Origin of the sequence: Arsenicicoccus piscis (genome assembly GCF_022568835.1) — a bacterium.
In the GTDB taxonomy this organism is placed as follows: Bacteria; Actinomycetota; Actinomycetes; order Actinomycetales; family Dermatophilaceae; genus Arsenicicoccus; species Arsenicicoccus piscis.
Genome location: NZ_JAKZHV010000004.1, coordinates 1 through 56256, shown reverse-complemented (window position 1 = coordinate 56256; position 56256 = coordinate 1). Strand labels below are relative to the sequence as shown.

Here is a 56256-nt window from a genome sequence, read left to right as displayed (position 1 = left end):
CACCGTCATCCCGTAGCGCTCGGCGCGGCGCTCGCACCGCCGGTGCAGGTCCTCGAGCGTCTCGTGCCCGTAGATCTGCGGCTGACGCTTGCCGAGGAGGTTGAGGTTCGGGCCGTTGAGGATCGCGATCACGCTCACCGGCCCAGGGTACCCCGGGGGCATCGCGCGCGACCGGGCCTCCTACGCTGGGAGCAGGACAGCCGAGATACGGCCCACCGCACGAAGGAGCAAGGATGAGCAGCCGGATCCACCACGCCGGACTGGCCCAGAAGGTGATGTCGGGCGCGGACGCCGCCGCGATGATCCACCACGGCGACAACGTCGGGTTCTCCGGCTTCACCGGTGCGGGCTACCCCAAGGACGTGCCCCGCGCCCTGGCCGGGCGGATCAAGGCCGCCCACGACCGCGGCGAGGAGTTCCGGATCGGCGTCTGGACGGGCGCCTCGACGGCCCCCGAGCTGGACGGCGCGCTCGCCGAGGTCGACGGCATCTCGACCCGCGTGCCCTACCAGTCCGACCCGGTCACGCGCGCCAAGATCAACAGCGGCGACATCGACTACGTCGACATCCACCTCTCCCACCTCAACCAGTACGTCGAGCACGGCTTCATGGGCCGGCTCGACTTCGCGGTCGTCGAGGTCACCGCGATCACCCCGGGCGGGCGGCTCGTGCCGTCGGCGTCGGTCGGCTGCAACCGCACCTACCTGGACAAGGCCGACAAGATCATCCTCGAGGTCAACGCCTGGCAGCCCGCCGAGATCGAGGGCGTCCACGACATCTGGCGCAACGAGACCATCCCCAACCGCCACCCGGTGCCGATCCTGCACCCCGGCGACCGGATCGGCACGCCCTACTTCGAAATCGACACGAGCAAGGTCGTCGCCGTCGTCGAGACCGACGCCCCCGACCGCAACTCGCCGTTCAAGCCGATCGACGACACGTCGCGGGCCATCGCGTCGCACTTCATCGACTTCCTCAAGCACGAGGTCAAGAAGGGCCGGCTGCCCAAGAAGCTGCTCCCGCTGCAGTCCGGCGTCGGCAACATCGCCAACGCCGTCCTCGACGGGTTGCACACCTCGCCGTGGGCCGGCAAGGGTCTCGGGGCCTACACCGAGGTGCTCCAGGACGGCATGCTCGACCTGATCGACGACGGCACCTTCTCGGTGGCCTCGTGCACCGCACTGTCGCTCAGCCCCGAGGGCGTCGAGCGCTTCAACCGCGACGTCGTCGACTACCTCGACAAGGTCGTGATGCGCCCGCAGTCGATCTCCAACCACCCCGAGGTGGTACGCCGGCTCGGGGTCATCTCGTGCAACGGGCTGATCGAGGCCGACCTCTACGGCAACGTCAACTCGACCCACGTCATCGGGTCCCGGATCCAGAACGGCATCGGCGGGTCCGCCGACTTCACCCACCACGGCTACCTCACCACCTTCGTCACGCCGTCGACCGCCAAGGGCGGGGCGCTGTCGTGCATCGTGCCGATGGTCAGCCACGTGGACCACACCGAGCACGACGTGATGGTGATGATCACCGAGCAGGGGCTGGCCGACCTACGCGGCCTGGCTCCCCGCAAGCGCGCCCAGCAGATCATCGACCACTGCGCCCACCCCGACTTCCGGCCGCTGCTGCAGGACTACTTCGACCGCGCCTGCGCGGGCGCGTGGGGCCAGCAGACCCCGCACCTGCTGGGCGAGGCCTTCTCGTTCCACCAGCGTTTCATGGAGACCGGGAGCATGAGCAGCCGCTGACACGGCACGATGGGGTCGTGAGCCTTCTGGACGAACCCGGCGAGGTGCGGGGGCGGGGCCAGGCGAGACCGGTAGCCCTCCTCGGCGCGCTCGTGCACCGGTTGTGGCCGACGCACCCCCGCCGCTGGCGCGACGTGCCCGGCCGGCTGCGGCCGAGCCTCGCGCACATCGCGCGGCTGACCACGGCCTCGGTGATCGCCTACCTGCTGACGGTGGCGTTCACCGAGGGCAACCTCGACCTCACCGGCGCCCTGACCGCGCTGCTCGTCGTGCAGGCGTCGGGCGTGTCCACGCTGAAGATGGGCATGGTGCGCGTCGGCGCGGTCCTCACCGGCGTCACCGTAGCCGTCGTGGTCTCGTCCTGGTGGGGCCTCGCCTGGTGGACCCTCGGGCTCGCGGTGGCTGCCTCGCTGCTGCTCGCGAAGATCCTGCACCTCGGCGACCAGAGCCTGGAGACCCCCATCTCGGCGATGCTGCTGCTGCAGGCCCACGGCCACGAGATCGCCGTCGAGACCCGCATCCTCACCACCTTCATCGGTGCCGGCGTCGGCATCGCCTTCACCCTGCTGCTGCCGCCGTCGGTCCCGGAGCGGCCCGCGGCCACGGCGGTGCGCCGGGTGTCCGCGACCATCTGCGAGGCGCTGCGCGACGCCGAGGAGTCGATCGCCACTCAACCCATCACGGCCGAGCGGGCCGAGGAGTGGATGGGCCAGGCCCGCGCCGCGACCGCGCAGATCGCGGCCGCCGACGCAGCCATCGACCACCTCGTCGACGCCCGTCGCCTCAACGCCCGAGCCATCGGCCGGGCCGACCTGGCGCCGCGGCTGCGCGAGGGCCTCGCCACCCTCGAGCTGGTCGCCCTCGGCGTGCGCTCCCTGTTCGGCGTAATCCGGGCGGAGGCACCCGACGCAGGGGACGGTCTACGGGATGACTCCTACGGCGAGGACGTTCGGGCGGCCTTCGCGGTGGTCCTGTCCGACGTGGCCGCATCGGTCGAGGCCTACGCCGTGGTGGTCGACGCCCAGGTCACCGGCGAGTCCCCGCAGACCGAGGAGCTGCTCGCCGAGAACGTCGAGATCCTCAAGGAGACCCAGGCGATCCTGACCGAGCTGATGTTCGTCGACGCGCGGGCCGACACGTCGCTGTGGATGCTGCGCGGCTCGATCCTTGCCGCCGTCGAGAACATCCTCGGCCAGCTCGAGCGCGGCATGCGGTTCCAGCTGCAGGGCCCGCGCTGACCACCTCGCACTCACGCACGGCTGGCAGCCGGCTCTACCGGCGCCTTGCACGCAGACCGGCCGGTGGCCCACGATGCGGGGACGTGACGCCGGCAACGCCGCCGGCGCACGGGAGCGAGAGGACCACGATGACCTCGGGAACCCTGCCGCTTTCGCTGGAGGACAAGTTCACCGTCGACGAGGGGATGATCCACCTCACCGGTGTCCAGGCGCTGGTCCGGCTACCGCTGGTCCAACGTCGACTCGATCTGGCGAACGGTCTGAGCACGGCCACGTTCATCTCCGGCTACCCCGGATCGCCGCTCGGCGGCTACGACCTGGAGCTGCAGCGCCGGCGCCGGCTGCTCGCCGAGCACCACGTCGTGCACCAGATGGGCGTCAACGAGGAGCTCGGCGCGACAGCCGTGGCCGGGAGCCAGCTGACCCAGCGACTGCCGGGACCGCGCTACGACGGGGTCCTCGGGCTCTGGTACGGCAAGGCCAACGGCTTCGACCGGGCGCTCGACGCGCTGCGTCAGGCCAACCTGATGGGCACCCACCGCACCGGCGGGGCGCTCGCCTCGTCGGGGACGACCCCACCGCCAAGTCCTCCCCGACCCCGGGTGCCAGCGAGCTTGCCGCCGCGGCCGTGATGATGCCGATCATCTACCCCGGCGACGTCCAGGAGGTCCTCGACCTCGGTGTCCCACGCCGTGGCCCTCTCCCGCAGCAGCGGCCTGTGGGTCGCCGTCAAGATGTCCACGACGGTGGCGGACGGGTCGGGCTCGGCGTTCGTGTCGCCCGACCGGGTGCGGCCGGTGATGGTCGACATCGAGCTGGACGGCAAGCCCTACGTCCACCAGCCCTCCATGCACCTCTACGGCGGCAGCGTCATGGGGATGGAGCACTCCCAGATCTACGGGCGGATCGAGGCGGCCCTCGCCTACGCCCGTGCCAACGACCTCAACCGCGTCACGGTCTCCACCGAACGGGACCGGATCGGCATCATCTCCTCCGGCAAGACGTACTACGAGCTCCGGCAGACGCTGCGCGAGCTCGGCATCGACGACGACGAGCTGCGTCGCCTCGGCGTCCGCCTGCTGCAGCTGCGGATGCCCTACCCGCTCGACGGCACCGTCGTCCGCTCGTTCGCGCGGGGCCTGTCGGAGATCCTGGTGCTCGAGGACAAGCGGCCCTTCATCGAGCTGTTCGTCAAGGACGAGCTCTACGCGCTGGCGGACCGGCCGCTCGTGCTCGGCAAGCTCGACGAGCAGGGCCGCCCGCTGGTGCCGCTGCACGCCGAGCTCGACACCGCGTCGATCGCGCGGCTGGTCGCCGAGCGGCTCGGCCGTCTCGACGACCTCCCCGACATGCAGCGGCGGCTGGAGCGGGTTACCCGGCCCACGACGCGACCGGCGCTGCCCCTCGCGCGGTCCCCGTACTTCTGCAGCGGCTGCCCGCACAACACCTCCGTCGCCGCCGTAGAACCGGGCACGGTCGTCGGGGCCGGCACCGGCTGCCACGTGCTCGCGGTCTTCATGCGCCCCGACGACGTCGGCGACATCCTCGGGCTCACCGCGATGGGCAACGAGGGCGCGCAGTGGATCGGTGCGTCACCGTTCTGCGACCTCGACCACTTCATCCAGAACATCGGCGACGGCACCTACGCCCACTCGGGCATCCTCGCCATCCGCGCCGCCGTGGCGTCCGGCGTCAACATCACCTACAAGCTGCTCTACAACGACCATGTCGCCATGACCGGCGCGCAGCCCGCGATCGGCATCCGCGGCGTCCCCGACCTGTGTCGCGAGCTGCTCGCGGAGGGCGTGGCACGCGTCATCGTCACCACCGAGGACACCGCTCGCTACGCGCGCGCTCCCCTCCCCCGAGGCGTAGACCTCTGGGACCGTTCACGATTCGCCGAGGCCACCAAGACGCTCGGTGCCGTGCCGGGTGTGACCGTGCTGATCCACGACCAGGAGTGCGCCACCGAGAAGCGGCGCCGCCGCAAGCGCGGCACCCTCGAGGAGCCGCGCACCCGTGTGCTGATCAACGAGGCGGTCTGCGAGGGTTGCGGGGACTGCGGCGCCGCGTCGAACTGCCTCTCCGTGCACCCCGTCAGCAGCGAGCTCGGTCGCAAGACCCAGATCCACCAGCCCTCGTGCAACCTCGACTACTCGTGCCTGCAGGGGAACTGCCCGTCGTTCGTGACGGTGACGACGGGTGCTTCGGGTGGTGGCTCCGCCGGGAGCCGACCGAACGTGCCGGAGCTACGGCCGGAGGACCTGCCCGAGCCCGAGCTCATCGTCCCTGCAGACGAATTCACCTTCCGCATCAGCGGGATCGGCGGCACGGGTGTCGTCACCGTCGCCCAGACGCTCGCCGTTGCGGCGCTGCTGGAGGGTCGGTTCGTCCGCGGCCTGGACCAGACCGGCCTGGCGCAGAAGGGTGGCCCCGTCATCTCCGACCTGCGCATCACCACCGCACCGGTCGACCAGGCCAACAAGCTCACCGTCGCCGACTGCGACCTCTACCTGGCGTGCGACATGCTGGCCGGGGCGCAGCAGGCCAACCTGGTCGTCGCCGACCCCGAGCGCACGGTGTCTGTCACCTCCACCGCGCAGGTGCCGACCGGGCAGATGGTCGTGGACACGCACGTCGAGTTCCCTGACCCCGCAGGGCTGCTCGAGCGGATCGCTTCGGCGTCTCGCCCCGGGTCGAGCCTCGCGGTCGACTCCCCGGGCATCGCCGAGCAGCTCTTCGGCAGCGACCAGACCGCCAACATCCTGCTCGTCGGCGCGGCCTATCAGGCGGGTGCGCTGCCCCTCGACGCAGAGTCGATCGAGGCCGCCATCACGCTCAACGGCGTCCAGGTCGACACCAACCTCCAGGCCTTCCGACGCGGCCGCCAGCTCCTGTCCGACGAGGCTGCGCTCGCCCAGCTGCTCACTGAGCTACGACCGAAGACCGTTGCGCCGCAACCGACTCCGACCGAGTCGTGGATCGCGAGCATCGTTCGTGCCGAGCACGGCTCCGAGCTGGAGCGGATCGTGCTGTCCCGGGTGCCGATGCTGATCGCCTACCAGGACGTGGCCTACGCCCGGCGCTACGCGCTGCGGGTGGAGCAGGTCCGGGTCGCCGAGGTGTCGCGCGCTGGCGGCCGCACGGATGTCGCTGAGGCCGTAGCGTTCTCGCTCTACAAGCTGATGGCCTACAAGGACGAGTACGAGGTCGCCCGGTTGCACCGCGACCCCGCCCTCAAGGCCGAGGTGATCGAGCGCTTCGGCCCGGACGCGCGCTACCGGTTCATGCTGCAGCCGCCGATGATGAAGTCGCTCGGCCTGCACAAGAAGATCGCCGTGCCCGACCGGGTCGGTGACGCCCTGTTCGCCACCCTCGCGCCGATGAAGCGGTTGCGCGGCACTCGTTTCGACCCGTTCGGCCGCGACCACGTGCGCGTCGTCGAGCGCGAGCTGCTGGCCGAGTTCGAGGCGTTGGTCGACGAGCTCGCGGCGCGCGTGGGTGAGTCGAACCACGCCGTCGCGCTCGAGCTCGCCCAGCTGCCCGACGTGGTACGCGGCTACGACGACGTCAAGCTGGACAATGTGAAGACCTACAAGGAGCAGCTGACCCGGTTGCGGGCTCGGCTCACCGACGCCAGCCGCGACCGCGTAGACCTTCCGCTCTCGAAAGGTGCTCCCTGATGGCCCTGCTCAGCAAGATGTTGCTCGACCGGTTGCACCGTCTCGGCGTCACCGGCCCGCGACCCACCGGTCGGTCGGCCCACGAGCCACGGCCGACCGACGACAACCTCGACGCCGACGCGTCGGTCGAAGGCCGACTCGACCCCAGCACCGCCGCGCTGATGGACGGAGCCCCGCCAGGGTCTACCTCCGGGCGGGCGCAGCCCGAGCGCCGCCCGCGCCCCACCGGCGACCCCGACCCCCGAAGCGGCCCCGGCGCCGGCGCCTCCGAGGCTGACGCGACGCACCTGCCCGGTTGACGGAGCGCCTGCCCGCGGTTGACGGCTGCCGGCTCGGCTGACGTCGCGCCCGCCCTGCTGAAGGAGCGGCCGCCCTGCGGAGGGAGCGCCTGGCCTCCTGACGGGACGCCTGACCGGCTGACGGGGGCTTTTGTCCTGGTGGCGGCGCCCTCGGGCCTGAGGTACCGGCCTGCTCGCCGTCCCTCTGCGCCGTCCCTCGACACCCGAGCTGTGGCCTGGTCTCCACGCGCCGCCCATCAGAACGGCGGCCGGTGGTCCCCCGGCTCCACCGGTCGTGGTGCTGGAGGTCCTTCGGCTAGAGGTCGCCGAGTCTCTGGTTGCCGGGCAGCAGGCGGTCCAGATGCAGGTCGTCCAGGTGCAGGCTGCCCCGGTGCCAGCTGCCCAGCCTCAGGTTGCCCAGGTGCGTGTTGCTCAGCTGAGGGTTGTCCCTGTGACGGTTGCCCGAGAGCAGGTTGCCCAGCTGCAGATTGGCCGGGTGCAGGTTGGCCTGCTGCAGGTTGCGGGAGTCGTCCGAAGGCTGGTCCCGTGGTGCCAGGCGCGGTCGGGTGCCAGTGCGTGTAGGGCAACCGGGGAGTGGCGCGGACGCTGTCCAGGCCGTCGAGCCCGCCGAGGAGACCTTCGTACCAGCGGTCCAGCTCGGCGTCGCGCGCCACGTGGCCAGGCGGCGGAGGGCACAGATGCTCGGGTCGGGGGTACGGGGTTGGCCTGGTAACGACCGTCCGACCCGTCGGCAGGGTCCAGCGCAGGTGCCGCTCCGGCCAGTCGGTCCGGCCATCGACAAGGGCGTCGAGCACGGAGCTCACCGAATCATGGCCGCCAGGATCTGCATGGCCTGGTGCTGCCGGGTCCGGGTCCACGGGAGTAGCCACGACAGGGGTCGGCTCGTCGGCGGTGGGCCCAGCAGTGATCGGCCCGCCGGCGGCTCGGCTGGCAGGCCCCTGGGTGTCGGCCGTGGGCCCGGCGTTAGGCCCGGCGGTGGTCGGGACGTCGACGCTAGGCCCGACATGGCTGGGGTCGTCGGCAGCCTGTCCGCCAGAGCGCGGACCGTCGACATGGACCGGGGTGACGTGCCACAGGCCTTCGGTCTTGTGGTGGTGATGGTTCGCGTCCAGCGTGTGCAGGTTGTCGCCCATGGTCGGGCCGCCCTCGCTGTGCGGCCATACGTGATCGAGCTGCAGGTCGTGATGGCGCAGGCACCCCGGGGCCCGGCAGCCGTTGTCCAGCACCGCGAGGTGGTCCCGCATGGCGCGGCCGGGCTGGTAGGAGCGCACGGGCGTGTTCAGCGCGACCCCGCTGACGGGGTCCGTCACGATCCGACGCCAGATCCCACCGCCTGCGAGCGCGACGGCCCGCACCTGGGCCGCGGTCAGGTAGCCCCGCACCGGTCCGCCGTCCAGTCGGGCCGGCAGGGACGAGGTCCCGAGGAGCGTCTCCAGGGACACGGTGATGTTCAGGATGGCCATGACCGGACGTACGCCGTCGAAGCCGTTCAGCAACTCCTCACCCACCGTGCTGGGGGCCGGCACGGCACGGTCTGGCTAGGGTGGCGTCGGGTCGCTGGGTGAGAGGTCGCTCGGTGGGAGGTCGCTCGGTGTGAAGGGGCGAGGCCCGATCAGGTCACCCGGGAGGACGAGCTCGGTTGAGCCGCAAGGTGGTCCGCCAGATCGGGATACGGCAGCAGCGGGTCGGCATCTATGGGAGCGTCGCTGTCGATGCCCGCATCCGCACCGGTCGCGGCGACACCCGTGGGGACGTGGCTGTGGCTCCTCGCATCGGCGCTCGTCGCGTCTGCACACCTGGGGACATCGCTGTCGTTGCCCCGTCGGCCGCGGCCGAGCCTGCACGCATGGGGGTGTCGCTGCTCCGAGCACCGCTGCATGGATCGGCAGCCGCGCAGATGTCGCTACCCGCGCCAGCCGCGCAGATGTCGCTACCCGCGCCAGCCGCGGAGGTGTCGCTGCCCGCGTCAGCCCCGGCCGAGCCTGCACGCACGGGGGCGTCGCTGTTGGTCTCGGCGGGGCGGCTGGGGTCGCCATGGCAGGACACCGGGTGGTCAGGGTGGTTGGGGTGATGGCCATGCAGCAGCAGCCCGAGAGCGAGGTCGGCGCCGAGCTGGCCCATCGTCCGGGGATCGCCGAGCTGGCGGGCGCGGCGGGCCATCTGGTGGATCCGGTTGTGGGCGGCGGCTACCGCGGCAGCATCACCGGTGACGTTGACCTCGCCGGTGCCGTCCGGGTGCAACCGTGAAGACACGCGTCGCTCCGCCATGGCCTGCTCCCGGTCCCCTACGTCGGGGTCCTCGTCCAGCAGCCAGGCGAGTCCCTGGTCGAACCGGTCGCGAAACACCACCCAGGACAGGGCAGGTAGCTCAGGGTCGACCCAGTCCCCCACGGTCCAGCCGGTTGCCTCGACCAAAGCCTCGCGTCGCGCTTGCGCCGCGCGAGCCCGCAGAACGGCCCGCGCACCGCAGCGTCGGAAGGGGACGCCACCAGGCGCTGCATCCGCAGGCGTCCCGGCAGCAGCAGCGGCGAGCTCTGGGGCGCAGGGGTGCGTCAGGCCGGCGACGTGGCGGGTCAGCCACGCCAGCTGCGGGTCGGTGAGGTGCTCGGAGCGCCGAGAGGTCAGCACGCGCACCATCTCGGGGGTGAGCACGCCCTCGCCGAGCAGCCGTGCCGCCACCTGGGTGCGCTCAGCAGCACCGTTGGCGAGCCGGTTCATCAGGGCCCGCCGATCCGGATCCCAGCCCAACGTGGCTACCGCCTCGTCCAGGACGGCCCGTCGAGCCCGGCCCTCGATGCGACCGAGCGCGGCTGGCGACGGGTCGTGGTCTGGACCGTAGCGGTCGCCGACCTTCTGCTCGGCTGTGGCCGCGGTCAGCACCTGCACTGCGGCCGCCTGCAGCGTGGTCAGGAAGGCGATGCTCTGCTGGGTCAGCACCAGCACGTCGGCGACGTCGCGCCCGTGGACGGGGAGCGCGGCGGCTCCCTCACGGTCCAGCGCAACCAGGGCGTCGACCAAGGTCAGGCAGTCCTCGAACCCGATGATGGCCTCGTCCGACATCGCTGCCGCCACAGCAACCAGCAGCGACCCGCCCACGGGGGCGTCGGCAACCGGTGCGGCGGCGGCGAGCGTCTGGGGCATGTCCGCGATCCACCTTCCTGATCTGCTCTGATCAGGCCGCTCGAACACGTGCGCCGCGAGGACGGACCACCTTCAAAGGACCTGGCCCACACTCAAGCACCACCCACTGACAGACCCCCTCACGCGGCCCCCCGACCCCCACGGCCCCACCCAGCCATCACTTCCACCCAGGCCGATGGCCTCACCGGGCAGCAGAAGGCCGCGGCCGCACCCCACCAGGGGCGCGGCCGCGGCCTTGCTTCTCGTGTGTCGATTCTCGCCTGTCGCTGCTCGTCTGTGCTCGATCCAAACGACTCACGCGATGACTCACAACCGGTCAGAAAACCGCCCCGACCAGCTCTTCCTCCACCGCTAAGCCCGCAAGAAGCAGCAGGCCACAGCCACAAGACGAACAGAGCTGACGGTCGGACTCGAACCGACAACCGCCTGTTTACAAGACAGGTGCGCTACCAATTGCGCCACGCCAGCGGGCTGGGCCGACCCCAGCCAAGGGGGCGGACCGCGCTTGAATCCTACCGACAACGCGCCGGTGGCCCCGACGACGCGAGGTCGACGGGGCCACCGGTGGGGGCACTACGGGGTGCGGCTTGCTCAGTGGGTGTTCGCCCAGCGAGCGAGGCCGGCGATGGTGCGGCCGTTGGGGCGCGAGGCGCCGTCGCGGGCGATGCCGGCGAGGGCCTGGGCCTTGCGGGTGGTGACCGGGCCGAAGTAGCCGGTCTGGGGGGCACCCACCAGGCGCTGGATGCGCTTGACCGTGGTGGTGCTGAGCGAACCGGTCTGGGCCAGGCCGACGTGGCGCTGGATGGCCTTCACGTCCGAGCTCTTGATGCCGGCGGAGCTGGCGATCGGGGTGCGGGTGGTGCTGCGGCTCGAGGTGAGCGCGGAGGCCGAGCTGGAGGCGCCACCGTTGGAGCGGGTCAGGCCCGCCTTGCGGGAGCACACCGGCCAGGCGCCGGGGCCCTGGGAGGCGAGGACGCGCTGCGCGACGGCGATCTGGGCGGACTTCGACGCGAGGTCGGCGCGCGGGGCGTACTGGCCGCCACCGAAGCCGAGCCAGGTCGAGCGGGTGAACTGCAGGCCACCGTAGAACCCGTTGCCGGTGTTGATGGACCAGTTGCCACCGGACTCGCAGGCGGCGACGCTGTCCCAGACCGAGCCGGCAGCGTTGGCCGGGGTGGTGGTCGCGAGGCCCATGCCGGCGACGGCGGCCGCGGAGGCGAGGGTGGTGGCGGCGCGACGGGCGATGACGGCGCGAGCAGGCGCGACGGCAGAGTGACGGGGGGTGTAACGCACGAGGATTCCTCTCCTGACGACGCCTGTGAAGTGAGCTGTCGGGTTCGGGCGGTCAGGTGCCCGGTCGCTGCTGCGACTTAACCCCAAGGACCGGCTGGGCCGGCCCGAAGTGGGTCCTCCACCGTCGTCCGCGCCCAGGCCAAGGGGTTGGGCCTGGTGACGTGCCCGCCGGACGACGCTCGGCGAAGCGGGCACACGTGTGAATGAATGCAAGGGTCTATGCAGTTGTCAGTAAACGGACACACTCGGTCACCGCACAACAGGGGTGGGTGGGGCCGAGTGCCCGCTGGACCGACCGCCGCGGACCCCGACGGAGAAGTGCGACTTGCTCGAGGGGGCAACGCCTTGGTAACGACCTAGTAACGACGGTAAGGCCAACGTTTGACCGTGACAACTCCGCGCTGACCGGCGAAGTTGCGCGAATGGGCGATTTCGACGCGTTTGACCTGCTCGCGGGCCTCTGCTACGCACGACGTTACAGGTCTTCGGTGTGACGTATCCCACACGCCCTCCGGGCACTTCGGGCGCAGTCGAAGCGCTACAGACGTGAACCCACAGCGTTCGGACAGGTTCGGACCGGGCTACCAGTTCCAGCTCAGGGCGTCGCCGAGAGGGGCATCGGTGAGCGGCAGCCAGGACGGCACGCCGTGACTGAGCAGCGACCAGACCAGCAGCCCGATGCCGAGGACGGCAAGAGCGCTGGTGACGATGTCACCGGGCGTGCCGTCGGGCGCGATGCCGCGCATGATGCTGCGCGAGCCGCGGCGCAGGGGCACCCCGCCAGGCCCCCACCAGGAGAACACGATCGCGACAGCCATCCCGGCAAGCAGCGGCAGCGCGCTCGCGACGCTGACCGGGCGGCCGAGGACGAGCGGCAGCACCCAGGACGTGACATAGGCGGCCGCGACGCCGATCAGCCCGCTGCCGATGACGCCGAGCACCGTGCTCAGGGCGGCGGCGATGACGTGCGCCGGGCTGGCCAGGACGGCGAGCGCCACGTCCGACCCGCGCTTGGCGCCGTAGGCGTGCCGCCGCAGCACCAGCGCGGTCACGCTGCGGTCCACGGTCCGCGCCAGCAGCGCCCAGCTGACGGCGACCATGAGGGCGATCATCGGCCAGGTCGCCGCCAGTCCGAGGATCGCGATCATCAGCGCCGCCAGGCTGCTCGTGCGCGTGGGCCGTCCGATGCGCGGGTCGCCCGCCCCCACACCCGTCGTCCATCCCGTAGAACCCGCCGGGGCGGCTGCCCCAGGGGTTGCGGCGGGTGCCCCAGGCGCTGGGGCGGGCGCCTCAGGGCCAGTGCGGGGGTAGGAGCTGATCGGGGCCTGCGGGGCGCTCTGCGAGGGACCGGTCGGGACGGGACGGGGAGCGGAGACGCGCTCCCCGAGCGGCGGGACCGCCGTGAGCCGGCGGGTGGCGCCGATCGGGGCGGCCACGGTGGGCGCGGCCGAACCGGCGCCAGCAGCACCCTGGATGGGCGTGGGGACGGTCGCCTCCCCGCCTCGGGAGTAGACCTCGAGCGCACCGAGGACCTCGCGCGCGGCGGGGCGGTCGGTCGCCACGGGCGACAAGGCGGCCGCGAGGAGCGGGCGCAGCCGCGGGTCGACGCCCCCGAGGTCGTGCCGTCCGTGGCGGACCCGGTCGAGGACGATGTTCATCGGGCCACGACCGAACGGCGGCTGGCCGGACGCGGCGAACGCCAAGGTGGCGGCCCAGCCCCACCAGTCGGTGGCCTCGGTGACGGCGCCACCCTCGACGACCTCGGGCGACAGGTAGCCGGGCGTGCCCATGACCAGGCCGGTTGAGGTGAGTCGGACGTCGTCGGCCACGTGCGCGATGCCGAAGTCGATGACCACCGGCTCGTCGTCGAGCATCAGCACGTTGCCGGGCTTGAGGTCCCGGTGGACGACGCCGGCGGCGTGGATCGCCTCCAGCGCCTCGACGAGCCCGCGGCCGAGCCGGACCAGGTCGGCCGGAGGCATCGGGCCGCGCGAGGTGATGACCTCCTCGAGCGAGGGTCCGGGGACGTACTGCGTCACCACGTAGGGCCGTGGCCCGTCCGGGTCGGCATCCAGCACGGCGGCGACCAGGCGGTGCTTGACCCGCTCCAGGGTCGCGACCTCGCGCGCGAGCCGGCGGCGGGACTCGGCGTCGTAGGCGACGTGCGGGCGCAGCACCTTAATGGCGACCGCCCGGCCGCTGTGGTCCAGCCCCAGGTGCACGACGCCCATGCCGCCCTCACCGAGCGTGCTGACCAGGCGGTAGGAGCCCAGGCGCGCGTTCGCGGACGCGGGGCCGCCCCCCTCTGGCACCGAAGTCATGGCACGAGGGTAGGCGCTGCGCCTGGGCTGTGGCTGGACATCGGCCGTGAGCCACGGCCGGCCGGCCCGGGACGGGCTACTGCTGGATGTAGGCCGTGAGCTGGTCCTTCTCGTCCTGCAGCTGGGCGAGCCGGTGCTTCACGACGTCACCGATCGTGACGATCGCCTGGAGCTGACCGTCGGCGACGACCGGCACGTGCCGCACCCGGCGCTGGGTCATCTCGGTGGCGAGCGACTCGATGTCGTCCTCGGCCGAGCAGGTGTGCACGTCCGAGGTCATGATCTTGCTCACCCCGCCGTCCAGCACGTCGGGGCCGTCGGCGGCCAGGTGCCGCACGATGTCGCGCTCGCTGACGATGCCGTCGACGCCCGAGCCGTCCTCGCTGATCACCACCGCGCCGATGTTGTGCTGCGCCAGCAGGGCGAGCAGGTCGCGCACGGTGGCGTCAGGACGCATGGTCACGACCTGGCTGCCCTTGTTCTTCACCACATCGGAGATACGCATGGGCGCACAGTAGGCCCAAGTGACGCAGCGCGCCAGACCTCCGCCCGCTGCCGTCCCGTCTCGGAGGGCTGCCGGGTCGACTCCTATAGTGGGACCACCGCTCTACCTAGGAGGCTTGTCTCCCATGCCGGTCGACGACCGCTTCGAGCTCGTGATCGCCGCCAACCGCCTTCCCGTAGACCGGGTGGTCGCCCCGGACGGGTCGGTCGGCTGGCACCGCAGCCCCGGTGGGCTCGTGACCGCCATGGAGTCGGTCATGGCGGGCCGCGACGGCGTCTGGGTGGGCTGGGCCGGCGAGCCCGGCGAGGCGCCCGAGCCGTTCGACGAGGCCGGGATGCGGCTGCACCCGATCGCCCTGTCCGCCGAGGAGATCGAGGGCTACTACGAGGGCTTCAGCAACGACACCCTGTGGCCGATCTACCACGACGTGATCGTGCCGGCGCAGTTCCACCGCGAGTGGTGGCACGCCTACCGCGAGGTCAACGAGCGGTTCGCCCAGGTCCTCGCCGAGGTGGCCGCCGACGGGGCCACCGTGTGGGTGCACGACTACCAGCTCCAGCTCGTGCCCGCATTCCTGCGCCAGCTGCGCCCCGACGTGCGGATCGGCTGGTTCAACCACATCCCGTTCCCGCCGGTCGAGCTGTTCGCCCAGCTGCCCTGGCGCGCCGCCATCCTCGAGGGCCTCCTCGGGGCCGACTTCCTCGGCTTCCAGCGGCGCACCGACGCGGGCAACTTCCGCCGGGCCTGCCGCCAGCTGCTCGGCATGACGGTGCGCGGCGACACCGTCACCGCGGACAGCGGGCCGGACGCCCGTCTCGTGCGGGCCGCCGGCGTGCCGATCTCCACGGACTTCAAGGCGATGGACCGCCTCGCCCGCACGCCCGAGGTCCGCGAGCGCGCCAAGGAGATCCGGGCCTCCCTCGGTGACCCCAAGCACCTGCTGCTCGGCATCGACCGGCTCGACTACACCAAGGGCATCCGGCACCGGCTCAAGGCCTACCAGGAGCTGCTGGCTGACGGGGCGCTCGACGGCAGCGAGACCACGTTCATCCAGATCGCGACCCCGAGCCGGGAGCGGATCGACGCCTACATCGAGCTCAAGGAGCAGGTCGAGGGCACCGTGGGTCGCATCAACGGCGAGTACTCCACCATCGGCTCCCCCGCCATGGAGTACCTCCACCGCTCCTACGGGCGAGAGGAGATGGCCGCGCTGTTCCTCGCCGCCGACGTCATGGTCGTCACCCCGCTGCGCGACGGCATGAACCTCGTCGCCAAGGAGTACGTCGCCTGCCGCTACGACGACCAGGGAGCCCTGGTCCTCAGCGAGTTCACCGGCGCGGCAGAGGAGCTCAGGGAGGCGTTCATGTGCAACCCGCACGACGTCGAGGGCCTCAAGCAGACCTTGCTCGACGCCATCCACGCCGGCCCCGACGAGCAGCGCCGCCGGATGCGCCGCATGCGCAGCGCCGTCCGCCGCCACGACGTCCAGACCTGGGCCGACGACTTCCTCTCCGCGCTCGAGGCGCTCCCGCCCGCCCAGCACCCCGGAAGGGGCACCACCATGACCGACCCAGCCACCACCCCAGCCATGAACCCCACTGACCCGACAGACCTCGGCCCCACAGACGTCGACCCCCAAGACCTCGACCCCGTAGACCTCGACCCCGGGCTGCGGGCGGCCATCGCCGCGGTCGCGGGGCTGGACCGGCTGCTGGTCGCCTCGGACTTCGACGGCGTGCTGGCCCCGCTCGTGGACGACCCGTCGACGAGCCGGGCGATCCCGGGCACGCTCGAGGCCCTCGACGCCCTCTCGCAGCTGCCGGGGACGACCTGCGCCGTCGTGTCGGGGCGCGACCTGGAGACCCTGCTGGCGCTCACCGGGCTCGACGGGCACGAGCGGATCGCGGCCGTGGGCAGCCACGGCGCCCAGTCGACCACCGACGACACCAGCACCCAGGCGCTCACGCCGGAGCAGGCCGACCAGCTGGCCGTCCTCGACGCCGAGCTGAGCGAGGTGCTGGCGCGCCACCCCGGCGTGCGCATCGAGCACAAGCCGGCCGGGGTGGTGCTGCACACCCGCGGGCTCGACCCGACCGTCGCCGAGGAGGCCACGGCCGAGGCGCTGGTGGTGGGTGCGGAGCAGCGCCCCGCGAAGGTCCTGCGCGGCAAGGACGTCGTCGAGATGTCCGTCGTCGACGCCAACAAGGGCACCGCGCTGCTGGAGCTGGCGGCGGCCCGCGGGTCGCAGGCCACGGTCTACCTCGGTGACGACGTGACCGACGAGCAGGCGTTCGAGCGGCTCGGGCCGCACGACCTGACCATCAAGGTGGGACCGGGCCCCACAGCCGCGCGCTTCCGCGTGACCGACGCCACCGAGGTGCTGGAGGTGCTCGAGCAGCTGCTCAGTGCGCGCGGCGGGCACTGACGCTGAACGTCGGCACCACGCTGGTCGACCGACGCACGACCAGCTCGGGGCGGAAGGTCAGCTCGTCGCGCGGCTCCGGGTGGCCCGCGACCTCGTCCAGCAGGGCGCGCACCGCCGCCTCCCCCATCGTCGTCACCGCCTGCCGCACCGTCGTGAGGGGCGGGTCGGTGAACGCGATGAGCGGGGAGTCGTCGTAGCCGATGACCGACAGGTCCTCCGGCACCCGCAGACCGCTCGCCCGGGCCGCGCGGATCGCACCGAGCGCCATCAGGTCGGACCCGCAGATGACGGCGGTGACACCGCGGGCGAGCAGCCGCGCCATCGCGGCCGCCCCGCCGTCGACGCTGAAGACCGTGGTCTCGACGAGCTCGTCGACCTCCGCGACCCCCACGCCGAGCTGGGCGCGCATCGAGGCGCGGAACCCGCCGATCTTGCGAACGACGGGGACGTACTTGGCCGGGCCGACGGCGAGGCCGATCCGGGTGTGGCCGAGCCGCACCAGGTGCTCCACCGAGAGCGCCATCGAGGCGGCGTCGTCGTTGCTGACGAAGGGCGCGTCGACGCCCTCGCGATAGCCGTTGACGAGGACGATCGGCAGGCCGCGGTCCCGCAGCCGGGTGTAGCGGGCGAGGTCCATCGTCGTGTCCGCGTGCTGCCCGCTGACGTAGACGATGCCGGAGACGCCACGGTCCACGAGCATCTGGGTGTACTCGTCCTCGTGGACGCCGCCGGGTGTCTGGGTGCAGAGCACGGTCGTGTAGTCGTGCACGCTCAGCGCCGTCTCGATGACCTGCGCGAACGCCGGGAAGATCGGGTTGTCGAGCTCGGGCACGATCAGTCCGACCAGACCGGCCGCCTTGCGCTGCAACAGAGTTGGCCGTTCGTAGCCGAGCACGTCCAGCGAGGTCAGCACGGCCCGGCGGGTGCTCTCGGAGACGAGCGGCTTGTTGTTGAGCACGCGCGAGACGGTGGCCTCGCTCACGCCTGCGTGCTCGGCGATGTCGGCCAGCCGTGGCTTGCGCACGGGTCCCATCGCGGTTCACCGCCTCTCTTGACCGGGCCGGCGGGGAGCCGAGGCTCCCCGCCGGCCCGGTGGGTGGGCGGGTGGGCTACTTGACCGAGCCCTGGGTGAGGCCGCCGACGAGCTGCTTCTGGAAGGCGAGATACAGGATCATCACCGGCAGCGAGCAGAGCAGCGACCCGGCGGCGAAGAAGCCAAACCGCTGGTTGGCGTCGATGCCGCGCGACAGACCCCACAGGCCGACGCCCAGGGTCTGCTGGTCGACGTCGGTGAGGAACACGCTCGCGAGCATGAACTCGCTGAACAGGCCGACGAATCCGAGCATGAACACCGTCACGAGGATCGGACCGACCAGGCGCAGCGTCATGGTGAAGAAGATCCGCGCGTGGCTCGCCCCGTCGACGATCGCCGCCTCGTCCATCTCCTTGGGGATGGTGTCGAAGTAGCCCTTGAGCAGCCACACGTTGGACCCCATCGCGCCGCCCATGTAGGCGAGGATCAGACCCATCGTGGTGTTGAGGCCGAAGGCCGGCAGCACGTCGCCGATGCGCGAGAAGGTGATGTACATCGCGACGAGCGCGAGCACCGCCGGGAACAGCTGCAGCAGCAGCAGGGCGAGCAGTCCGGGCCGGCGCCCGGCGAACCGGAGCCGGGAGAACGCGTACGCCGCGAGCGAGGCGATGAACATCGACAGCAGCGCCCCAGACAGGCAGATCACCAGCGAGTTCTTGTACCAGGTCCAGTAGGGCCGGCCCGGATCCTGGCTCAGGGACTGGAAGTTCGCCATCGAGAAGTCGGTGGGGAACAACGACGAGGAGTTCAGCTGGCCGGACGGGTTGAGCGCCGCGGACAGCAGGAACATGATCGGGAAGAGCGCCCAGACGAGGGCGAGGATCCCGAGCGCGTGCCGCCACCACATGCTCCCGCCGCCGGCACCGCCGGCTCGGGACTCGGTGAGCTGCTGCGGGGCGTCCGGGGTGACGGGGACGGGTGCGGGAGCGCCGGTTCCAGGGATGGACATCAGTTGATCTCCTCGAGGGCTTTGGTGGCGCGGAAGCCGGGCAGGCTCATGATCGCGACCAGGGCGAAGATGACGATGGAGACGGCCGACGCGAGGCCGTAGCTCGGGTTCGCGCCCGAGAAGGCGAGCCGGTAGGCCAGCGTGATCAGCAGGTCGGTGTCACCGATCGTGGCGTTGCCACCGGTGAACGGACCGCCCTCGGTCAGCAGGTAGATCAGCGAGAAGTTGTTGAAGTTGAAGCCGTAGGACGCGATGAGCAGCGGCCCGACGGCGACCAGCAGCAACGGCATGGTGATCTTGCGCAGCGTCTGCATGGCGTTCGCCCCGTCGATGCGCGCGGCCTCCTGGACGTCGCCCGGGATCGACTGCAGCGCACCGGTGCACACGAGGAACATGTAGGGGAAGCCGAGCCACAGGTTCGTGATGAGCACGGCGGCCTTGGCGGCCCACGGGTTGCCGAGCCAGTCGGTGCCGAGGTGCAGCGTCTGGTTGATCAGCCCGTAGTCCTGGTTGAACATGCCCTTCCACAGCAGCGCGGTCACGAACGCCGGGATCGCGTAGGGCAGGATCAGCAGCGACCGGTAGATGCCCTTGCCCTTGAGTCGAGGGTGGTTGAACAGCAGTGCGATCAGCATGCCGAGGATGAACGTCAGCAGCACGGTGCCGAGAGCGAACACGACGTTCCAGACGAAGATCTTGAAGAACCCGCTGCGGAACGTCGGGTCGGTGAAGATCGTCTTGAAGTTCGCCAGGCCGACGTTCTCCCGCCAGCCCTGGGAGAAGGTGTCGCCGCTGCCGTCGGTCGCGGTGTAGAACGCGTTCTTCGGGGCGTAGGTCTTCTTCGTCACCTCCGAGTAGAGCGTGTCCTTGGCCGCGTCGTAGGTCACCGTCGCCTTGCCGACGAAAGCCTCCGACAGGCCCACCATCTTGATGCCGCCCCCGTCGTCGGTGGGCACGGCCAGCTCGCCGAGGTCCTTGCCGCGCGCGTTGATCTCGCGCGCGTTCAGCACGTCGTAGCCCTTGGCCGCGGTGATCTTGCCGATGGTGGACTTGGTGACGTCCCCCTCGGGCAGCTCGCTCAGGCCCTCCTTCGGGTCACCGACGTAGGTCTTGCCCTCCGGCGAGGTCAGCAGCAGCTTGAGCGGGCCGGTCGCCTTGGGCTGACCGGACTTCACGGCGACCGACGCCTTGTAGCGCGGCGAGCCGGGCACCTCCTGCACGGAGTTGGCGACGATCTGGTTGCGCGCCTCCTCCTGGGTGCCGAGGTGGCCGTTGCCGTAGTTGGTGAACGCGATGGAGATGGTCAGCAGCATCGGCCAGATCTGCAGGCCGAGGAGCGCGAGGATGCCCGGGAAGAGGTACTTCATCGGGACGGCGCGCTTGGTGGAGTAGATGAGCAGGATGCACAGCCCGACGAAGGCCGTGAGCGTGACGGCGAGCCAGGCGCCCTGCATCGCGAGCTGCGCCGCGAGCCAGAAGACGAAGACCAGCGCCACCACGATGAGCACCCACTTGAGGGCAACGTAGATCGACTTGTTCATGGGAGTCCTTCGGGAGAGCCGGGGCATGGACCGGCGGTGCGACCCGCTGGGCGCGGGCCGCACCCCCGGACGGAGACGACGTGCAGGTGACGTGCCGACGATGCGGTGCGCGTCAGCCCTTCGCGATGGCGGCCTTGATCTCCTTGGCAGCCGCGTCGAGGCGGGCCTTCGGGTCGGTGGCCGCACCCGAGATGAGGTCGGCCTCGGCCTGGCCCCACGGCGTCCAGACGGCGTTCATCGCCGGGATGTTCGGCATCGGCTTGCCACCCTTGCCGGCCTCGAACCACGCCTTGATGTCGGGCGTCTGCGCGGCGACCTTGTCGTAGGCGGTCTTGAGGGCCGGCGGGCGCTGGCCACCCTCGTAGAGGGCGATCTGCACGTCGTCGGTCGGCACGAACGCGGTGAGGAACTCCTGCGCGAGCGGGGCGTTCTTCGCCTTGGACGACAGGTAGAACATCTGCACGCCGAGGAACGGCTGCATGGCGCCGCCACCGGCGACGGTGGGCAGGTTGGCAATGCCGTAGTTGATGTTGGCCTTCTTGGCCGGCTCGATGTCCCAGGGGCCACCGATGAGGAACGGCGCGGCCTTGGAGGTGAACAGCTGCGCGACGTTGGTGCCGTCGACGTTCGTCGACAGGATCTTCTCCTTGCCGAGCTTGGCCAGCAGCTCGCCACCCTTGACCGAGCCGGCGTTGTTGATGATGACCTGGTTGGGGTCGTAGTCGCCGTTGGCCTTGGTGCCGAACACGCCACCGCCGAAGGCGGAGAAGAAGGGGTAGGCCATGTACGGGTTGCCCTGCTTGCCGACGTTCATCGACAGGACCTGCTTGGCCTTGCCGGCCTTGACGGCGGCCTGGCCCATGCTGATCAGCTCGTCGAGCGTCTTCGGCGGGGTCGAGATGACGTCCTTGTTGTAGATCAGGCCGATGTTCTCGATGGCGTAGGGGACGCCGTAGTTCTGGCCGTTGAACTTGGTGGCCGCGGTGGCGCTCGGCTGGAACTTGGCGGCGGTGGCCGCGTCCAGCTGGACCGGGGCCGCCACGCCGTTCTGGACGAACTCGCCGAGCCAGTCGTGCGCGCCGACGACGATGTCCGGACCCTTGCCGACCTTCGTGGCGTCCTGGTACTGCTGGCGGGTCTTGTCGTCCGGCGTGGTCTGGACCTGGACGTTGAGGCCCTGCGCGTCGGCGAACTTCTTCGCGATGGCGGTGACGGCCGGCCCGTGGGTCGAGTCGCACCAGATCACCAGGTCGGCGTTGGCGTCGCGGGTCGGCGCCGCGGTGGCGGAGGTCGTGGCCGGGGCCGCCGCGGTGCTGGTGCTCGTCGAGGTGGGGGTGCTGCCCGAGGTCTGAGCCGGGGTGGTGGTACCGCCGCAGGCGGTCATGAGCAGGGTGGTCGCACCGATGGCCGCGACCGCTCCGAACGCACGCTTGTGCATGTCATCTCCCTTGATGTGTGACAGGTCGTCGTCAGCGGCTCGAGCGGAGCCGTAACGACTTGCACCGAAGGTACCGCCACTGCAAGATCTTGCAGTACTGCGGGGTGGTCGGAGTTATCAAACCGTGACCTTGCTGACCTTGCTGATCCTGCGCTGCCGGCGCTCACCACGCGTGATCTTTGATCGATCAGATTCACATCGCGTCAGGGGTAGGCACGGCCCGCGCGCTCAGGCATACTGCAAGGGCTACTCCGGTGCGGCGACGGTGCCCACACGTGCCTCGACGACCCGGCCGGCATCTCATATCCGCCTTTACAACGGATCGTCCGGCACGTTCCTGCCGGTGAAGGAGTTCATCACCCATGGCTACCGTCAAGTACGACAACGCCACCCGTGTCTACCCCGGCGCTGAGAAGCCCTCGGTCGACAAGCTCAACATCGACATCGCCGACGGCGAGTTCCTGGTCCTGGTCGGCCCGTCCGGCTGTGGCAAGTCGACCTCGCTGCGCATGCTGGCCGGCCTCGAGGAGGTCAACGGCGGCAAGATCTGGATCGGCGACAAGGACGTCACCAACCTGTCCCCCAAGGACCGCGACGTCGCGATGGTCTTCCAGAACTACGCGCTCTACCCGCACATGTCCGTCGCCGACAACATGGGCTTCGCCCTGAAGATCGCCGGCGTCAACAAGTCCGAGATCCAGAAGCGCGTCGAAGAGGCCGCCAAGATCCTCGACCTCACCCAGTACCTCGAGCGCAAGCCGAAGGCCCTCTCCGGTGGCCAGCGCCAGCGCGTCGCCATGGGCCGCGCCATCGTGCGCAACCCGCAGGTCTTCCTGATGGACGAGCCGCTGTCGAACCTCGACGCCAAGCTGCGTGTCCAGACCCGCACCCAGATCGCGTCGCTGCAGCGCCGCCTCGGGGTCACCACGGTCTACGTCACGCACGACCAGGTCGAGGCCATGACGATGGGTGACCGCGTCGCGGTCCTCAAGGACGGCCTGCTCCAGCAGTGCGACAGCCCGCGCCGCATGTACGACCACCCCGACAACGTCTTCGTCGCCGGCTTCATCGGCTCCCCGGCCATGAACCTGTTCGACGTGCCGGTCGTCGACGGTGGCGTCAAGCTCGGCTCGCACGTGACCCCGGTCCCGCGCGACACGCTCAACGAGGGTGGCTCGACCATCACGCTCGGTGTCCGTCCCGAGGACCTCACCGTCAACGAGCAGAACGACGGCCTGCCGGTCGTGGTCGACGTCGTCGAGGAGCTCGGCGCCGACGCCTACATCTACGGCACCACCGACGCCGCGCACGGCTCCGCCGCGATCATCGCGCGCGTCGACGGTCGCCGTCCCCCGGAGAAGGGCCAGACGGTCTACCTGGCCCCGAACCACGACCACGTCCACCTGTTCAGCAAGGAGACCGGTCGCCGCCTCGGCGACTGAGCGCCACTCGCACGCACGACGGGCGGTCACCCCACGGGGTGGCCGCCCGTCGCCTGTGCGCGAGATCTGCCACGATGGGCAGGTGCTGCAGATCACCACCATTCGGCCGGCGGCCGACATCTACGACCTGCCCTGGTCGACCCCGCTCGAGGACTGGCCCGAGGACCTGCTCGCCGTGCTTCCCCGGGGCATCTCGCGGCACACCGTGCGGTTCGTGCGGACCTCCCAGGGCGTGATCGCCGTCAAGGAGATCAAGGACGACATCGCCTACCGCGAGTACCACCTGCTGCGGGCGCTCGGCCGCCTGGACATCCCGTGCGTGCAGCCGTTCGGGATCGTGTCCGGCCGCACCGACGACCAGGGGAACCCGCTCGACGGCGCATTGCTGACCTACCACCTGCAGTACTCCCTGCCGTTCCGCGCGCTGTTCAGCCAGGCGCTGCGCCAGGACACCGCCCGCCGGCTGATCGACGCGCTCGCGGTGCTGCTCGTGCGCCTGCACCTGCAGGGCTTCTGGTGGGGCGACGTGTCGCTGTCCAACACGCTGTTCCGCCGCGACGCCGGGGAGTTCGCGGCCTACCTGGTGGACGCCGAGACCGGCGAGCTGCGGGACCAGCTGTCCGACGGCCAGCGCGAGCACGACCTGGAGATCGCCCGCATCAACATCGCCGGCGAGCTGCTCGACCTGGAGGCGGGCGGGTTGCTGCCGCCCGGGCAGGACCCGCTCGAGATCGCCGTGCACATCATGAGCCGCTACGCCGCGCTGTGGTCGGCCCTCACCGAGACCGAGACCTACGACACCGGCGAGCGCTGGCGGGTGGACGAGCGGATCCGGCGACTCAACGACCTCGGCTTCGACGTGGGCGAGCTGTCGCTCACCACCGACCTGGACGGGTCACGCATCCTGATACAGCCCAAGGTCGTCGACGCCGGCCACCACTCGCGTCGGCTGCTGCGCCTCACCGGGCTCGACGTCGGCGAGGGCCAGGCCCGGCGCCTGCTCAACGACCTGGACTCGTTCCGCGCCAGCATCAACGCCCAGGGCGAGGACGAGGCGATCGTCGCCAACCAGTGGCTCAACCAGATCTACCTGCCGGTGACGCGCACCGCGCACCCGTCGCTGATCCGCAAGCTGGAGCCCGCGGAGCTGTTCCACGAGGTGCTGGAGCACCGGTGGTATCTCAGCGAGCGGCTCGGGCACGACATCCCGATCGAGGACGCCGTGCGCGACTACACCCAGACCATCCTGCCTTCGCGGGCCGACGAGCAGACCGTCGTCGACGCGGACACCCAGGAGCTGGACCTCACCGAGATGTTCAGCGACGACGACTTCGACGAGGTCGAGCTGGACCAGGACGGCAACCCGGTCGAGGCGACCGGCGAGGAGTGGACCGCCGACGACGACGACAGCGCGTGGGTGCTCAACGACTGGAACCCCGACTGGCGGACCCGCGACTAGCTGCGCGCCTGCAGGGATCGGCAGCGACGGGCAGCCTCAGCGGCGGACGCCGGCCTCTGAGCGCTGCCGCGCGATCTCGTAGAGCGTGACCCCGGTCGCGAGCCCGGCGTTGAGCGACTCGACGGCCGACGACATCGGGATCGAGACGATCTGGTCGCACGTCTCGCGCACCAGGCGGGACAGGCCCTTGCCCTCCGAGCCGACGACGACCACGAGGGGCTCGCCGGCCAGCTCGAGCGCGGGCAGCTCGACGTCTCCGTCCATGTCGAGGCCGATGACGAAGTAGCCCTGCTTGCGGTAGTCCTCGAGGGTGCGGGTGAGGTTCGTGCACCGGGCCACCGGGATGCGCGCGGCCGCGCCGGCCGAGGTCTTCCACGCGGCAGCGGTCATGGCGACCGACCGCCGCTCGGGCACGACGACGCCGTGGCCGCCGAACGCCGCGACCGAGCGGATGATCGCGCCGAGGTTGCGCGGGTCGGTGATGCCGTCGAGCGCCACGACCAGCGGGATGCCGGGGGTCTGCGGGTCGACCAGGTCACGCGGGTCGACGTAGTCGTAGGGCGGCACCTGCAGCGCCAGCCCCTGGTGCACGGCGCCGTCGGTGAGCCGGTCCAGCTCGGCGCGCGGGGTCTCGAGCTGGGCGATGCCGCGGTCGCCCGCGATCTTGAGCGCCTCGCGGACCCGGTCGTCGGAGTCGATCCGGCTCGCGACGTAGAGCGTGGCCGCCGGGATCTCGGCCCGCAGGGCCTCGAGCACCGAGTTGCGGCCGGCGACGATCTCGCTGGTCGGGCGCTTGCGGCCGCCGCCGTGGCCGCCGTGGCCACCACGACCGCCTTGACCACCCTGGCCGGTGCGACCGCCGCTGCGGCCGGCCTGACCACCCTGGCCCGCGTCGCGCGCAGCCCGCTGGGCGGCCTTGTAGGCCTTGTGGTTGGGCCGCTCCTCGGCCTTGGGCGTGGGGCCCTTGCCCTCGAGGGAGCGGCGCCGGTTGCCGCCGCTGCCGACGGTGGGGCCCTTGCGGGACTTGCGGATCGCGCCGCGGCGCTGGGAGTTGCCTGGCATGGTTGCCTCTCGGATCAGTCGGAGCGACGGGCGAGCGACCAGCGCGCCCCGCTCGGGGAGTCCTCGACGCTCACGCCGGCTCGGGTGAGCAGGTCGCGGATGGCGTCGGCGGTGGTGAAGTCACGGCTGGCACGCGCGGCGGCGCGCTGCTCGAGCTGAGCCTCGACGAGCGCCTCCAGCGCGGCCTGGGTGGGGTCGGCACCCCCGCCGGACGGAGCGGCGCTCCAGTGCGGGTCGAGCGGGTTGACGCCGAGCACGTCGGTCATGGCGACGACCTGCAGCGCGAGCGTGCGGGCGAGCGCCTTGTCACCGTCGTCGAGGGCGGTGTTGCCCGCCCGGACGGTGTCGTGCACGGCGGCCAGCGCCCCGGACACGCCCAGGTCATCGTCCATCGCGGTCACGAAGGCCTCGGGGAGGTCTACGGTGGCGGCCTCGGCGAGCACGTCCGCGACCTGGTCGGAGTCGACGACCCGGCGCAGGAAGCCCTCGATCCGCTCGACCGCGGCCTCGGCCTCGGCGAGCGAGCCGGGGTGGAACTCGATGGTGGAGCGGTAGTGCGCGGCGCCGAGGTAGTAGCGCAGCGCCAGCGGGCGGGTCGTCCTGGCGATCTCGGTGACGACCAGGGAGTTGCCGAGCGACTTGCTCATCTTCTCGCCCTGCACGGTCACCCAGGCGTTGTGCATCCAATAGCGCGCGAAGCCGAGCCCCGCAGCGTGCGACTGGGCCTGCTCGTTCTCGTGGTGCGGGAAGCGCAGGTCGACGCCGCCACCGTGGATGTCGAAGGTGTCACCGAGATACTTGCGCGCCATCGCCGAGCACTCGAGGTGCCAGCCCGGCCGGCCGGTGCCGTAGGGCGTCGGCCAGGACGCCGTCAGCGGCTCCCCCGTCTTCCACCCCTTCCAGAGGGCGAAGTCTCGCGGGTCGCGCTTGCCCCGCGGGTCCGCGTCCTCGGCCGCCTCCATGTCGTCGATCGACTGGTGGGTGAGCGAGCCGTACTCGGGGAAGGACCGCACGTCGAAGTAGACGTCGCCGCTGTCGTCGGCGGCCCGGTAGGCGTGCCCCTTCTCGACGAGGGTGTCCATGAGGGTGACCATCTCGGTGATGTGCCCGGTCGCGCGCGGCTCGTAGGTCGCCGGCAGCACGCCGAGCAGGTCGAGCGCCTCGCTGGTGGCCCGCTCGTGCTCGTAGCTCCACGCCCACCACTCGCGGTCGGCCTCCGCGGACTTGCGCAGGATCTTGTCGTCGATGTCGGTGACGTTGCGCACCAGCGTGACGTCGTAGCCGTGGCCGCGGACCAGCCAGCGGCGCAGGATGTCGAACGCCACGGCGAAGCGCACGTGACCGATGTGGGGCGCCCCCTGGGTGGTGAGCCCACAGATGTAGATCCCGACCTTGCCCTCGTGGAGCGGGTGGAACTCGCGCAGCTCGCGGGAGGCAGAGTCGAAGAGATGGAGGCTCACCTGCCCAGTTTACGGGACCGATCATCGCGTCGAGTTGTTCTTGACCGCTCGTTCTTGAACAAGTATTCTCAAACGCATGGGCAGACCGAGAGGGTTCGACGAGCAGGACGCGGTGGCCGCTGCGACGACGGTCTTCCGCGAGCGCGGCTACGCCGCGACGTCGGTGGACGACCTCGTGGCGGCGACCGGCGTGCACCGGGGCAGCCTCTACGGCGTGTTCGGCAGCAAGCACGGCCTGTTCCTGCGGGTGCTCGACGCGGCGGCGCAGCCCGAGACGGTCGCCACCGAGCGGCTCGACGTGCTGCTCGTGGCCCTGCTCGAGCTCGCCCCCACCGACGCACCCGTCCGGGACCTGCTCGGGCGCGTCGTCACCGACCACCACGTCACCGCAGCACAGCTCGGCGACCGCCTGCTGGCGCGGGCCGGTCTACCGAGCAGTGGGCAGCCATCAACCACCAAGCCACCAACCACCAAGGAGCAGTCATGAGCAACAACCGCGTCAGCATCACCGGCGACACCCTGGTGATCGAGCCCGTCGGCCTGGACAAGCTGTGGTCGTTCACCCGACGGCTGAAGCTGCCGCTCGCCCACGTGCGGGGCGCGACCTTCGACCCCGGGATGCGCGACGAGCCCAAGGGCTGGCGCGGTCCAGGCCTTGGGCTGCCGGGCAAGCTCGCCGGCACCTTCCACGCCGACGGGGGTCGGCAGTTCTGGAACATCTCGGGCTACGAGCGCGCGATCGTCATCACGCTCGACCCCTCGCAGCGCTACGACAAGGTCGTGATCACCGTCGACGACCCGCAGCAGGTCGCGGCCACCATCAACGCGGTCGTCGGCGCCCGCCGGTCGTGACTCGGCTGCGTTGAGTCAGCGGGCCAGCACGAGCGCGGTCGCGATGGCGGCCGCGCCCTCGCCCCGGCCGGTGAGGCCGAGGCCGTCGGTCGTGGTGCCACTGACCGCGACGGGGGCACCGCAGGCCTGCGAGAGCGCCTGCTCGGCCTCGGCGCGCCGGGTGCCGACCTTCGGTCGGTTGCCGATGACCTGCACCGACACGTTCCCAATGTCGTAGCCCGCCTCGCGCACCAGCCGCGCCGCCTCCGCGAGCAGGGTGGTGCCCGGGGCGCCGGCCAGCTCGGGGCGACCGGTGCCGAAGTGCGCACCGAGGTCGCCGATGCCGGCCGCCGAGAAGAGCGCGTCGCACGCGGCGTGGGCGGCGACGTCGGCGTCGGAGTGCCCCGCCAGGCCCACCTCGCCCGGCCAGAGCAGGCCGGCGACCCACAGCTCGCGGGCGGACTCGGGCGCCGCGAAGGCGTGCACGTCGACGCCGATGCCGACGCGCGGCAGCGGGTGGACGGCCGGGATGGTGCTGTCGGGGGTCATCGCGCGCTCCTGCTGGTCGTGCTGGTGGTGGTCGTGCTGGTGGTGGTCGTGCTGGTGGTGAGGACGGCGTGCGCCCGGTCGAGGTCGTCGGGGGTGGTCACCTTGAACGCGAGGTCCGAGCCCGGCACGACCCGCACCGGCAGACCGAGGGCCTCGATCAGCGCGGCGTCGTCGGTCGCGCTCGTGCCGCTCGCGTGCGCCCGGTCCAGCGTGACGCGGTCGAAGCCCTGCGGCGTCTGCACCGCCCGCAGCGACGCGCGCGCCGGGGTGCGCCGCACGAGACCGTCGGCGTCGACCTCCTTGACCGTGTCGATCACCGGCAGACCGGGCACGACGGCGACGTCCCCGGAGCGCACGGCCGCGACCACAGCCTCGAACACGTCCGGCGGGGTGAAGCACCGTGCCGCGTCGTGCACGAGGACGACGTCGACGTGCTCGACCAGCACCGAGAGGCCGGCCGCGACCGAGGCGGTGCGGTCCGCGCCACCGCTCACCACGGTGAGCAACGGGGTGTCGAGCAGCGCCCAGGTGTCCTCGACGAACGCGTCCGGCACCACCACGACGACCTGGTCGACGCCCGGGACCTGGACCACCCGGTCTACGGCGTGGGCGAGCAGGGAGCGGCCACCGACCTCGACGAAGGCCTTGGGCACGGGGTGACCGAGCCGGGTGCCGAGCCCGGCGGCCACGATGACGACGGCGACGCTCACGGTGGACACGCTACTGCCCCCGGCACCGGAAGGTGACGGGGGCAGCAGCGGGTGTCGATAGCGCCTGGACGGCGGGCCGAGTCAGGAAGCCAGGACCTCGTCGAGGATGGTCTCGGCGTTGGACTCGTCGGTCTTCTCGGCGAGCGCGAGCTCGGACACGAGGATCTGGCGGGCCTTGGCGAGCATCCGCTTCTCACCCGCGGACAGGCCGCGATCCTTGTCGCGGCGCCACAGGTCACGCACGACCTCGGCGACCTTGATGACGTCGCCCGAGGCGAGCTTCTCGAGGTTGGCCTTGTAGCGGCGCGACCAGTTGGTGGGCTCCTCGGTGTACTCGGCCCGCAGGACCTCGAACACCCGGTCCAGGCCTTCCTGACCGACGACGTCGCGGACTCCGACGAGGTCGCAGTTCTCGGCGGGCACCTCGATCGTCAGGTCCCCCTGAGCGACCTTGAGCTTGAGGTAGAGCTTGTCAACGCCCTTGATCGTGCGGGTGTTGATCTCCTCGATGAGTGCTGCGCCGTGGTGAGGGTAGACGACCGTCTCTCCGACTTTGAAAACCATGAAGATGTGACCCCTTTCGCGACTACCAGGATACCACGCCGTTCGTGCAGCGCACACCCCGGTCATTCGCATTTGCGCAGGTCAGAGCCTTGCCATCCCGCGGTGGCGGACAAACTTGGGACGACGTCGGGGATTGACAAACGCCGGTCGGTGTGCCGCAGCCAGGCCCGGTCGGGGGCCGTCCGGCGCGTTCGGGCGCGCCCCTGCGAGGCTGCGGCTGAGCGGAAACGCTATGCTCGCGCCGTGACCGACTCTCGCCGCCCCTCCCTCGCCCTGTCGCTGGTTGCTGTCGCCGCCGCCGCGAGCCTGACCGGCTGCTCCTACTTCTCTCCCACCCAGACGGAAAGCCCCTACGCCCCGTCCGACGGGGTCGAGGTGGCGCTGAGCAACGACGTGCAGGTCCAGAACCTGCTGCTGGTGGGCTCGGCCAAGGGCGAGTCCGGCACCCTGTCCGGCTACGCCGTCAACTCCACGGCCGCCCCCGTCGACATCAGCTTCGCCGGTGCCGACGGCGCGACGCCGATCAAGGCGACCATCCCCCCGGGCCAGGGCATCAACCTGACCGACAAGAAGCTCACCGTCCCGGCGCTGTCCACGCCCCCCGGCGGCATGATGCAGCTCGCCATCTCCACCCCCGCGTCGGGTGCCAAGACCGTGCAGGTGCCGGTCCTGGCCGCCACCCAGGAATACGCGACGCTGCTGCCGTCGGGCCAGACGCCACCGCCCACCGCCGAGGCCACGCCGGCCGGCGAGGCGACCAGCACCGAGGGCGGTCACTGACCCGCTGCCCGGGTCAGTGACCCCGCTGCGCGATCAGGGCGCCTCGAACTTGTAGCCCAGCCCGCGCACGGTCACGATGTGCACCGGGTTGGCCGGGTCCTGCTCGATCTTGGCGCGCAGCCGCTTGACGTGCACGTCCAGCGTCTTGGTGTCGCCGACGTAGTCGCTGCCCCAGACCCGGTCGATCAGCTGCCCGCGGGTCAGCACCCGCCCGCTGTTGCGCAGCAGCATCTCGAGCAGCTCGAACTCCTTGAGCGGGAAGGCGATCGCCTCTCCGCGCACGGCGACGGTGTGCCGGTCTACATCCATCCGCACCGGACCGGCCGCGACCGTGCTCGGGAGCACCTCCGCCGTCTCGCCGCCCCGGCGCAGCACCGCACGCACCCGGGCGAGCAGCTCCCGACCGGAGTAGGGCTTGGTGACGTAGTCGTCGGCGCCGAGCTCGAGGCCCACCACCTTGTCGATCTCGCTGTCCTTGGCGGTGAGCATGATGATCGGCACGCTGGACCGGGCCCGCAGCGCCCGGCACACGTCCTCGCCCGAGAGGCCGGGCAGCATCAGGTCGAGCAGCACCAGGTCTGCGCCGCGCCGGTCGAACTCGGCGATCGCGTCCGGGCCGGTCTCGGCGACGGCGACCTCGTAGCCCTCCTTGCCGAGCAGGTAGGACAACGGGTCGCTGAACGCCACCTCGTCCTCGACGAGGAGGATGCGGGTCATCGGGGGGCCTTTCGGTCGAGCTGGGTGAGGACGGGGTCGTCGTCGGCGAGCACCGGCAACGAGATCGTGAAGGTCGAGCCCTGGCCTGGTTCGCTCCACAGGCGCACGTCTCCGCCGTGGTTGGCGCAGACGTGCTTGACGATGGAGAGCCCGAGGCCGGTGCCCCCGGTCGCTCGGGAGCGGGCCGGGTCCAGCCGGAAGAAGCGTTCGAACACCCGCGACTGAGCGGTCGGCGAGATGCCGAGACCGTTGTCGCTCACCACGACCTCGGCCACGGCACCGATCCGGCGCACCGTCACCACCACCCGAGCCTGCGGGTCGGAGTAGTTCACGGCGTTGTCGACGAGGTTGCGGATCGCGGTGGTGAGCAGCGCCAGGTCCCCGTAGACCACGGCGCGCTCCGTGCGCAGATCGATCGTCGTGCTCTTGCTGTCGGCGAGCAGCCGGCACCGGTCGACGGCCTCGCGCGCGGCGTCCGCGAGGTCTACCGGCTTGGGGTCGGTCAGCGTGTCGGCGACCTGGAGGCGGGACAGGTCCACGATCTCCTGGACCAGCCGGGCCAGCCGGTCGGCCTCGACCCGCATGCGTCCGGCGAACCGGATGACGGCGTCCGAGTCGCCGCTCGCGTCCATCACGGCCTCGGCGAGCAGGGACAGGCCGCCGACGGGGGTCTTCAGCTCGTGGCTGACGTTGGCGACGAAGTCGCGGCGCACCTCGTCGACCCGGCTCACCCGGGTGCGGTCGTCGGCGAGCAGCAGCACGTGGCCGGTGCGCAGCAGGCTCGCCCGGGCCGAGACGAGCATCCGCCCGCGCAGCAGCGGCCCGCGCGGCAAATCGAGGGTGAGGTCGCGCAGGTCGCCCCCGCGCCGGGCCTCGCGTACGAGGTCGCGCAGCTCCTGGTGGACCAGCTCGCCGTCGCGCACCAGCCCGTGCCGGACGGCGGCGTCGCTCGCGACGACTACCGCGTCGGAGCTGTCCAGGACCACCCCCATCTGACGCAGCGCCGCGAGGACGTCCACCACGCCGGGGTCCAGCGTGGGGTCCTCGGGCTTCGCCACGATCACGGCGGGCCCTCCTTCTGCGGTGGTGGTTCAGAGCTTCCCCGACGATACGATGCCGCACCGTAGGATCGACATCGGACGCCCACAGCGATCGTAGGCTCGTTGCTCGCCAACTGTTCACCTTGGATCACGACCGCGTTCATCCCCGGCTGCCAGTGTGCCGAGGAGACGTCATCACCCCTCGAGAGGAACCCATGCGCGACGCCTTCCACGAGGCCTTGGACCAGATCTCCGACCAGCTGGTCGAGATGACCCGCCTCGCCGGGTCGGCCATGAGCCGCGCCACCACCGCCCTGCTCGACGCCGACCTGCAGCTCGCCGAGAGCGTCATCGCCGCGGACGAGAACATCGACGACCTGCGTCGCCAGCTCGACAACATGGCGATCGACCTGCTCGCCCGCCAGCAGCCCGTCGCCACCGACCTGCGCATGGTCGTCACGGCCATGCGGATGAGCGCCGACCTGGAGCGGATGGGTGACCTGGCTCGGCACATCGCCAAGGTCGCCCGGCTGCGCTACCCCGACTCGGCAATCCCGCCGGTGCTGCGCCCGACCATCGTCGACATGGGCCACGAGGCCGAGCGCATCGTGATCCAGACCGGTGCGGTCATCCACAGCAAGGACGTGCACGAGGCGCAGGCGCTGGAGCAGGCCGACGACGCGATGGACGCCCTGCACCGCAAGATCTTCAACACCCTGCTCAGCGGCAGCTGGGACCAGGGCGTCCAGGCCGCCGTCGACGTCACCCTGGTCGGCCGCTACTACGAGCGGTTCGCCGACCACGCCGTCTCGGTGGCTCGCCGGGTGGTCTACCTGGTCACCGGCGAGTGGGCCGACGAGGATGCCGAGATCCCCGGCATCGACGTCGGTGACGACGACAACGACGAGAGCTGACGCCCCCGGCACGCTGGCCGACGAAGGCACGACGAGGGGGCCGGACCCACTGGGTCCGGCCCCCTCGTGGTGCTCGGTGGTCTTGCTGCGCTGCCTGCGCCCTACTTGCCCTGGTTGGCGACGGCCTCGGCCGCAGCCCTGGCGGCCTCCGGGTCGAGGTACTCGCCACCCTTGACGGTGGGCTTGAAGTCCTCGTCGAGCCGGTAGACCAGGGGCATGCCGGTCGGGATGTTGAGCCCGGCGATGTCGTCGTCGGAGATGCCGTCGAGGTGCTTGACCAGCGCGCGCAGCGAGTTGCCGTGCGCGGCGACCAGCACGGTCTTGCCGTCCTTGAGGTCCGGGATGATGTCGGACTCCCAGTAGGGCAGCATCCGGGCGACGACGTCCTTGAGGCACTCGGTCTTCGGCATCTCGTCGCCGAGGTCGGCATAGCGGGGGTCGCCGGCCTGGGAGAACTCGTTGTCGTCGGCGATCTCGGGCGGGGGCGTGTCGTAGGAACGACGCCACAGCATGAACTGCTCGTCGCCGTACTGCTCCTTGGTCTGCTTCTTGTCCTTGCCCTGCAGGTCGCCGTAGTGCCGCTCGTTGAGGCGCCAGCTGCGCTTGACCGGGATCCAGTGCCGGTCGGCGGCGTTGAGGGCGGCGTTGGCGGTGTTGATGGCCCGGCGCAGCAGCGAGGTGTGCACGACGTCGGGCAGCAGAGCGGCGTCCTTGAGCTGCTCGCCGCCGGCGACGGCCTCGGCGCGACCCTTGTCGGAGAGCTCGACGTCGACCCAGCCGGTGAACAGGTTCTTGGCGTTCCACTCGCTCTCGCCGTGGCGGAGCAGGATCAGCGTGTAGGTCATGGCGCCAACCCTACTGTGCGGCTCCCGGCCCAGGCCCGGTGGGGGCGTACCGCGGATCGTTCTCGACGCCGCTGAGCAGGTCGCGGAACGCCTCGAGGTTGCGAGTGGACTCGCCGCGCGCGATCCGCCAGGCCCACTCGCGCTTCATCGACTCGAGGAAGCCCAGCGCGAGCAGCTCGTTGAACGGCGCGTCGGCCGCGTCGAGCAGGGTCCCGAGCAGCTGGTCGACGCCCTGCTCGGTGATGGCCGCGAGCGGCTGCTGGCCCACGACGTAGACATCGCCGGCACCGTCGATCGCGTAGCCCAGCCCCGGCAGCCGCAGGTTGCGCCGCAGCAGGAACCGGTAGACAGCGGCGTGGTTCTCGTCGGGGTTGCGGACGACGAACGCCGACACCGACAGGCCCCGCTCGCTGACGACCAACGACGCCACCGTCTTGAGCTTCTTGTCCCCCGGCAGGGTCACCACGACCTCGCCCTCGCGGCCGCCCGGCTCCCACTCCGCGCCGGCCTGGTCGAGCAGGGTCGTGAGGTGGTCCAGGGCAGCGGTCGGATCAGGGGTGGGGCCGGCGCTGGGGTTGGCGGTGGGGTTGGCGGTGGGTTCAGCGACGCCGGTGTCGGGGGCTTCGGGCATGGCGCCGAGCCTACGCCGCGGGGCCGTCGAGCTCCTCGCGCTGGTGCTCGGCTGCCGCCTCGTAGGCCGCGACGAGACGGTCTACCGTCGCCTCCCAGGAGTAGCCCTGCGCGTGGGCCACGGCCCGCTCCCCCGCCGCCGCGCGCTCGGGCGGCGTGCGGTCGACGAGCGACTCGATCGCGCGCGACCAGTCGGCAGGGTCGTGGCCGGCGACCAGGGTGCCGGCGTCGCCGACCGCGGTGGGCAGACCGCCCACCCGGGTGGCGACGACCTGCGTGCCGCAGGCGAGCGCCTCGAGGGCTACCAGCCCGAAGGACTCGTTGTGCGAGGGCACGGCGAGGACGTCGCTGGCGCGGTACCACTGCGCCAGCTCGGGGCGGGTGGCGCTGACGACCCAGCGCATGGCGTCGGCGAGCCCGTGCTCGTCGGCCAGGCGACGCAGGAAATCCGGGTCGCCGTAGCCACCGCCGGAGTCGCCGCCGAGGATCGCCACGACCAGCCGATCCCGCAGCTCGGGCCGGTGCGCGACCAGGTCGGCGGCGGCGCGGACCAGCACGTCCGGAGCCTTCAGCGGCTGGATCCTGCCGACGAAGAGCAGCACGACGGCGTCGGGGGCGAGGCCCAGGGCCTCGCGGTCGAGCTCGCGCTGCCGCTCGATCGTGCGGCTGGGCTCGGCGTCCCGCTCGACCGGCCGGAAGACGTCCAGATCGACCCCCGGCGGCACGACGGCGACCCGGCCGGGGTCCGCGCCGTAGAGCTCGATCAGCTCGCGCGCCTCCTGGTCCGTGTTGGCGACCAGCTCGTCGGCCGCCTCGACCACCTGCTCCTCGCCGATCTCGCGGCCGGGCGGTTCCGGACTGTCCCCGGACGCCAGCGAGAGGTTCTTGACCTTGGCCATCGTGTGCATGGTGTGCACGAGCGGCACCTGCCAGCGGTCCGCCGCCAGCCAGCCGACCTGCCCGGACAGCCAGTAGTGCGAGTGCACGAGGTCGTAGTGCCCCGCCGGCCGGTGCGCCTCGGTCCGCATCACCCCGGCCGCGAACGCGCATAGCTGACCCGGTAGATCCATCTTGCCGAGTCCCTCGAACGGTCCCGCCACCACGTGCCGCACGGTCACACCCGGCGCGAGCTCCTGCTCCACCGGCTGCCGCGCACTGGTGGCCCGGGTGAACACGTCCACCTCGATCCCCCGCGCGGCCAGCCGCCGCGCCGTCTCGGCGACGTAGACGTTCATCCCACCCGCGTCCCCGCTGCCCGGCGTCGCGAGCGGCGAGGTGTGCACGCTGATCATGGCGACCCGGCGCAACGCCATGGGGGTCTCCTGTCGTCGTCGGGGCGGCCGCGGTGGCACGCCTGGCGTTCTACGGCAACCACGGCGGCCAGCCGGTCATTCCTGCCGACGACAGGTCAGGAGAGGACGGGTCAGGAGAGGAACGCGCTGATCACCTGGCGCACCCGGGAGCGGTGCGCCAGCAGCAGCCCGCCCGGGCCGAGCACGACGAGCTCTCCGTGGGGGAAGGCCGAGGCGAGCCGTTCGGCGATGGCTACCGTGTGCAGGTCGTCGCCCTCCTGCGCGAGGACCAGGACGGGAGCCGTGACGGCACGCAGGGAGTCCAGGTCGTCGACCGCCCGACGACCGATGATGCCGTCCAGCAAGGCGACCCGAGCAGCCGGTACGACCGGCAGGTCGACCAGCTCCTCCACGAGCTCTCGTGCGTGCGGCAGCCGCTCGTGGTCGAGCGCGGCCGGGGTGATGAGGACGAGTCGCTCGAACCGGTCCGGGGTCTGCTCGACCAGCCGGGTGATGGCGGCAGCGCCCATGCTGACGCCCACGGCCCGAGTGGCGGCGGCGTGGTCAGCGACGGCGCGGAGCTCGTCGACGAGGTCGTCGTAGCTCCACGGCGGCGGGGGGACGTGCGAGGCACCGTGCCCGCGGAAGCTGAAGAAGGTGCGCGTGCCCGCGACGGCCGAGGCATAGGGCCGGGTCAGCCCGATCCCGGCGCCGATGCCGTGGGCGAAGACCGTGCGCGGCTCCCCACGCCCGGCCGTCAGGACCTCGAGATCACCGGCGCCCGTGCGCAGGACCTCGGTCACCACGGGCCGTAGGGACCGTCCCCTCGCCGGCCCTTGCCGAGCACGGCGCGCAGCGCGGGACGGACGTCGGCAAGGTAGATCGCGGCGACGACGAACGCGGCCAGTCCGAACAGGTTGAAGACCGACTGCACGAACACGATCCCGATCAGCGTCGCGATGCCGGTCAGCACCAGCCAGAAGTTCTTGCTGCGCTTGCCCGCCGCCACGAACGCGTCGGGTCGGGTGCGCAGGCAGTCCACCAGCGCGAAGATCTCGCAGCCGAGCGCGGCCAGCCCGAGCAGAGCCGTGATCATGCTCTGCAGGCTCCACAGTCCGTCCATCATTTGCCCAGGCTACTGGTGTCGGCTGGATGAGGCCTGGACGGGCCGTGGGCGCGCGCGGCCGGGGGCCGTGGTGGCGTGGCCGCGGCCGTGGTGGCGTCCGGTCAGCTGTCGGTGTCGAGCAGGATGGTCGTGGGGCCGTCGTTGACGAGCTCCACCGCCATCATGGCGCCGAAGCGCCCCTGCTCCACCCGAATCCCTTTGTCTCGCAAGGCTTGTGCGAGCGCCTCCACGATCGGTTCGGCGACGGGACCCGGGGCTGCCCCACCCCAGGACGGTCGGCGACCCTTCCGGGTGTCCGCGTAGAGCGTGAACTGGCTGACCAGCAGCACCGGCGCCCCGGTGTCGAGGACGCTGCGCTCGTCGCGCAGGATCCGCAGGTCCGCGACCTTGCGCGCGATGGTGGCGACCTGGTCGGGGCCGTCCTCGTTGTTGACCCCGACGAGGACCAGCAGACCAGGCTCGTCGATCCGGCCCACGACCTCGTCGTCGACCCGGACCTCGGCGCGGGTGACCCGCTGCAGCACCGCGCGCACCGTCAGGCCCTCGATCCGGTAGAGCGCTGGGCCGGGTCCGCGAGGTGCGCGTCGAGGTCTACCTCGAAGGCGCCGACGGGTTGGCCGTGCCCGAGCACCGGGAGCCGGGCGAGGTCGCGCAGCACGGGCGCGTCGACGCCGAGGTGCAGCAGCGTCGCGGCGAGCACCACGGGGCGCACCCGCTGGGAGCCGTCGGCGATCTTGACGGCGACCCCGCGGCCGTCCGCGAGGCCTACCGCGTAGACCGCCTCCGCACCGTCCTTCGCGACGGCGCCGGGCAACCCCCGCATGACGGCGGTGACGTCACGCGTGCTGCCGGCGACGTACTCGGGGTGGGCGCGCATGGCGTCCGCGACCCGACGCTCGGGGGTGCCCTCGGCGGCGGCAGCGAGGCGCCCGAAGGTGCGGGCGAGCCCCGCCGTGGAGATCCCGAGGGCCGGCGCGCCACACCCGTCGACCGTGGTCGCGGCGACGGGCTCGCCGGCGAGGTCGGCCGCCGTCTCGGCGAGATGCACCTGCAGCGGGTGGGCCGGATCGAGGTAGCCCTCGAGGTCCCACCCGTTGATGCGGCAGGTCACCAGCATGGCCGCGTGCTTGCCCGAGCAGTTCTGGGCGAGCGAGGTGGGTGCCCGGCCGGCGGCCAGCCACCGCGCCCGCTCGTGCTCCTCGTAAGGCAGGTCCGGGGTGTTGCGCAGGTCAGCCTCGGAGAGTCCGTGGTCGGCGAGGATCTCCGCGACGGCCTGCAGGTGGAAGTCCTCGCCGCTGTGGCTCGCGCACGCCAGCGCGAGGTGGCGGCCGGTGAGGTCGAGCCCCGCGCGCAGCATGCCGACCGCCTGGGCGGGCTTGTTGGCCGAACGCGGCAGGATCGGCGCCGTGACGTCGCCCCGGCTCAGCAGCTCGCGACTGCTGGTCTCGGTGGCATTGTTGGTTTCGGTGGCACTGCTGGTCTGGGTGACAGCCACGATCGCGTGGTGCACCGACTCCACGAAGCCGGACCGCACGACACGCACCACGACCGGGGCGCCCGCCAGGGCCACGGCCGGGTCGGCGCCACCCGCACGCTGCGGGCGGTGGGCCCCGCCGGTGCTGCTGACGTTGCAGTCGTTGCTGGTGCTTCTGGTGCTGCTGTCGTTGGTGCTCGCCAGGCTCATGGCGCGAAGCCTATAGGCCAGGTCGGCCTCGTCCCCGCGACCGGTGGAGCCAGGTCGACCCCAGCCCACGACCGGTGGAGCCCGAGGGGTCTACCCTTGCGGCGCAGACGCACCGCCCTGACCAGGAGGACCTGGCCAGGGCGGTGCGTGGTCGCGGGTCGTGGGTGACCCGAGCGACTCAGGACTGCGTCGAGCTGGTGCTCGGCGTGCTGCTGCTCGTGCTCGGGCTGCTCGTGCCGCTGTTCGCGCTGGTGCTCGAGCTGTTCGAGGCGTTCGAGGTGCTCGGGCCGTTCGAGCTGGTGCTCGGGCTCATGCTCGGGCTGCTGTTCGAGCCGCTCGACGTGCTGGGGCTGCTCGAGGTGTTGGAGCGGGCGGTCGACGGCGTCGAGGTGGACGAGGGCGAGCTGCTCGTGGAGCTGGCGCTCGGGGTGGCCGAGCCGGTGGCCGTGGTCGCCTTCTTGGCCGGCGCGCGCTTGGTCGTGGTCCGCTTCGCGGGCGCCTTCTTGGCCGCAGCCTTGGTGGTCGTCGACTTGGTGGTCGTCGCCTTCTTGGCCGGCGCCTTCTTGGCGGTCGTGGCCTTGGCCGTGGTCGACTTGGCCGGCGTGGCCTTGGCGGTGGTCGACTTGGTGGTCGTCGTCTTGGCCGGCGTGGCCTTGGCCGTCGTCGACTTGGTGGTGGCCTTCGTGGTCCGCTTGGCCGTGGTCTTGGCGGGGGTCACGGTCTGCTCGGTCGAGGTGGTCACGCCGGCGCGACGCGGGCGACCGGGGCGGGCGGGCCGGGTCGGCGTCACGATAGCGCTGCGCTTGACCGTGCGGCGGGTCCCGCGGCGACCGGCGGAAGCCTGGGTCGTCGTCGTGGAGACGCTGACCTCGTCGGGGATGACGTTGGCGGCCGTGGAGACAGCCTGGCTCTGCGCGCGGCCGAGCGCCTTCTCGGCGGCGTCGACGAGCGCGAGCGCCAGCTTGGCGGTGGACTCGGCCTGCGCCCGCAGGTCCTTGGCGATCTTGGCGTCCATCAGCTCGTCGGCGAAGCTCTCACCGCGCGACGCCAGGTCCTCGTAGGTGCGCTGCACCTGACCGGCAGCCGTCAGACCCTGGTTGAGGGCGTGGGCCGGAGCCTCCTGCGCCGACACGGTGGCCTTGGTCAGCCGGCTCTCCAGGTCGTCGCGGATCTCCTGCAGGCGAGCCTGAGCCTTGTCGCTGGCCTTGCGGATCTCGGCGAGCGCCAGGTCGGTGGCCCCGAGCGCGGCGTAGATCGGACGCGAGTCCGCGGCATCCTTGCGGGCCGCCTTGGCGGCCCTGTCGGCCTTGCCGGAGGCCTTGCCGGCGGCCTTGTCCGCCTTGGCGCGGGCGTCGGCGGCGACCTTCTCGGCGGCCTTGCGGACGTCCTTGACCGAACCCTTGGCCTCGGAGACCGCCTTGTCCGCGCGACGGCGGGCGTCCTCGGCGGCCTTGCGCGCGTCCTTCTCGGCCTTCTTCAGCTGCTTGCTGACGTCTTTCGACACATTCATCATGTTCTCCTTCACTGAGATTCGGTGCTGGGCGCCGTCCGGGTCGGCGACGGTGCGCGCTTCGTGGTCGAGGTCCCCGAGCCCCCGCCAGTGAACAACGCGTAGAGGTCGAGCAGGGCCTTGCGCTGATCGTCACCCAGCCGCGGGTCGGCCCTGATGGCCGCCACCACGTCGGGAGACACCGAGGACTGCGCAGGCTGTTCGTCGAGGAGCCCAGCTCGTACGTAGAGCGATTCGGCGGAGATCTCCAACCCCTTGGCGAGCGCACCGAGGATCTCGGCACTGGGTCGCCGCAGCCCTCGCTCGATCTGGGACAGGTACGGATTGCTCACACCGGCCAGCTCGGCGAGCTGACGCAGGGAGAGCTGGGCCGCCTCGCGTTGCTCGCGCAGGTAGACCCCGAGATCAGGCACCGGTAGGCCACCCGTCAGCTTTCCCATAGGTCCAGTGTGCTTGCTGCAGCAAGCGGCTGGCAAACGCTTGCTAGCAATGTGGTCAGTCACACACCCGCCCCCTCGCCGGTCGCCGACACGGCCCCTCCCCACCGAGACGGCACCTGGCCGCCGAAATGGTTGGCACACCAGCCGTTTCGATGGCCAACAGCCGTGTCGCCGGGGTAGACGCGACCAACCGCCGTCTCGGTCACCGACCACCGTGTCGTGGATGTGCACAACCGCCGTCTCGGTCGACACCTGCCGTCTCGGTCACCAACTGCCATGTCGAGGCCGGCTCGACAACCCACGCGGGCTGGGCGGGGGTCCCGGGACACCCAGGGCGTGCGCTTCGGACGGACTCATGCGCCTTGGAACGATCGAAGCTGCTCCGTAGAGCCGTCAATCAGTCCGAGGCGCACGCCACCGCCCACCCACGCACCCGCAGGCAGCCGATCTACCAGGCCCGAGGAGCGCGCACCCCCGAGCCCAGACCAACGCCTTGGCCGACCGTCCCGAGATGGCCCTTCGTCACCGAGACGGCACCTAGCCACCGAGATGGTTGCTGCACCAGCCGTTTCGGTGGCCAACAGCCGTGTCGCGGGGATGGGCGTGACGAACCGCCGTCTCGGTCTCCAACTGCCGTCTCGAGGCCGCACCCAGCCGCTCAGGCGGCGCGGGGGCGCACCTGCAGCAGGTCGCGGGCCTGATCGGTCGTGAGGGGTGGGCGCTGCATCAGGGTGGCGAATGTCGTTGCGCGGTCTACGAGCTCGACGTTGTGGCGGACGGGGCGGCCGCGCTCGAGGATGAGGTTGTCCTCCATGCCGACGCGCAGGTGGCCGCCGGCGGACAGGGTGGCAGCGAGGATGGGCAGGTGCGCGCGACCGATGCCGGTGGCCGACCACGAGGTGACCGCGTCGGGCAGCGCGGCCAGGGCGGCGACGAGCGAGGCGGTCGTGCCGGGCAGCGCGCCGGGGACGCCGAGGACCAGGTCGACGTGCACGCGCCCGCCGTACGGCAACCCGCGCTCCCCCAGCAGCCGCTCGAGACTCGCAAGGTGGCCGAGGTCGAAGATCTCGAACTCGGGCACGATCTCGCGCTCGCGCGCGGCGAGGTAGAGCTCGCGCATGAAGGGATACGGGTTGAGGAAGACGTCGTCACCGAAGTTCGTCGTGCCGCAGGTCAGCGAGCACGAGTCGGGGTCGGCCTCGAGGACGCGCAGCCGGTCGGCGTAGGGATCGGTCACCGCGCCGCCGGTCGACAGCTGCACGATCAGGTCGGTGGTCTCACGCAGCGCCGCGACGGTCTCGCGCAACCGCGCCAGGTCGAGGGTCGGCTCGTGGGCGTCGTCGCGCACGTGCACGTGGATCAGGGCGGCGCCCGCCTGCTCGCACCGGCGAGCGGTCTCGACCAGCTCGTCGAGGGTGGTCGGGAGGCCGGGCGCGTCCGCCTTGGCCGTCTCGGCCCCGGTCGTCGCGACCGTGATGAGGGTGCCGACGGGCTGGGCGACGCTACGACGGGTCATGACCCCATCGTGCCAGGAACGATGCCAGACGTCAGCACCATCCGCCGAAGATCTGGCGGTGGGCATCACTTAGCGCGGGACGATCTCCTGCTGGGCTGCAGCGACGCCGCCGGCCACGAGGGTCGCGTCGAGCGGCGTGTTGCGCTTGATGACGGCCAGCCCGATGGGCCCGTCCTCGTAGTGGCGCGCCACCGAGGTCAGCCGGCCGACCACCCGCCCGTCGAGCACGACGTCGGCGCCGGCGTCGGGCAGGGCGTGCCCCGACCCGTCGAGGTGCAGGAACACGAGCCGGCGCGGCGGGCGACCCAGGTTGTGGACCCGCGCGATCGTCTCCTGCCCGCGGTAGCACCCCTTGTGCAGGTGCACCGCCGTGCGCAGCAGGTCGAGCTCGTGCGGGATGGTGCGGTGGTCGGTCTCGGCTCCGGCGCGTGGCCGCCAGGCGGCCACCCGGAGTGCGTCGAGGGCCCACAGCCCGGACAGCGGCCGATCCCCCACTGCGGCAACGAGATCCGCGCGTGGCACGATGAGCTCGCGCCAGTGCCAACGGCCGTCGGCCGGATGCTCCTGCGGTCCGTAGAGCGCGGTGTCAGGCCCCTGGTGCGGCCACGGGTCCACCCAGGTGGGCGGCTCGCCCGGCAGGCCGGCGCGCGAGCTCGGCTCCCCCAGGACGGCGAAATCGTCTGTACGGTCAGCGATCTCGACCCGCAGCATGAAGCGCATCCGGTCGAGGAACGCGACGAGGTCGGGCGCCGTGCCGGGCTCCACGGTGATCCAGGTGGTCTCACCGTCGTCGACCAGGTGCAGGTCGTGCTCGATGTGTCCGTGCGGCGAGAGCACCAGATCCTCTGCGCTCTCACCGGGCTTGAGCGTCGAGATCGCCTGCGTGGTCATGGAGTTCAGCCAGGTCAGCCGGTCGGGACCGGTGACGGTGACGACCCCGCGGTTGGAGAGGTCGACGACGGCGAGTCCCTCGACGAGCAGGCGCTGCTCGCGCATCGGGTCGCCGTAGTGGATCGCGACGGTGGCGTCCAGCCCTTCGCCCGCGACGGCTCCTGACGTCGTGAGCAGCGGGCTCGGTGCGAGCTCTGTCATGCGTCCTCCTCCGCGCGCTCCGACCGGCACTCGCGGCACCAGCCGTGCACGACCATGTGCTTGATGTCGGCCTCGAAGTCCCGGGCCGAGCGGACGTTGGCGGCGAGCTCGACGGCGACGGACAACGGTGCGTCCGCCACCCCGCCGCACCCGAGACACACCAGGTGGACGTGGGTCGCGTGGTCGACCAGGTGATAGGTCGGCGACCCGTGGCCGAGGTGCGTGTGCGCGACGAGACCGAGCTCGGCGAGCGCGTCCAACGTCCGGTAGACCGTGCTGAGCGGCAGCGGGTCGCCCCCGTCGCGCTCCACGGCCTCGGCGATCGCGTCCGGGGTGGCGTGCCCGAGCTCGCGCACGGCCGCGAAGATCCGCCGCCGGGGACCGGTCATCCGCATCCCGCGGGCGTGGAAGAACTCCTCGATCGACCGCTCGTCCATCGGCTGCCCGAGGTCCGTCTCAGGACACCCGCTTGAGCTGGGCGCTGACGTGGCTCTGCATGGGGTGGCCCATCGCGGCCATGTCCATCACCCAGAACAGCTCGCTGTTGACCAGGCCGTAGAGCCGCGACGCGGCGGTGTAGTCCTTCGCGTGCGGCGAGCGCATCACCCCGTCGGTGGCCATCGTGAGCCGGGCGGGCTCGATGGTGCCGTAGTACATCTCGACGATGCCGGTGGGGTGCGCCAGCATCAGCTCGACCTGGCCCTCGGACGGCACGCGCAGGAAGCCGAGCTCGGTGGCGAGCGGCTTGATCTGGTTGCCCTCCTCGTCCAGCTCCCAGGTGTGGCTGTGCCACTCCAGGAACGGGCGGCCGTCGTTGAGCAGCACCAGCTCCTGCCCGAAGCGCCCCTTGCGGGTGCCGGGGTAGTCGAACAGGCCGGCACCCTCCCAGCGGCCGATCATCCAGGCGACGGGGAGCAGCTCGGGCGGAAGGTTCTCGGGGATCTCGAACACGAGGACGATCCTACCGGGCGCCCGTCACCAGCAGATCGGCGATGAGGTAGACCGCGACGCCGGGTGCCAGCAGCGACGCGGCTGCGCTCACCAGCTGGACCCGCTGGTCGGCCAGCTGAGGCAGCGGCGCGAGGATGGCGCGCACGCACGCACCGACGAGGGTTGCCACGACGCCGGCGAGCAGGGCGCCGGCCCAGCCCAGGCCGAGGAGCAGGCCGACGGCCAGACAGACCAGACCGCCGACGAGCACTGTGACGGGCATGGCCCACCGGCCGTGGCGGGTCCGCAGGCAGGTCCACTCGGCGCCCGCCGAGGCGGCCAGCCCGAGTGCGACGGATGCCATCACCGGCGGGCCGAGCCGCAACCCGGGCAGGGCGATCCACGCCACGCCGGAGCAGAGGATGGCGAGGGCGAGCATCGAGCCGGAGAGGGAGGCGACGACGCGAGGTCTACCGTCCTGACGCAGGAGCTGGTGGACGAAGGCGCAGGTCACGCAGAAGGCGAGGGCGGCCGGGGTCCAGCGCATGGCGTACCCGTCGGCCGGCAGCACGACCGAGCCGGTCAGCAGCACCGCGCTGGTGGCGACCACGATGGCGGAGCCGCGCCGAGACGGCAGCCCCACCAGCCGGGTCCAGCCCCAGGCGAGCACGCCCTCGGCGAGCAGGATGGCCAGGGCGACGATCCAGCGAGCGGCCGGGCCGGAGTAGGCGGTCACGGCGAGCACGACGGCGAGGACCACGACCCCGAGGGTCACGAGGGTGCGGTGCGGCAGCTCTATGGCCGACCGCCCGACGGCGTCCGTCACACCCGACATCCTGGCGTCACCCGCCGGCGAACGGCGGCAGGACCTCGAGCACGACACCGGCCGGGACCGGGGTCTCGCGCGGCACGGACCGGCCGTCGAGCAGGACGCTGCACGCAGGCAGCACGGCGCCGAGCCGCGGGCGGTGCTCCACCGCCTGGGCCAGCACGGAGGCCACGGTCGCGTCGGTGCCCACGGGCAGCTCGTCGGACTCCACCTCGGCCGCGGCCTGGGCTCCGGCCCAGTAGCGCACCCGCACCGCTCCCACTCGTCCTCCTCGGTCTGCGTCTGCGTCGGCTGATCTCCTCGCAGGATAGGCGACCCGCGGCAGGCCGCTCCACCACGCCCCCGCGGCCAGCCATCACACCTCACGGCCCAGCCGCTCCACCACACCACCGCAACTGGCCGCTGCGCGGACGCGACACCGGCCCTGACCCACGAGCACCGTAATCTGGTGCGGATGGCTCACCTGCTGCTGCTCACGAACGCGCTCCCCGCGAGCGCCGACGTGCTGCCTGCGCTCGGGCTGCTCACCCACACCGTCCGGACGCTGCCGGCGCAGGTCGCCTCGCTGCTCGACGGTCCACCCGGCGACGCCGTGCTCGTCGATGCCCGCCGTGACCTCGTGGCGGCGAAGTCGCTGTGCCGCACCCTGCGGGCCGCCTCACCCGACCTCAGCCTGCTCGTGATCGTCTCCGAGGGCGGGCTGGTGGTGCTCACCACCGACTGGGGGGTCGACGACTTCCTGCTCGAGCACGCCGGGCCGGCCGAGGTCGAGGCCCGGCTGCGGCTGCTCAGCGCCCAGCGTGCCCCGGCCGCCCACGACGTCGAGGGTCCGATCACCTCCGGTGAGCTCTCCATCGACGAGGGCGCCTACTCGGTGCGGCTGCGGGGGCGCCCGCTCGACCTCACCTACAAGGAGTTCGAGCTGCTCAAGCACCTCGCGCAGCACCCGGGTCGCGTCTTCACCCGCGACCAGCTGCTGCAGGAGGTCTGGGGCTACGACTACTTCGGCGGCACCCGCACGGTCGACGTGCACGTGCGCCGGCTGCGCGCCAAGCTCGGTCCCGAGCACGAGCAGCTCATCGGCACGGTGCGCAACGTGGGCTACCGCTTCGTGCCCGCCGAGGACCGGCGCACCGCGGCCTCCCTCACCGACCCGACCGACCCGACCGACCCGACCGAGTCCCTGTCAGCGAAAGCACCACGGACGGAGCGACCATGACCGACGCCCAGCTGCGCCGGACCCACCAGCTCGCTCCCGACGAGGTCGAGCAGGTCCGCGCCATCGTTGCCGCCGCCACGCTCGCCGACGGCGTGGGCCCGTTGTCGGAGGACGCCCGGCTCCGGCTGGACCGCCCCGGCGACCATGTCCTCGTCGAGGAGAGCGGCGCGCGGGGTGTGGTGGGATACGCCGGCCGGCACGACGACACCGTAGAGCTCGTGGTCGACCCCCAGCACCGCCGGCGGGGCCACGGGCGGGCGCTGCTCGACGCCGTCCAGCCGGCGCAGACGAACCCAGCCGACCCGGCCGGTCAGCCCACAGCCAGGGGCATCGGCGTGTGGGCGCACGGCGACCTGCCGGCCGCCCAGGCCCTGCTGCGCAGCGCGAGCTTCGCGCCGGTGCGCGAGCTGCGCAAGATGGGGCGTGACCTCGCGCGCAGCGACGTCGACCGGCCGGTGCGCCTGCCGCACGGCTATGCCGCCCGGGCGTTCGTGCCGGGGCAGGACGAGGACGCGGTGCTCGCCGTCAACGCGGCCGCCTTCGCGCACCACCCCGAGCAGGGCTCGCTCGACCGGGCCGGCTTCGCCGACCGGGCGGCGAGCGCGTGGTTCGAGCCGGCGGGGCTGATCCTCGTCGAGGAGCTCGAGAGCTCCGACGGGCTCGGCCACCCGCGGCTCGCGGCGTTCCACTGGACGAAGGTCGACCCGGCCGACGGTGACCCCGACGCCGGCGAGGTCTACGTCGTGGGAGTCGCGCCGGAGCAGCAGGGCAAGGGCCTCGGCCGGGCCGTCACACAGCTCGGCCTGGAGCACCTGCGCGAGCGCGGGCTGGCCCGGGTCGAGCTCTACGTCGACGCCGACAACACCGCCGCGGTGGCCACCTACGAGCGGCTCGGCTTCACCGTGCTCACCACTGACGTGCTCTACCGCGCGACCACATCCTGACCCGTGCTCGCGCTGGGTTTCGGCCACCACGCATCGGTGGCACGATGGGCCCATGCCGAGCGACACCGAGGTCCAGACCCAGCCCGCCAACGCCAACGGCACCGAGGCGGCCGGGTCCACCCTCGTGCGCTCCTCGACCAGCGCGCGCCCCCGCACCGCCGACGGCCGGTTCGCGCCGCTGACCGCGGCGGGCGACACCGACCCCGAGTCGCTGCCCGCCGACCGCTTCCTCGACCGCGAGCTGTCCTGGCTGCAGTTCAACGAGCGCGTCCTGCAGCTCGCCATGGACCCGACGGTGCCGCTGCTCGAGCGGGCCCGTTTCCTCGCGATCTTCACGAGCAACCTCGACGAGTTCTTCATGGTCCGGGTCGCCGGCCTCAAGCGCCGCCTCGAGACCGGCATGGCCGTGCGCTCCGCCGCCGGGCTGGAGCCCCGCGAGGTGCTCGACTCGATCATGCAGGTCTCGCACGAGCTGATGGAGCGCCAGGCGGCGTCCTTCCGCGACGACATCGCGCCGCAGCTGGACGCCGAGGGCATCCACATCCTGCGCTGGGGCGACCTGACGCCCGACGAGCAGGCCTCGCTCGAGCAGGTCTTCCGGCGCGACATCTTCCCGGTGCTCACCCCGCTGGCGGTGGACCCCGCGCACCCGTTCCCCTACATCTCAGGGCTGTCGCTCAACCTCGCCGTCACCCTGCTCAACCCCCGCACCCAGGCCGAGCACTTCGCGCGGCTCAAGGTCCCGGACCTGCTGCCCCGCCTCCTGCGGGTGCCCAACCCCGACCCCCACGACCACCTCAGCGTGCGCTTCGTGCCGCTCGAGGACATCATCTCCGCCCAGCTCGGGCTGCTCTTCCCCGGCATGGAGGTCGTCGACCACTACCTGTTCCGAGTCACCCGCAACGAGGACCTGGAGGTCGAGGAGGACGACGCCGAGAACCTCCTCAAGGCCCTCGAGAAGGAGATCTCCCGACGCCGGTTCGGCGCCCCGGTGCGCCTGGAGGTCGAGGAGGAGATCAGCGACCACGTGCTGCACCTGCTCATGCGCGAGCTCAACGTCAGCGACCAAGAGGTGTTCCGGCTCCCCGCGCCGCTCGACCTGCGCGGCCTCAACGTGGTGGCCGACGTCGAGCGCTCGAGCCTGCACTACCCGAAGTTCGTCGCGCGCACCCACCCCGACCTCGCGCCCACCGAGCGCTCGGAGGCGCCGGACATCTTCGCCGCGATGCGGCGCAAGGAGATCCTGCTCCAGCACCCCTACAACTCGTTCTCCACCTCGGTGCAGGCGTTCGTCGAGCAGGCGGCTGCCGACCCCAAGGTGCTGGCGATCAAGCAGACCCTCTACCGCACGAGCGGCGACTCCCCCATCGTGGACGCCCTCATCGCGGCCGCCGAGGCGGGCAAGCAGGTCGTCGCCGTGGTCGAGATCAAGGCCCGGTTCGACGAGTCCAACAACATCGCCTGGGCCCGGCGCCTCGAGCACTACGGCGTCCACGTGGTCTACGGCGTCGTGGGGCTGAAGACCCACGCCAAGCTGTGCCTCGTGGTCCGCCAGGAGCCCGAGGGGCTGCGTCGCTACTGCCACATCGGCACCGGCAACTACAACCCCAAGACCGCCCGGCTCTACGAGGACCTGGGCCTGCTCACCTGCGACCCGCAGGCCGGCGAGGACCTGACCCGGCTGTTCAACCAGCTCTCGGGCTGGGCGCCACGCAGCCGGTTCAAGCGGCTGCTGGTCGCCCCGCGCAGCCTGCGCTCGGGCCTGATCGACAACGTCGAGCGCGAGATCGAGCACGCCAAGGCCGGGCGCCCCGCCTACATCGGGGTGAAGGTCAACTCGATCGTCGACGAGGCCTTCATCGACGCGCTCTACCGCGCGTCGCAGGCCGGGGTGAAGGTCGACGTCTTCGTCCGTGGCATCTGCGCGCTGCGCGCCGGCGTGCCGGGGCTGTCCGACAACATCCGGGTCCGCTCGGTCCTTGGCCGGTTCCTCGAGCACTCGCGGGTCTACACGTTCGGCAACGACGGGGACCCGCAGACCTACATCGGCAGCGCCGACATGATGCACCGCAACCTCGACCGCCGCGTCGAGGCCCTGGTGCGGCTCACCGACCCGGCCCACCTCAAGCAGTGCCAGGACATGATCGACCAGGCCATGGCCGACACCACGTCCAACTGGGCGCTCGAGGACGACCGCTGGGTCCGCCACCACGTCGACGAGGACGGCGAGCCGCTGCTCGACCACCAGGCCGCCCTCGCCGACATGCACGCCAAGCGACGTCGCAAGTCGGCCCGCGCCTGATCGGGCCCGCACACCATGGCACCACACCCCTCGCCTCTGCCCATCCCTGCGAGCGGTGACCGACCGGTCATCGGCGCCGCCGGCGCGCTCCCGTGGCGCCGTCGCGGCGACCGGCTCGAGGTAGCCCTCGTCCACCGTCCCGCCTACGACGACTGGTCCTGGGCCAAGGGCAAGCTCGACCCCGGCGAGGACTGGCCGGTCGCCGCCGTGCGCGAGGTCGAGGAGGAGACCGGCTTGCAGGTGCGGCTCGGCCGGCCGCTGCCGCTCGCCGAGTACTCCTTCGTCGACAAGCGCGGCCAGGTGGCCGACAAGCAGGTCCGCTACTGGGCCGGCGAGGTCGTCGGCGGGCACGGTCGGCTGCTGAACGAGATCGACGAGGTCGCCTGGCTGGACGTCCCGTCGGCCATGACCCGGCTCGACTACGCGCGCGACCGCGAGCAGCTGCGTGCCGTGGTCCGGCACGACCAGGCCGGCACCCTCGAGACCTGGCCGCTGGCGATCGTGCGCCACGCGAAGGCCGTGCCCCGGGGCAAGTGGTCCAAGGACGACTGGCTGCGTCCGCTCGACGCCACCGGCCGCGCCCGCGCCGAGGCGATCGTGCCCCTCCTCGCAGCCTTCGGCGTAGACCGGCTGGTCACCTCCGGCTCGACCCGCTGCGTCGAGACGCTCGCCCCCTACGCCGAGGCGACTGGACGCGAGCTGCACCGCAAGACGGGACTGTCCGAGGAGGGCTACCTCGAGCATCCCGGCAAGGCGGTGCGGCACCTGCGCCGCGCCCTGGAGCGAGCGGTGCCGACGGCGCTGTGCTCGCACGGCCCCGTGCTGCCGGACCTGCTGGAGGCCCTGCAGGCCCACCTGCAGCACCCCGAGGAACCGCAGCAGGGCGCCGACGCGGCCGGGGCGGCCACGGCCGCCGAGCGCGACGCGATCGCGGAGGCCCTGCACGAGGCCGCCGACCTCGGGATGGCCAAGGGGGAGGTCGTGGTGCTGCACCTGGTCGGGCGCGGGGCCACCGCCCAGGTCGTCGCCGTCGAGCGCCACCTGCCCTGAGCAGCGGCTGAGGGGTGAATCGTCCGCTGGCGTTCACGGTGCGTTCATGAAGCCCCAGCCAGTGCGTCATCCGGTCTCCCTACCGTCAAGGTCAGTGGGACGCGCCAGGTCCCCGTCCTTGTACCTGCTGTGGAAGGCACCTGAAGTGAAGATTCAGCGGATGTCCGCGCTCACCCTTGTCGCGCTCGCCGGCACCCTCGCGCTCGGCGCGTGCGGTTCGGACAACAACACCGGCACGACCGGCTCCAACGGCTCCGGCTCGACCGGCACCGCGGGCGGCGCAGCCTCCTCGGCGGACTGCCCGAGCGGCACCGTCTCCGCCGAGGGCTCCTCCGCCCAGAAGGCCGCCATCGAGGAGGCCATCTCGGCCTACCAGGACAAGTGCGCCGACGCGACCATCAACTACAACGCCACCGGTTCGGGTGCGGGCATCAAGCAGTTCATCGCCAAGCAGGCCGACTTCGCCGGCTCCGACTCGGCGCTCAAGACCGCCGCGGGCTCGGACGGCAAGATCGAGCAGGCCGAGGCCGACAAGGCCTGCGCCTCCCCCGCCTGGAACCTCCCCATGGTCACCGGCCCGATCGCCATCGCGTTCAACGTCAAGGGCGTCGACAAGCTCATCCTCAACGCCGACGTCGCTGCAGACATCTTCAACGCGAAGATCACCACCTGGAACGACCCGGCCATCGCCAAGCTCAACCCCGGCGTCACGCTGCCGAGCGAGCCCATCAAGGTCTTCTTCCGGTCCGACGAGTCGGGCACCACCGAGAACTTCACCAAGTACCTCAAGGCCGCGGCCCCCACCAAGTGGACGGCCGACCCGGCGAAGAAGTGGTCCGGCAAGGGTGAGGGCAAGGAGAAGTCCGCGGGCGTCTCCTCCGCCGTGAAGTCCACCGAGGGTGGCGTCACCTACACCGAGTGGTCCTACGCGAAGGACAACCAGCTCGGCATCGCCCAGATCGACTCCGGCGCCGGCGCCGTCGAGCTGACCGGCGAGTCCGCCGGCAAGGCCGTCGCCGCCGCCAAGGTCACCGGCACCGGCAACAACCTGTCGCTCAAGCTCGACTACGCCACCAAGGAGGCCGGGGCCTACCCGATCGTCCTCGTGACCTACGAGATCGTCTGCTCCAAGGCCGCCGACGCGACCAAGGGCAAGGTCATCAAGGGCTTCCTCGAGAGCTTCTCCGGGACCGACTTCCAGAAGAGCCTCACCGACATGGGCTACGCCCCGCTGCCGGACGAGGTCCAGTCCAAGGTCGCGACCGCCGTCGCCGCCCTTCAGTGACACCCACCGGCGGGTGTGACCGGGGTTCGTCCTCGGCCACACCCGCCGGTCTGCCGTAGCCTCTGGCACGGCACCCAGCCCCCGTGAAGTGAGGAACGCCCCCATGTCAGTCACCGGTGTCCCCGTCGACCTGGAGCCACCGTCCGGTCAGGAGCCCACCGAGGTCCCCCGCGGACCGGGTCGCCTCGGCGACCGACTCTTCGGGGGCTCGGCGACCCTCGCCGGCACGATCGTCATCGCGCTGGTCACCCTCGTGGGGGTCTTCCTGCTCGCCCAGGCCATCCCGGCGATCGCCAAGGACCAGGTCAACTTCTTGTGGAGCCGGGAGTGGAACGTCGACTCCGAGCCGCTGCGCTTCGGAGTCCGTGACCTGCTCTGGGCGACGGTGGTCACCTCGATCATCGCCATGCTGCTCGCCGTCCCCGTAGGCGTCGCGGTCGCCCTGTTCATCACCGAGTACGCTCCCCGCTGGCTCGCGCGGCCCGCGGCCCAGCTGGTGGACCTGCTCGCTGCGGTGCCGTCCATCGTCTATGGCCTCTGGGGCGTCGCGACCTTCACGCCGTTCGTCGGACCGCTGCAGAACTGGCTCGGTAGCACCCTCGGCTGGATCCCGCTGTTCGCCCCGAAGTACCAGTCGAGCCTGTTCGTCGTCGGCATCGTGCTGGCGATCATGATCCTGCCGATCGTCACCGCACTGTCCCGCGAGGTCTTCAGCCAGACCCCGCGCACGCACAAGGAGGCCGCGCTCGCGCTCGGCGCCACCAAGTGGGAGATGATCCGCACCGCGGTGCTGCCCTACGGCCAGCCCGGCGTGATCTCCGCCGCCATGCTGGCCCTCGGCCGCGCGCTCGGCGAGACGATCGCCGTGACCATGATCCTGTCTGCGCTGGCGCCCGGGTCGCCGTGGAGCTGGTCGCTGTTCAACGGTGGCGCGACGTTCGCCTCGCTCATCGCCAACAACGCCGCCGAGTTCGACTCGCCCGAGAAGACCGGCGCCTACATCGCCGCCGGTCTGGTGCTGTTCGTCCTCACCTTCGTCGTCAACGCCATCGCGCGAATCGTCATCGAGCGCCGGAAGGCCTTCACCGAATGAGCCACACCGCCACGGCCACCACGGCCGCCAACGACCCCGACAGCTCCGGCGCGCGTCATCGTGACCCGCTGTTCACCACCGCGTCCGGCGGGCGCAAGACCAAGGACCTGATCGCCAAGGTCGTCATGTGGGCCGCCTTCCTGCTCGCGCTCTCACCGCTCGTGTGGATCTTGTGGCAGGTCATCTCGTTCGGCGGCCAGAACCTGATGCAGTCGGAGTGGTGGACGCACTCGATGCGCGGCATCACCACGCGCCGCGAGGGCGGCGGCGCCTACCACGCGATCATGGGCACCCTGCTCCAGGGCCTGGTCACGGGCCTCATCTCGGTGCCGATCGGTGTCTTCACCGCGATCTACCTCGTCGAGTACGGCCGCGGCCGGCTGGCCCGCGCGGTCAGCTTCATGGTCGACATCCTCACCGGTGTCCCGTCCATCGTCGCCGCCCTGTTCATCTACGCCCTGTGGGTGACCACGTTCGGCTGGAACCGCGTCGGTGTCGCCGTCTCGCTGTCGCTGGTGCTCCTGATGATCCCGACGATCGTGCGCTCTACCGAGGAGATGCTCAAGCTCGTCCCGAACGAGCTGCGCGAGGCCTCGCTCGCGCTCGGCGTGCCGAAGTGGAAGACCATCGCGAGCGTCGTGCTGCCGACGGCCTTCTCCGGCATCGTCACCGGCGTGCTGCTCGGCCTCGCTCGCGTCATGGGCGAGACGGCACCGCTGCTGATCCTCGGTCCGTACACCAAGAACATCAACTTCGACCTGTTCAGCGGCAACATGGCCACGCTGCCGACGATGATCAACGACGAGCGGCAGTACCTCGCGCTCCCGGCCGCGCACGACCGGGTGTGGGCCGCTGCGCTCACCCTGATCCTGCTCATCCTGCTGCTCAACCTCGCCGGGCGCCTCATCGGCCGCGCCGGTGCGGTCAAGGCCTGACCACTCCCCCGACCAGACGCTCTACCGAAGAAGGCAACTGCACCCCATGGCGAAGCGCATCGACGTCGAGAACCTCAGCATCTTCTACGGCTCCTTCAAGGCCGTGGAGGACGTCTCCATGACCATCGAGCCCCGGTCGGTGACGGCCTTCATCGGGTCCTCCGGCTGTGGCAAGTCCACGGTCCTGCGCACCCTGAACCGCATGCACGAGGTCGTCCCCGGCGGTCGCGTCGAGGGCAAGGTGCTGCTCGACGGCACCGACCTCTACGGCTCCTCGGTCGACCCGGTCGGCGTGCGGCGCACGGTCGGCATGGTGTTCCAGCGGCCCAACCCGTTCCCCACCATGACGATCTACGAAAACGTCGCGGCCGGGCTGCGGCTCAACGGGGTCAAGAACAAGAAGCGGCTCGACGAGACGGTCGAGCGGTCGCTGCGCGGCGCGAACCTCTGGAACGAGGTCAAGGACCGCCTCGACAAGCCGGGCGCCGGCCTGTCCGGTGGTCAGCAGCAGCGCCTCTGCATCGCCCGCGCCATCGCGGTCGAGCCGCAGGTGCTGCTGATGGACGAGCCGTGCTCGGCGCTCGACCCGATCTCCACCCTCGCCGTCGAGGACCTGATCACCGAGCTGAAGCCGAAGTACACGATCGTCATCGTCACGCACAACATGCAGCAGGCTGCTCGCGTGTCGGACCGCACCGCGTTCTTCAACCTGTCGGCGCAGGGCAAGCCCGGCAATCTGATCGAGATCGACGACACGACCAAGATCTTCAACAACCCGACGGAGAAGGCGACGGAGGACTACATCTCCGGTCGGTTCGGCTGATCGACGACGTCCCGGAGGCAACGAGGGAGCGCCAGCGACCGAGGCCCGTAGGGACGAGGAGATCAGCCAGAAGGTGGGGCTGATCGTGCTGCTGCGGCGCTGTGACGGGACTCCCAGCCTGCAGGTCTTGCCAGGGGGGTCAGCGGGGCCCGACCATAAGGCCATGACCTCCCCAGACCTTGGAGCCGAGCCGACCTGGCGTGTTGATGACGGCCACCGTTTTGCCCACGCGATGTGCCTCGAGTGCCACTGGCGCGGCCCGGGTCGCCGGGCCCGCGAGACCGCCCGTCAGGACGGTCGGCTGCACGCGCTGGCCGGCTGCGGCGATGACGTGGCGCTGCGCGAGCTCTACAGCGGGCTGCAGGACGCAGGTGGCGCGGCCAGGCCGACTGCGCAGCCCCAGATCGCCTGAGCGGGCACGTGCTCGTCGCACTGCTGGTAGCAGTGCGGTTGGTGGGTGCGCCGGACCGGGAGCGCCTCTCGGCACGTGGCCGCTCGTAGCGGCTTAATTTGGGACCCGGGGCTACCGCGGCCCGGCGCACGAATCATTTTAACGGCAGCGTGCCCGGGGATGTTCCCGAAGCGAAGCGGTCGTCGCCCTAGATCAGGTCTCCGCGCCGCCACAGGCGCGCGCAGGTCTCGAGGTCCTGGCCGAGCACCTGCATGTTGCCGGCGGCCTTGAGCCACGCGGCCTCGCCCTCGTCGTCGTCGAACGCCGCCCCTGACCAGTCGGCACGGTGCGCGCGGCCGGCGGCGACGATGCGGCAGAACGCCCCCGCACGCGCGAGTGCGACGTCCAGGTCGCCGGAGAAGACCCCGCGCAGGATGGCGTCGGCCAGCTCCTTGACCTCGATCGGCCCCGGCGGCTCGGCCACGCCGGTGATCGCGTGCAGGACGTCGGCGTGCCGGTGCCCTGCCTCGTAGTCGCGCGAGGCGCCGTCGGCGTCGCGCACCACCCACTCGCGCAGGGCGTAGAGCCGCCACAGGGCCCCGGGCAGCGAGTGCGCCGGCAGCGGGGCCCAGAGGTCGGCGAGCGTGGACAGCCCCAGGTCGTCGGTCAGCCGGACCAGACGGTCGGTGACGGCCGGGTCGGTCGCGGCCCGCCCCGCGTGCACGATGATCTGCGCGGTCTCGTGGGCGATCTCGGACTGGACGGCCGGGTCGAGCACCACCCCGCCGTGCGCCTCCATCGCCTCGGGCGAGTAGAACGCGGGGCGGCGAGGCACCGGACGGCCGGGTGGGGTGCCCTCGGAGCCGCTCACGGGAGGCGCACCACGACGGCGCCCGGACCGGTGAACGTGACGGTGCCAGAGGGGTCTACGACGGTGGAGTCGTCCCACTGCTCGACCACAGTGGCGCCGGCCGGCACCTGCGCGGTGGCAGCACCGTCGGCGAGCGAGACGACGGTGCGCAGCGCGCCGCGGGTCAGCACGCCCACGCGCGCGTCGTCGTCCCAGTCGAGCTCGACGGCCGACAGGTCGTCGTCCTGCAGGCTGGGCTCTGCCC

At 71.4% G+C, this 56256-nt stretch carries 54 protein-coding genes, 1 tRNA gene and 1 riboswitch (1 of these 56 only partly in view); of the genes, 21 read left to right on the top strand and 34 right to left on the bottom strand.

The annotated features are described in order from the left end of the window. A protein-coding gene (gene aroQ, locus MM440_RS09035) for a type II 3-dehydroquinate dehydratase (RefSeq protein ID WP_420914147.1) crosses the window boundary here: on the bottom strand, positions 1-162 show its beginning. Its footprint begins 336 nt before the window's first position; 162 of the gene's 498 nt are visible here — the first part of the coding sequence; the start codon lies at positions 160-162; the stop codon falls past the left edge of the window. 71 nt (positions 163-233) lie between these two features. Here aroQ and MM440_RS09030 point away from each other — a divergent pair, with 71 nt between their 5' ends. The 5 genes from MM440_RS09030 to MM440_RS09010 all read left to right on the top strand — a co-directional run bounded on the left by MM440_RS09030 (position 234) and on the right by MM440_RS09010 (position 6971). Continuing rightward, a complete protein-coding gene (locus tag MM440_RS09030) occupies positions 234-1751 on the top strand; it encodes an acetyl-CoA hydrolase/transferase family protein (protein WP_241443992.1) in 1518 nt (505 codons plus the stop codon). A gap of 17 nt (positions 1752-1768) precedes the next feature. Next, on the top strand, positions 1769-2989 hold the full coding sequence (locus MM440_RS09025; protein WP_241443991.1) for an FUSC family protein: 1221 nt from the start codon (positions 1769-1771) through the stop codon (positions 2987-2989). Positions 2990-3117: 128 nt separating this feature from the next. Beyond that, entirely contained in the window at positions 3118-3621 is a 504-nt protein-coding gene (locus MM440_RS09020; protein WP_241443990.1) for a hypothetical protein, read from the top strand. Positions 3622-3669: 48 nt separating this feature from the next. Continuing rightward, on the top strand, positions 3670-6672 hold the full coding sequence (locus tag MM440_RS09015; RefSeq protein ID WP_241443989.1) for an indolepyruvate ferredoxin oxidoreductase family protein: 3003 nt from the start codon (positions 3670-3672) through the stop codon (positions 6670-6672). Then, positions 6672-6971, top strand: a complete 300-nt coding sequence (locus MM440_RS09010) for a hypothetical protein (protein ID WP_241443988.1) — start codon at positions 6672-6674, stop codon at positions 6969-6971. Before MM440_RS09015 ends, MM440_RS09010 begins: the two co-directional genes overlap by 1 nt. A gap of 1692 nt (positions 6972-8663) precedes the next feature. On the opposite strand, the gene MM440_RS09005 is transcribed toward MM440_RS09010, so the two are convergent. From MM440_RS09005 to MM440_RS08985, 5 genes are all read right to left on the bottom strand, one after another. Continuing rightward, positions 8664-10112, bottom strand: a complete 1449-nt coding sequence (locus MM440_RS09005; protein ID WP_241443987.1) for a hypothetical protein — start codon at positions 10110-10112, stop codon at positions 8664-8666. A gap of 395 nt (positions 10113-10507) precedes the next feature. Further along, positions 10508-10580 (bottom strand) — tRNA-Thr (locus MM440_RS09000). 123 nt (positions 10581-10703) lie between these two features. Then, positions 10704-11405 (bottom strand): transglycosylase family protein, encoded by a 702-nt coding sequence (locus MM440_RS16960; protein WP_338155628.1) that lies wholly within the window; start codon positions 11403-11405, stop codon positions 10704-10706. A 5-nt stretch (positions 11406-11410) separates the two neighbouring features. Beyond that, positions 11411-11556: riboswitch (cyclic di-AMP (ydaO/yuaA leader) on the bottom strand. A gap of 430 nt (positions 11557-11986) precedes the next feature. Beyond that, on the bottom strand, positions 11987-13726 hold the full coding sequence (locus MM440_RS08990; RefSeq protein ID WP_241443986.1) for a serine/threonine-protein kinase: 1740 nt from the start codon (positions 13724-13726) through the stop codon (positions 11987-11989). A 76-nt stretch (positions 13727-13802) separates the two neighbouring features. Beyond that, positions 13803-14231 carry a CBS domain-containing protein gene (locus MM440_RS08985; RefSeq protein ID WP_241443985.1) on the bottom strand — a complete coding sequence of 143 codons (429 nt, stop codon included), beginning with the start codon at positions 14229-14231 and terminating at the stop codon, positions 13803-13805. Between the two features lie 124 nt (positions 14232-14355). Between MM440_RS08985 and otsB the strand changes: the two genes are divergently transcribed. Then, a complete protein-coding gene (otsB, locus tag MM440_RS08980) occupies positions 14356-16656 on the top strand; it encodes a trehalose-phosphatase (RefSeq protein WP_241443984.1) in 2301 nt (766 codons plus the stop codon). Here the strand turns inward: otsB and MM440_RS08975 are convergent. The 4 genes from MM440_RS08975 to MM440_RS08960 form a co-directional block, all read right to left on the bottom strand. Continuing rightward, positions 16634-17689: a LacI family DNA-binding transcriptional regulator gene (locus MM440_RS08975; RefSeq protein WP_241443983.1), complete on the bottom strand. Its 1056-nt coding sequence runs from the start codon at positions 17687-17689 to the stop codon at positions 16634-16636. The two genes, otsB and MM440_RS08975, sit on opposite strands and share 23 nt — an antisense overlap. Positions 17690-17765: 76 nt before the next feature. Then, positions 17766-18698, bottom strand: a complete 933-nt coding sequence (locus MM440_RS08970) for a sugar ABC transporter permease (RefSeq protein ID WP_420914146.1) — start codon at positions 18696-18698, stop codon at positions 17766-17768. After that, entirely contained in the window at positions 18698-20239 is a 1542-nt protein-coding gene (locus MM440_RS08965; protein WP_241443982.1) for an ABC transporter permease subunit, read from the bottom strand. The genes MM440_RS08970 and MM440_RS08965 overlap by 1 nt, the downstream gene beginning before the upstream one ends. A gap of 112 nt (positions 20240-20351) precedes the next feature. Continuing rightward, the gene (locus MM440_RS08960; protein WP_241443981.1) at positions 20352-21677 is read right to left on the bottom strand and encodes a sugar ABC transporter substrate-binding protein; all 1326 of its coding nucleotides are present in this window, start codon (positions 21675-21677) and stop codon (positions 20352-20354) included. Between the two features lie 362 nt (positions 21678-22039). Here MM440_RS08960 and MM440_RS08955 point away from each other — a divergent pair, with 362 nt between their 5' ends. Further along, on the top strand, positions 22040-23119 hold the full coding sequence (locus MM440_RS08955; protein WP_241443980.1) for an ABC transporter ATP-binding protein: 1080 nt from the start codon (positions 22040-22042) through the stop codon (positions 23117-23119). 82 nt (positions 23120-23201) lie between these two features. Beyond that, positions 23202-24578, top strand: coding sequence for a DUF4032 domain-containing protein (locus MM440_RS08950; RefSeq protein ID WP_241443979.1), 1377 nt, complete (start codon positions 23202-23204; stop codon positions 24576-24578). Between the two features lie 36 nt (positions 24579-24614). Here MM440_RS08950 and rlmB read toward each other — a convergent pair whose 3' ends face one another. Both rlmB and cysS read right to left on the bottom strand, forming a co-directional pair. Continuing rightward, complete coding sequence (gene rlmB / locus MM440_RS08945) at positions 24615-25640, bottom strand: 23S rRNA (guanosine(2251)-2'-O)-methyltransferase RlmB (RefSeq protein ID WP_241443978.1); 1026 nt, start codon at positions 25638-25640, stop codon at positions 24615-24617. A gap of 14 nt (positions 25641-25654) precedes the next feature. Then, complete coding sequence (gene cysS, locus MM440_RS08940; RefSeq protein ID WP_241443977.1) at positions 25655-27100, bottom strand: cysteine--tRNA ligase; 1446 nt, start codon at positions 27098-27100, stop codon at positions 25655-25657. Positions 27101-27176: 76 nt separating this feature from the next. Between cysS and MM440_RS08935 the strand changes: the two genes are divergently transcribed. Next, positions 27177-27587 (top strand): TetR/AcrR family transcriptional regulator, encoded by a 411-nt coding sequence (locus MM440_RS08935; RefSeq protein WP_241443976.1) that lies wholly within the window; start codon positions 27177-27179, stop codon positions 27585-27587. Beyond that, a complete protein-coding gene (locus MM440_RS08930; RefSeq protein ID WP_241443975.1) occupies positions 27584-27952 on the top strand; it encodes a hypothetical protein in 369 nt (122 codons plus the stop codon). Before MM440_RS08935 ends, MM440_RS08930 begins: the two co-directional genes overlap by 4 nt. A 15-nt stretch (positions 27953-27967) precedes the next feature. Here MM440_RS08930 and ispF read toward each other — a convergent pair whose 3' ends face one another. The 3 genes from ispF to MM440_RS08915 all read right to left on the bottom strand — a co-directional run bounded on the left by ispF (position 27968) and on the right by MM440_RS08915 (position 29754). Continuing rightward, positions 27968-28480, bottom strand: a complete 513-nt coding sequence (gene ispF / locus MM440_RS08925) for a 2-C-methyl-D-erythritol 2,4-cyclodiphosphate synthase (protein WP_241443974.1) — start codon at positions 28478-28480, stop codon at positions 27968-27970. Beyond that, positions 28477-29190 (bottom strand): 2-C-methyl-D-erythritol 4-phosphate cytidylyltransferase, encoded by a 714-nt coding sequence (gene ispD, locus MM440_RS08920; RefSeq protein ID WP_241443973.1) that lies wholly within the window; start codon positions 29188-29190, stop codon positions 28477-28479. Before ispD ends, ispF begins: the two co-directional genes overlap by 4 nt. Positions 29191-29271: 81 nt before the next feature. Then, entirely contained in the window at positions 29272-29754 is a 483-nt protein-coding gene (locus tag MM440_RS08915; RefSeq protein ID WP_241443972.1) for a CarD family transcriptional regulator, read from the bottom strand. Between the two features lie 243 nt (positions 29755-29997). On the opposite strand from MM440_RS08915, the gene MM440_RS08910 reads away from it, so the two are divergent. Next, positions 29998-30534, top strand: a complete 537-nt coding sequence (locus MM440_RS08910; protein ID WP_241443971.1) for a hypothetical protein — start codon at positions 29998-30000, stop codon at positions 30532-30534. Between the two features lie 33 nt (positions 30535-30567). On the opposite strand, the gene MM440_RS08905 is transcribed toward MM440_RS08910, so the two are convergent. Both MM440_RS08905 and MM440_RS08900 read right to left on the bottom strand, forming a co-directional pair. After that, a complete protein-coding gene (locus tag MM440_RS08905; RefSeq protein WP_241443970.1) occupies positions 30568-31251 on the bottom strand; it encodes a response regulator transcription factor in 684 nt (227 codons plus the stop codon). Then, positions 31248-32315 carry a sensor histidine kinase gene (locus MM440_RS08900; protein ID WP_241443969.1) on the bottom strand — a complete coding sequence of 356 codons (1068 nt, stop codon included), beginning with the start codon at positions 32313-32315 and terminating at the stop codon, positions 31248-31250. The genes MM440_RS08905 and MM440_RS08900 overlap by 4 nt, the downstream gene beginning before the upstream one ends. A gap of 191 nt (positions 32316-32506) precedes the next feature. Between MM440_RS08900 and phoU the strand changes: the two genes are divergently transcribed. After that, positions 32507-33205, top strand: coding sequence for a phosphate signaling complex protein PhoU (phoU, locus tag MM440_RS08895; RefSeq protein WP_241443968.1), 699 nt, complete (start codon positions 32507-32509; stop codon positions 33203-33205). Positions 33206-33306: 101 nt separating this feature from the next. Here phoU and MM440_RS08890 read toward each other — a convergent pair whose 3' ends face one another. The 15 genes from MM440_RS08890 to MM440_RS08820 form a co-directional block, all read right to left on the bottom strand. Beyond that, a complete protein-coding gene (locus tag MM440_RS08890; RefSeq protein ID WP_241443967.1) occupies positions 33307-34050 on the bottom strand; it encodes a phosphoglyceromutase in 744 nt (247 codons plus the stop codon). 10 nt (positions 34051-34060) lie between these two features. After that, a complete protein-coding gene (locus MM440_RS08885) occupies positions 34061-34681 on the bottom strand; it encodes a YbjN domain-containing protein (protein WP_241443966.1) in 621 nt (206 codons plus the stop codon). A gap of 10 nt (positions 34682-34691) precedes the next feature. Continuing rightward, positions 34692-35993, bottom strand: coding sequence for a D-inositol-3-phosphate glycosyltransferase (gene mshA / locus MM440_RS08880; protein ID WP_241443965.1), 1302 nt, complete (start codon positions 35991-35993; stop codon positions 34692-34694). Positions 35994-36103: 110 nt separating this feature from the next. After that, positions 36104-36778 (bottom strand): alpha/beta fold hydrolase, encoded by a 675-nt coding sequence (locus MM440_RS08875; RefSeq protein WP_241443964.1) that lies wholly within the window; start codon positions 36776-36778, stop codon positions 36104-36106. Beyond that, positions 36772-37098: a DUF2516 family protein gene (locus tag MM440_RS08870; protein ID WP_338155627.1), complete on the bottom strand. Its 327-nt coding sequence runs from the start codon at positions 37096-37098 to the stop codon at positions 36772-36774. Before MM440_RS08870 ends, MM440_RS08875 begins: the two co-directional genes overlap by 7 nt. A gap of 101 nt (positions 37099-37199) precedes the next feature. Continuing rightward, positions 37200-37631, bottom strand: coding sequence for a D-aminoacyl-tRNA deacylase (gene dtd, locus MM440_RS08865; protein ID WP_241443963.1), 432 nt, complete (start codon positions 37629-37631; stop codon positions 37200-37202). Between the two features lie 2 nt (positions 37632-37633). Next, positions 37634-38782: an asparaginase gene (locus tag MM440_RS08860; protein ID WP_241443962.1), complete on the bottom strand. Its 1149-nt coding sequence runs from the start codon at positions 38780-38782 to the stop codon at positions 37634-37636. A 178-nt stretch (positions 38783-38960) separates the two neighbouring features. Next, positions 38961-40295 carry a hypothetical protein gene (locus MM440_RS08855; protein WP_241443961.1) on the bottom strand — a complete coding sequence of 445 codons (1335 nt, stop codon included), beginning with the start codon at positions 40293-40295 and terminating at the stop codon, positions 38961-38963. A gap of 8 nt (positions 40296-40303) precedes the next feature. Beyond that, positions 40304-40732, bottom strand: a complete 429-nt coding sequence (locus MM440_RS08850; RefSeq protein ID WP_241443960.1) for a helix-turn-helix domain-containing protein — start codon at positions 40730-40732, stop codon at positions 40304-40306. A gap of 658 nt (positions 40733-41390) precedes the next feature. Further along, complete coding sequence (locus MM440_RS08845; protein WP_241443959.1) at positions 41391-42248, bottom strand: beta-keto acid cleavage family enzyme; 858 nt, start codon at positions 42246-42248, stop codon at positions 41391-41393. A 69-nt stretch (positions 42249-42317) separates the two neighbouring features. Next, positions 42318-43340: a CAF17-like 4Fe-4S cluster assembly/insertion protein YgfZ gene (gene ygfZ, locus MM440_RS08840; RefSeq protein ID WP_241443958.1), complete on the bottom strand. Its 1023-nt coding sequence runs from the start codon at positions 43338-43340 to the stop codon at positions 42318-42320. Next, complete coding sequence (locus MM440_RS08835) at positions 43337-43777, bottom strand: Fur family transcriptional regulator (protein ID WP_241443957.1); 441 nt, start codon at positions 43775-43777, stop codon at positions 43337-43339. Before MM440_RS08835 ends, ygfZ begins: the two co-directional genes overlap by 4 nt. Positions 43778-43796: 19 nt before the next feature. Next, the gene (locus MM440_RS08830) at positions 43797-44291 is read right to left on the bottom strand and encodes a heme-binding beta-barrel domain-containing protein (protein WP_241443956.1); all 495 of its coding nucleotides are present in this window, start codon (positions 44289-44291) and stop codon (positions 43797-43799) included. Between the two features lie 10 nt (positions 44292-44301). Next, positions 44302-45096 carry a hypothetical protein gene (locus MM440_RS08825; RefSeq protein ID WP_241443955.1) on the bottom strand — a complete coding sequence of 265 codons (795 nt, stop codon included), beginning with the start codon at positions 45094-45096 and terminating at the stop codon, positions 44302-44304. A gap of 16 nt (positions 45097-45112) precedes the next feature. Next, positions 45113-45361, bottom strand: coding sequence for a MoaD/ThiS family protein (locus MM440_RS08820; protein ID WP_241443954.1), 249 nt, complete (start codon positions 45359-45361; stop codon positions 45113-45115). 192 nt (positions 45362-45553) lie between these two features. Here MM440_RS08820 and MM440_RS08815 point away from each other — a divergent pair, with 192 nt between their 5' ends. From MM440_RS08815 to MM440_RS08775, 9 genes are all read left to right on the top strand, one after another. Then, the gene (locus MM440_RS08815) at positions 45554-46318 is read left to right on the top strand and encodes a winged helix-turn-helix transcriptional regulator (protein ID WP_241443953.1); all 765 of its coding nucleotides are present in this window, start codon (positions 45554-45556) and stop codon (positions 46316-46318) included. After that, the gene (mshD, locus tag MM440_RS08810) at positions 46315-47262 is read left to right on the top strand and encodes a mycothiol synthase (protein ID WP_241443952.1); all 948 of its coding nucleotides are present in this window, start codon (positions 46315-46317) and stop codon (positions 47260-47262) included. Before MM440_RS08815 ends, mshD begins: the two co-directional genes overlap by 4 nt. Positions 47263-47314: 52 nt before the next feature. Continuing rightward, positions 47315-49564, top strand: coding sequence for an RNA degradosome polyphosphate kinase (locus MM440_RS08805; RefSeq protein WP_241443951.1), 2250 nt, complete (start codon positions 47315-47317; stop codon positions 49562-49564). A 15-nt stretch (positions 49565-49579) separates the two neighbouring features. After that, on the top strand, positions 49580-50614 hold the full coding sequence (locus MM440_RS08800; RefSeq protein ID WP_241443950.1) for an NUDIX hydrolase: 1035 nt from the start codon (positions 49580-49582) through the stop codon (positions 50612-50614). Positions 50615-50774: 160 nt separating this feature from the next. Continuing rightward, positions 50775-51899 carry a phosphate ABC transporter substrate-binding protein PstS gene (gene pstS, locus MM440_RS08795; RefSeq protein WP_277626514.1) on the top strand — a complete coding sequence of 375 codons (1125 nt, stop codon included), beginning with the start codon at positions 50775-50777 and terminating at the stop codon, positions 51897-51899. 103 nt (positions 51900-52002) lie between these two features. Beyond that, complete coding sequence (gene pstC, locus MM440_RS08790; protein WP_241443948.1) at positions 52003-52992, top strand: phosphate ABC transporter permease subunit PstC; 990 nt, start codon at positions 52003-52005, stop codon at positions 52990-52992. Continuing rightward, positions 52989-53927 carry a phosphate ABC transporter permease PstA gene (gene pstA, locus MM440_RS08785; RefSeq protein ID WP_241443947.1) on the top strand — a complete coding sequence of 313 codons (939 nt, stop codon included), beginning with the start codon at positions 52989-52991 and terminating at the stop codon, positions 53925-53927. The genes pstC and pstA overlap by 4 nt, the downstream gene beginning before the upstream one ends. Before the next feature lie 46 nt (positions 53928-53973). Then, complete coding sequence (gene pstB / locus MM440_RS08780) at positions 53974-54750, top strand: phosphate ABC transporter ATP-binding protein PstB (protein WP_241443946.1); 777 nt, start codon at positions 53974-53976, stop codon at positions 54748-54750. 163 nt (positions 54751-54913) lie between these two features. Continuing rightward, positions 54914-55162 carry a hypothetical protein gene (locus tag MM440_RS08775; RefSeq protein ID WP_241441169.1) on the top strand — a complete coding sequence of 83 codons (249 nt, stop codon included), beginning with the start codon at positions 54914-54916 and terminating at the stop codon, positions 55160-55162. A 187-nt stretch (positions 55163-55349) separates the two neighbouring features. Here the strand turns inward: MM440_RS08775 and MM440_RS08770 are convergent, their stop codons facing one another. Both MM440_RS08770 and MM440_RS08765 read right to left on the bottom strand, forming a co-directional pair. Further along, positions 55350-56012 carry a hypothetical protein gene (locus MM440_RS08770; RefSeq protein ID WP_338155581.1) on the bottom strand — a complete coding sequence of 221 codons (663 nt, stop codon included), beginning with the start codon at positions 56010-56012 and terminating at the stop codon, positions 55350-55352. After that, positions 56009-56256 (bottom strand): hypothetical protein (locus tag MM440_RS08765; RefSeq protein WP_241443945.1); only part of this gene is annotated, 248 nt, incomplete at its 5' end. The genes MM440_RS08770 and MM440_RS08765, both read right to left, overlap by 4 nt.

Excerpts from the sequence above, each read along its gene's own strand:
- MM440_RS09030 (WP_241443992.1), top strand. The coding sequence starts at position 234 with ATGAGCAGCCGGATCCACCACGCCGGACTGGCCCAGAAGGTGATGTCG.
- MM440_RS09020 (WP_241443990.1), top strand. The coding sequence starts at position 3,118 with ATGACCTCGGGAACCCTGCCGCTTTCGCTGGAGGACAAGTTCACCGTC.
- MM440_RS09010 (WP_241443988.1), top strand. The coding sequence starts at position 6,672 with ATGGCCCTGCTCAGCAAGATGTTGCTCGACCGGTTGCACCGTCTCGGC.
- MM440_RS09005 (WP_241443987.1), bottom strand. The coding sequence starts at position 10,112 with ATGCCCCAGACGCTCGCCGCCGCCGCACCGGTTGCCGACGCCCCCGTG.
- MM440_RS08990 (WP_241443986.1), bottom strand. The coding sequence starts at position 13,726 with ATGACTTCGGTGCCAGAGGGGGGCGGCCCCGCGTCCGCGAACGCGCGC.
- MM440_RS08985 (WP_241443985.1), bottom strand. The coding sequence starts at position 14,231 with ATGCGTATCTCCGATGTGGTGAAGAACAAGGGCAGCCAGGTCGTGACC.
- otsB (WP_241443984.1), top strand. The coding sequence starts at position 14,356 with ATGCCGGTCGACGACCGCTTCGAGCTCGTGATCGCCGCCAACCGCCTT.
- MM440_RS08975 (WP_241443983.1), bottom strand. The coding sequence starts at position 17,689 with ATGGGACCCGTGCGCAAGCCACGGCTGGCCGACATCGCCGAGCACGCA.
- MM440_RS08970 (WP_420914146.1), bottom strand. The coding sequence starts at position 18,698 with ATGTCCATCCCTGGAACCGGCGCTCCCGCACCCGTCCCCGTCACCCCG.
- MM440_RS08965 (WP_241443982.1), bottom strand. The coding sequence starts at position 20,239 with ATGAACAAGTCGATCTACGTTGCCCTCAAGTGGGTGCTCATCGTGGTG.
- MM440_RS08960 (WP_241443981.1), bottom strand. The coding sequence starts at position 21,677 with ATGCACAAGCGTGCGTTCGGAGCGGTCGCGGCCATCGGTGCGACCACC.
- MM440_RS08955 (WP_241443980.1), top strand. The coding sequence starts at position 22,040 with ATGGCTACCGTCAAGTACGACAACGCCACCCGTGTCTACCCCGGCGCT.
- rlmB (WP_241443978.1), bottom strand. The coding sequence starts at position 25,640 with ATGCCAGGCAACTCCCAGCGCCGCGGCGCGATCCGCAAGTCCCGCAAG.
- MM440_RS08935 (WP_241443976.1), top strand. The coding sequence starts at position 27,177 with ATGGGCAGACCGAGAGGGTTCGACGAGCAGGACGCGGTGGCCGCTGCG.
- MM440_RS08930 (WP_241443975.1), top strand. The coding sequence starts at position 27,584 with ATGAGCAACAACCGCGTCAGCATCACCGGCGACACCCTGGTGATCGAG.
- ispF (WP_241443974.1), bottom strand. The coding sequence starts at position 28,480 with ATGACCCCCGACAGCACCATCCCGGCCGTCCACCCGCTGCCGCGCGTC.
- MM440_RS08915 (WP_241443972.1), bottom strand. The coding sequence starts at position 29,754 with ATGGTTTTCAAAGTCGGAGAGACGGTCGTCTACCCTCACCACGGCGCA.
- MM440_RS08905 (WP_241443970.1), bottom strand. The coding sequence starts at position 31,251 with ATGACCCGCATCCTCCTCGTCGAGGACGAGGTGGCGTTCAGCGACCCG.
- phoU (WP_241443968.1), top strand. The coding sequence starts at position 32,507 with ATGCGCGACGCCTTCCACGAGGCCTTGGACCAGATCTCCGACCAGCTG.
- MM440_RS08890 (WP_241443967.1), bottom strand. The coding sequence starts at position 34,050 with ATGACCTACACGCTGATCCTGCTCCGCCACGGCGAGAGCGAGTGGAAC.
- MM440_RS08885 (WP_241443966.1), bottom strand. The coding sequence starts at position 34,681 with ATGCCCGAAGCCCCCGACACCGGCGTCGCTGAACCCACCGCCAACCCC.
- mshA (WP_241443965.1), bottom strand. The coding sequence starts at position 35,993 with ATGGCGTTGCGCCGGGTCGCCATGATCAGCGTGCACACCTCGCCGCTC.
- MM440_RS08870 (WP_338155627.1), bottom strand. The coding sequence starts at position 37,098 with ATGATGGACGGACTGTGGAGCCTGCAGAGCATGATCACGGCTCTGCTC.
- MM440_RS08860 (WP_241443962.1), bottom strand. The coding sequence starts at position 38,782 with ATGAGCCTGGCGAGCACCAACGACAGCAGCACCAGAAGCACCAGCAAC.
- MM440_RS08855 (WP_241443961.1), bottom strand. The coding sequence starts at position 40,295 with ATGATGAATGTGTCGAAAGACGTCAGCAAGCAGCTGAAGAAGGCCGAG.
- MM440_RS08850 (WP_241443960.1), bottom strand. The coding sequence starts at position 40,732 with ATGGGAAAGCTGACGGGTGGCCTACCGGTGCCTGATCTCGGGGTCTAC.
- MM440_RS08845 (WP_241443959.1), bottom strand. The coding sequence starts at position 42,248 with ATGACCCGTCGTAGCGTCGCCCAGCCCGTCGGCACCCTCATCACGGTC.
- ygfZ (WP_241443958.1), bottom strand. The coding sequence starts at position 43,340 with ATGACAGAGCTCGCACCGAGCCCGCTGCTCACGACGTCAGGAGCCGTC.
- MM440_RS08835 (WP_241443957.1), bottom strand. The coding sequence starts at position 43,777 with ATGGACGAGCGGTCGATCGAGGAGTTCTTCCACGCCCGCGGGATGCGG.
- MM440_RS08815 (WP_241443953.1), top strand. The coding sequence starts at position 45,554 with ATGGCTCACCTGCTGCTGCTCACGAACGCGCTCCCCGCGAGCGCCGAC.
- mshD (WP_241443952.1), top strand. The coding sequence starts at position 46,315 with ATGACCGACGCCCAGCTGCGCCGGACCCACCAGCTCGCTCCCGACGAG.
- MM440_RS08805 (WP_241443951.1), top strand. The coding sequence starts at position 47,315 with ATGCCGAGCGACACCGAGGTCCAGACCCAGCCCGCCAACGCCAACGGC.
- MM440_RS08800 (WP_241443950.1), top strand. The coding sequence starts at position 49,580 with ATGGCACCACACCCCTCGCCTCTGCCCATCCCTGCGAGCGGTGACCGA.
- pstS (WP_277626514.1), top strand. The coding sequence starts at position 50,775 with ATGTCCGCGCTCACCCTTGTCGCGCTCGCCGGCACCCTCGCGCTCGGC.
- pstC (WP_241443948.1), top strand. The coding sequence starts at position 52,003 with ATGTCAGTCACCGGTGTCCCCGTCGACCTGGAGCCACCGTCCGGTCAG.
- pstA (WP_241443947.1), top strand. The coding sequence starts at position 52,989 with ATGAGCCACACCGCCACGGCCACCACGGCCGCCAACGACCCCGACAGC.
- pstB (WP_241443946.1), top strand. The coding sequence starts at position 53,974 with ATGGCGAAGCGCATCGACGTCGAGAACCTCAGCATCTTCTACGGCTCC.
- MM440_RS08775 (WP_241441169.1), top strand. The coding sequence starts at position 54,914 with ATGACCTCCCCAGACCTTGGAGCCGAGCCGACCTGGCGTGTTGATGAC.